We start from the raw sequence: 57671 nt of genomic DNA, 5'->3' as shown, positions 1-57671 counted from the left end.
CCCCAGCGTCGGCACCGTGGCATCGGCCAGATCGTCCTCGTGGCCCGACGCCAGCACGTCGCCATGCGCCATCAGCGTTTGCACCAGCCGGTCGAGTGCGTCTGCCTGATCGATGGTGACGCCGAAGACGTACGCCTCCGGGATATCGATTGCACGCGCCGGCGAATCCGCCGTGGCGTACGGCGTCGCATACGGCGTATCTTCCGGGTCGGCCGCAGGCTCGTCTGGTGGCGTGGCAGCGTCGTCGCTCGCCGTTGCGGCACGTGCCTTGGACGGCGCGTCCGGGCGCGGCCGCCACGCCATGGCCTCCAGCACCAGTTCGGCCTGCTCGGCCAACATGGCCAGGCACGTCGCCAGCTCGCCGTGGCTGACTTCGGGTGGGTCGTCCAGTTCCTCATCGCGCGTGCGCGGCTCCGCCAGACGCGACAGAAACTCCATGTGGTCGCGCAGCTTCGTCAGCCGCGTGCGGTCGTCCTCCGGCAGAAAGTAGCCAGCCCGCTCGGTGTCGTGCGTGTCGTGGTTCGACATGATGTTGCCTCCTTCAGTCCATCGAAGTGACCCGCCACCGAAGATGGCGACGGGAAGTCGGGAGGCTAGAAACCGCTACGAGCCGGCGGGCGTATTCCCCCGAAGGGTGTTGTATTAGCCGCCCTCCCGACGCAGGCAACACGTCGGTTGTGGCCGAAAGATTCGGACACAAAAAACCCACCGGTTTTTCGGAGGTGGGTACCGCTCGTAGAGGAGTTTCTAGGCTCCGTGGTCGATTGTGCGAGGGGGTTGTGCGCTTGTCAAGTGACCCGTCTGCTTTCGGTCAGGAGCGGACATTGGCGAGCGCTCATATCTCCATCCCAAGTCCAATGCCCGGTCAAGAACCAGCAACGCTCCGTGGCCTAGTCGTGCGCCCCTTTAAGATCGCGGTGACGCTGGAGCGCACCATCGCACACGTGACCAACGCGACGAAATGGAAGCGCCGGCGGACTGAGTCGAGGACGCAAGAACGGTCCCAATAGTGAGTTCTCGCAGCCCCATTTCTCGATCACCCGGCGTCGCGCGGCGACGGATGGCCGGGCGCGTCGCTGGCTCTTATGCTTGGTCTCGGTGAACTCGGGGCCGGGACATGGCGATATATGAGGAAGTGCTGGCATGGGCGGACAGGCTGCCGCCGTGGCGTCAGGATGCACTGCGGCGCCTTTGTGTCCAAGGAGGATGGGACGATGCCGATCTTGCTGAGATTCTAGATCTTGCCAAGCAACACCACGGAATCGGCAGCGCGCTAGACCCTGCACCGCAGCCGACCCCGTTCGCCAGAGATCATTTTCCCGCCGAAGCGAACCATGACGAAACCGTGGTTCTGACGTCCCTGCACACGCTGGTCAATGTCGGGAGAATTCCGAGAGACCAGACCCTGGAGTTCCAGTCGCAAGGTCTCACCATCGCGTACGGAGGCAACGGCACAGGAAAGTCAGGCTATGCGCGCGTGCTAAAGCAGGCGTGCCGTACCAGGAGCCCCGGCACCGTCTACGCCAATGCTTACGAACCGAACTTCCCGCAGCTCACACCTAGCGCCACCATTGCCTTCGAGCTGGACGGGACCCCGGATCAAGCACACTGGAGCGGTCAACGCGGCCACGTCTCGCGGCCCGAACTCCGCGGCATCTCCGTCTTGGACAGCGACTGCGCGCGCCACTACCTTCAGGCAAGGGAAGCGGCCACCTTTCAGCCGACCGCCCTCACCTATCTTCATCAACTGGCCAACGGCCTGAATCAGGCGCTGCGTCCGCGGCTTCAGGCTGAGATCACTGGGCTCGCGGTGGATGTCACACCGTTCAACGTCATTCCCGCCGACACCGCGGCGGGCCGGGCCGTACATCCGATCAGCGCCACAACCGATCTGGCGCGGGCGCGTGCACTTGCGGAACTCACCGCAGACGAGCAAGCGCAGCTTGCACGCCTGCCGCAGGAGATCAGCGAGGCGGACCCCACGGCCAAGGCAACGCTGCTGGAGACCGCCGCGACGAAGGTCGACGACCTGGGCAACGCTATCGGCACCGCTGCCGGCGTTGTATCTGATGATGCGATCGACGCCGCACAGTCGGCGCATCGAAGTTTACTCGACGCGGAGGCGGCCGAGCGAGCCGCATCGGACCTACTGCAGGCCGAAGAGACCACGCCGCTGCTTTCAGGCACAGGCCAAGGCCCTTGGGCGCTCCTGTTCAAAGCCGCACGCGAGTATTCGACCGGCGCGGCATATCCGGAACAAGCCTTCCCGGTCACCGGCGAAGGCGCGCAATGCGTGCTTTGCCAGCAGGAACTGACGCCGGCAGCAAGGGATCGTTTGCAGCGTTTCGATCGCTATGTCCGGGACACGGCGTCCGAAGCGGCCCAAGCCGCGCGCAACGCTTGGCAACAGCTCGTCCGCGACGTTGCGCAGGCGACGGTCACGTTTACCGTCTCTCCGGTCATGTCCGACAGCCTCAGCGGGCGCATTGAGACGCTGCCTGGCGATATCCGAATCTTCCAGGAAGACTTGCTCTCTCGCCTTCAGTGGCTCAGGGCCGCGGTGGCGAACGGGGAATGGCTGGGCAGGCCGACGTACCGCGGCGCGATTCCGACCGCTTCGATCCGCCAGATCGCGGACAACTTGCGCGCCGAGGCGAGTGCCTTGCGCGCCAACCTCGACGCCGCAGCCCTAGCGACGAAGCGGCTTCGCCTGAAGGAACTGGAAGCGCGGCGACTGCTCTCGGAGCACATCGACAGCATTGCCCAGGTGGTCGGCAATTTCGGCCACAAGGCGAAGCTTCAGAAGTGCCTTGAGGATATTAGTAACACTCGCCAGATCAGCCTGTTCGCAGGCCAGCTCGCCAGGACCTACATCAGCGAAGCGCTGGCCGACAGAATGAACGATGAGCTGAGGAAGCTGGATCTCTACCATATCCGCGTCGGCGTCAGTTCAACCGGCGACGCCGGTTCGGTACGTCTCGGCATTCTCCTTCCCGACAGCCAGCTCGACCTACACCTCGTGCTCAGCGAAGCCGAGCAGCGCATCTGCGCGCTCGCGTACTTCTTCGCGGAACTCCAACAATCGGGATCCACTTCCGGAATCGTATTCGACGATCCGGTGTCGAGCCTCGACCACAACCACCGAACCGCCGTGGCGAGAAGGATCGTCGAAGAGTCGGCGGTCCGGCAAGTCATCGTCTTCACCCACGACGCGGTGTTCTTCGGAGAACTGAACACGCTTTGCGGGGACGCCGGGCGGGCGCCCAGCGTGAAATCGATCAGCTATCGCGCCGAGGGCCCCGGATACATCGGCGCAGGATTGCCTTACGACATGCGGCGACACCGCGAACGTATCGCGCAGCATCGTGCCGATCATCAGAAGATCGCCGCCAACTTCAACAACCCACCGGGAGACACCGAGCGGCTTGCGATCCGCAACGCTTACGACGACCTTCGGGTGACGATCGAGGTCGGAATCGAGGACACGATTCTCAATGAGACCGTCGTGAGGTTCCGCGACAACATCTCGGTCGGCCGACTCGACGGCGTGATTATCGTTCAGGATGCAGAGTACCGCGAGGTTCAACGCCTGCATGACAAGTGCTGCCGAAACGTCCGGGCGCATTCCCACGCCGCAGGCCAGCAGCGTGCGGTGACGCAGCCAGCCGAGCTGCTGCAGGACATTGACGCGATAGATGCGTTGTTTCAAGGTATCCGCAGACGCAGAGGCTGAATTCGTCCCCAGCTTGGCAACGCGCACTTCGCAATGGGGCAGATGCCTCAGATGCTCAGGGCAGAGGTAACCCGAACCTACAAGCCGCCTCTGTTGGAGCGAGAACTCGGTCCGAACACTCGGGTCAGAGTGTGATTTCGGATGGCCGCTTCGGGTCGGGAGCGGACTCGCCCGGTAGGTAACGACTGAACTTAGCGTGCCGTACATTTGTGCGGTGAGCGCTTGGGAACCTAGACCGACCTGATCGATCGCGCCGTAGTCCCGCAGAGGCCTTCGCACGCTGCAGGGCAACTGATGGCCCGAAGGTCACGCGCCCCCGGCTGCCCTATCATCGACGCGCACATGGCGCCCTCCGCCGCGCGCCACATATCGAGGACTGCCATGAAGACACTCGGCCTGCTCGGCGGCATGAGCTGGGAATCCACAATCCCCTACTACCGCACGATCAACGAGACCATCAAGCAGCGATTGGGCGGTCTGCATTCGGCCCGGATCGTGTTGTTCAGTGTCGACTTCCACGAGGTCGAGCGGTTGCAGCATGCGGGGCAGTGGGAGGCCGCGGGCGCGTTGCTGGCGGATGCGGCACAGCGTCTGCAGGCGGCAGGTGCGGACGGCTTGGTCTTGTGCACCAACACCATGCACAAGGTGGCCGGGCACATCGAATCGGCGGTCGAGATTCCGTTGCTGCATATTGCCGATCCGACGGCCGAGGCGATCAAGGCGCAGGGCCTGCATCGTGTCGGCCTGCTCGGGACGCGCTTCACGATGGAGCAGGATTTTTATCGCGCGCGGCTGGAGGCGCGGCACGGCTTGCAGGTGCTGACGCCGGCGCCCGACGATCGCGAGGTGGTGCATCGCGTGATCTACGACGAGTTGTGCCTGGGCCGCGTCCGCGAGGTATCGCGCGCGGCGTATCTGGCGATCATCGATCGTCTGGTGGCCGAGGGTGCGCAGGCCATCATCCTGGGCTGCACCGAGATTTCGTTGCTGGTCGAGCCGCAGCACGTGCCGCAGGTGCCGTTGTTCGATACGACGCATCTGCATGCGGTGCATGCCGCGACGTGGGCGCTGTCGCCGTCTTCGTGATGTCTGCCCGATTCCATCACGGCAGGCACCTCGGCGCACATTCCGCTTCCGATCCGGAGCAAGCGCAGGGCTCAGGCGCTCAGCTGCCGCGCCATGTCCTTGATAACTAACTCGATGATCGTGCGCACCATGCGCATTTCGCCCTGCAACCGAATCCCGGCGACATGCGCCCATTGCGCATTCTCCGCTTCGATCTTCAGCATCACCGAGTCGGCCAACGGCACGATGTTGGCGACCATGTCGGCAAGCCGCCGCTGCACCATGCGTGGCGGCAAACCCAACTGCACGCCTGCATCGACGAGTCGGGCCGGTGTGACTTCCGCGAAGCGTTGTATGCCGGGGAGCGGCCAAGCAAGTGTCGACGCCTGTGGCCAGGTCGCGTCCGCCTGCTTGTAGGCAAAGCTGCGTCCTGCCACGGTGCTGAGCAGGTCGTAGTGCGGCGCCAGGTCGATGCCGTCGGCTCCGACCAGAAAGCTGAGATTCTTCAGGTGGGCGTCGTCGTTGCCGGTCAGCAGGTTGAAGACCAGCCAATCGAACAGTCGCCTGCGTGTGTTCAGTCGCTGGCGGCACTGCGTGATCACGGTTGCCAACGTTTGCACACTGCCTGCCGCGTACTTGTCGCCACGGTGGAGGTTGAGCAATTGGCATGCGTCGATGGCATGTACGCGGCGCGTCCCCGCATCGTTGGCGACACGGTCGAAGCGTTCGATCAGGAATACAGGCTCCGGCACGTAACGTCGCTGCACCCGCGGCACGAGCAGCCCCATTGTGTGGGCCAGACGCATCACGAAGTACTCGTTGATGACGGTGTGCGGATAGTCGGGATCGGTGGTGTCGGGTTTCAGGACATGGGTGGAGGCCTCGCTGCCCGTCGGCTGGTACAGCGCGCCTCGATCTTCGATGACCGCGAGCTTGTGCTGTGCGCCGGCCAGTGACATGCGCTTCTCGGCGCCGCCGGCCAGCGAGTGGCGCGGCAGATTGCGGATGCGTTGTGAGAGGTCGTTATCCGACAGCGGGACTCGACCACCGGGTGCGAGTACCACGTGCGGGGGCAGCAGGGTCAACGATCCTGCGGACTCGGCGCCGTAATGGGCCAGCAATGCGAAGTCGTCGCTGCCACGCAGGCCGGCGTCCTGCGCCATGCGGGTGCGCTGTTGGTCTTCCGGCAGCAGGTTGTCGAAGTACCACTGCACCGGGCGCGAAGTGCTGCCGTCAAGAATGGTGCCCTGGTCGCGGCGTAGCCAAGGCGATAGGTCGAAGCTTCGTGGTGCTTCGAGCCACGATGGTGCATAGGCGAATCGCCACAGGTTGCGGTGCTCGAACAGCGTGCCCACGGCCTGACCGTCCAGTGTGGCGACCAATGCGCGCTCCGGGTACGCCAAGCCGTCCAGCGTGATGACCCTCTGATCGGACGGCGCAGAGTCGATGGGCGCTGGGCTCATGATTGCGCCTCGCGCTTTTTCTCCTGGGTCTGCAGCTGCGCCCAGGCGGCGTCCGGGACGTCGATCTCGACGCGCAATCCCAGTTCGGTGAGCACCTGGAACAGTTTCTCCCACTGCACGGTGCCGCCGCCGCGCTCGACCTTGGCCAGGAAGTTCTCGCTGACGCCGATACTCTCGGCGGTGTCGTCCTGGCGCATGCCTTGGTGTTTGCGCGTGGCGCGGACCAGAGGCCCGAGTTCGTCGGAATGCCTGAGCGTGACTTTCATGCGGATCCTGACGATCGCGAGGATTCTGCGTAGAGTAGCGCGAGCGAACCGAAAAATCCTTATGAACGCAAGGATTCCGCGCGAATTTCGGGGCTTTGTTCAGAAATCCTCACGCTCATGAGGATTTGAGCTGTACCGGTCTGGTTTGCGACGCCCCCGGATGAGGGCAAACGAGACCGAGGGTCCCGCTGACAGGCGTCCATAAAGAAGCGCCGGGCAAGCCCGGCGCTCTTCATTCAGTACGTCGCGTCGCGGCGCGCTCAGCGCACCGCGAACTCCCGCGTCTCCACCACGGTGCCGTCCAGCAGCACTTCGAGCTTGTAGGTGCCGGTCGGCCAGCCGTCGGGGTGCTGGATGTCGAATGCGATGACGTCCGGGCCGGGGACGATGTCGGTGTCGGTATTGCGCACCAGTTGGCCTTCGCCGTAGGTCCAGCGCGCGGTGAGCTTGGCGGCGCTCTCGCCGTCGACGCCGACCGAGGCGTAGATGGTGTCGGTCGGCGCGAATTCGGAGGCCGGCGCGGCGACGCGGTTGTCGCCGTCGACGGCATTGCCCAGTTCGACGCTGGTCACGCGCGCGGGCGCCGGCGGCTCGGGCGCGGCCGGGGCCTCGGGGGCCGGGGCCTGGGGCGCGGGGACGACGGGGGCGGGCGCGTCGCGGTTGCAGGCGGCGAGCAGCACGGTGCTCAGCATCGCGACGGTCAAGGCGGCGGGAACGACGGGACGGGTCATGGGCACTCCGGAAGAGGAAAGGGCGCGGGCCGTGCTTCAGTCCGCGGGCAACTGCAGCACCTGACCGGGCTGGATGCGGTCGGGATCGTCGAGGACGTCGCGGTTGGCGGCGTAGATCGCCTGCCAGCGGCTGGCGCGGCCGTAGACCTGTTCGGCGATGGTCGACAGCGTATCGCCCTTGCGCACGACGTGGGTACGCACGGGCGCGGGCGCGCCGGCCTGGGCGTCGTCGTCGGCCGCGCTGCGCACGCCGCCGGTGACGCGCGAGAAATCGGGGGCATCGTGGCCCGGGGGCCTGGACGGGGACATCGCGACAGCCTCCAAGGGCGGGAGGCCGTCAGCCTCCCATCTGCCGCGTTAAGAATCCATCGCGCGCCGGGGCTACTGGCGGGCGTCGCGCAGCCTCGTCGGTACGGTGAGGCCGGGGGTCGCGCGCCAGGGGTTGATGTCCAGGCCGCCGCGGCGGGTGTAGCGCGCTTCGACCGACAGCTCGAGCGGGGCGCAGCGGGCGACGAGGTCCACGAAGATCCGCTCCACGCATTGCTCGTGGAATTCGGCGTGGTCGCGGAACGAGACCAGGTAGCGCAGCAGCGCGTCGCGGGCGATGCGTGGGCCGCGGTAGGCGATGTGCAGGCTGGCCCAGTCGGGCTGGCCGGTGACCGGGCAATTGGACTTGAGCAGCGCGGAGGTCAGCTGTTCCTGGACGATCTCGCCGGGTTCGGCGCGCAGCAGCGCGGCATCGGGCGGGCCGTAATGGGCGATCTCGATGTCCAGGGCGTCGATCGAGGTGCCCTGCGCGGCGTCGTCGGCCATCGGCGGCAGGCCGAAGGCGACCGTGACCTCGGCGCCGGCGGCCTGCGACAGGTCGGCGGCGATGCGTGTGCGCACCGCTTCGGGGGTGTCGAAGCGGGTGTGGTTGAGCGAGTTGAGGTAGAGCTTGAGCGACTTGGATTCCACCAGCTGCGGTGAGGCGGCCGGGACCAGCACGGTCGCGGTGGCGACGACGGGCTTGCCGCGGCCGTCGAGCCAGCTCAGTTCGTAGGCGTGCCAGCGGTCGTGGCCAACAAACGGCAGCGCGTCGCCCAGGCCGATCTCGCGGCGGCCGAGGGTGCGTGCGATCGGGAACAGCAGGCCCGGGTCGTAGTGGCGCGGATAGGCGACCTCGCGGCCGAGCGGGATGGGCGGCGCGGCCGCGGCGGGGACATCGGACATGCGCCGATTCTACCGCCGCCGGCCGCACCGCCCGGCGCCGCGTTCAGTGGCGCGTGGGTTCGCTGCGCAGCTGCATGACCTGACGGCCGTCACCGTAGGCGGATGGCGCGTACTCGACCAGGGTGCGTTCGTCCTCGGTCTCGCCCAGGGTGTCGCCGTCCTCGATGACCGGGCCATGCTCGAGCAGGTAGGCGCAGATGCCGGTCAGCTGGTCGAAGACGTCCTCGGCGCTGTCGTCGGTCTCGGGGATCTCGATATCCATCAGCCCGAGCATGTCCATCCCCAAGGTGTGGCCGGTCATGGTGCCGTCGGGGCGGGCGCCGATGTTGAACGCCACCCACGCCAGCGGCATCGGTTTGGGCAGCTGGGCCATCGCCAGTTCGCGGAAGAGCGCCGGCAGGACGATGTGGTTGGCGCTGCCGAAGTAGACCGCGCGCACGGTGTCCAGCAGCGCGGTCGCCGAGGCCAGCACGCGGCTGAGCAGGGCAGCGCGGCCGAGGGCGTCGAGCGTGGGGTCTGCGCCTTCGGGCGGGAACGCCATGACGGTGACGATGGTATGCGCGGTGTAGTCCACCGGCGCGGGTTCGGCGCTGGGCCACAGCCGGCTGTGTTCGGCGATCTGCGCGATGTCGTCACCGATCGGGGCGGCGATGGGCATCAGCAGGATCGACACGTCGCCGTAGTCGATGCTGAGCGGGCCATCGGGCATGTCGAAATCGCGCGGTTCGGCGCGCAGGCGGTCGGCGTCGAGGTCGGGCCAGTCGGCGCGCATCTGCGCGACCAGGGCCTCGGCGGTCAGGGCGGGGTCGGGCCGGTCCTGCAGCAGCATGGCCAGGCTGGCGGTCATGCGCCGGCCTCCGCGTCGCCATGCAGATAATCCAGGCTGACCTGCAGCAGGGCGCGCAGGCCCAGGTCGAGCGCGGATTCGTCGAGGTCGAACTCGGGCGAGTGGTTGCTCGGCGCGCGCATCGGGTCCTGGCCCTTGGGCGTGGCGCCGACGAAGAAGAACAGGCCGGGCACCTCGCGGGCGTAATAGGAGAAGTCCTCGGCGCCCATCGTCAGCGACGGGTCGACGACGTTGTCGGCGCCGGCCACGGCCTGCAGGCTGGGCAGCAGGCGGGCGGTCAGCGCGGGGTCGTTGGCGGTGACCGGGTTGCCGTCCTCGGCCGGGATGCGGGTCTGGACGGTGGCGCCGTGCGCGGCGGCCACATGGGTGGCGACGTTCTGCAGGTCGGCGAAGATCGCCTTGCGCACGTCCTCGTCGAAGGTGCGGATGGTGCCGACCAGTTCGACCTTGTCGGGAATGATGTTGTAGCGGATGCCGCCGTCGATCGCGCCGAACGACACCACTGCCGGCAGCGTGGAGATGTTGGTGCGGCGGCTGACGATGGTCTGCGCGGTGCCGATGAGGTCGGCCGCCGCGACGATCGGGTCGATGCCGCCCCAGGGCCGCGAGCCGTGGGTCTGGCGGCCGATGACGTCGATCGAGAAGCGGTCGGAGGCGGCCATCAGCGGGCCGCCGCGCACGCCGATCTGGCCGGCCTGCAGGGTCGAGAACACGTGCAGCCCGAACACCGCGTCGGGGCGGAAGTCGCGGAAGAGGCCCTCGGCCAGCATCATTGAGGCGCCGCCGTCCTCGCCCTCCGGCGGGCCTTCCTCGGCGGGCTGGAACACGAACAGCACTTCGCCCGGCAACTCGTCGCGCATCGCCACCAGCGCCTGGGCCACGCCCATCAGGATCGCGGTGTGGGCGTCGTGGCCGCAGGCGTGCATGACGCCGGTGGTCTGGCCACGGTACTCGGCAGTGGCGGTCGAGGCGAACGGCAGGCCGGTGCGTTCGGTCACCGGCAGTGCGTCCATGTCGGCGCGCAGCGCGATGCGCGGGCCGGGCCGGCCGCCCTTGAGCACGGCGGTCACGCCGGTGTGGGCGATGCCGGTCTTGGGGTCGAGGCCGAGGCTGCGCAGGTGCTCGGCGACCTTGGCCGCGGTGCGGGTCTCGCGGTTGCCGAGTTCGGGATGCTGGTGGATGTCGCGCCGCCAGTCGACGACGCTGGCCTGCAGCGATGTCGCGGCGCGCGCGACCTCGGGGCGTTGCGCGCTCTGCGCGTGAGCGGCGATGGGGAGGGCGGTACAGGCGCACAACAGTGCGGCGGCGAGTCGCGTCATCGACAGGCTCTTGGATGCGATGGGAACCCCGATCCTAGGCGATTCTGGCTGCGGACGGACGGGGCGGCCCCCACCCAACCCTCCCCCGCGCGCGGGGGAGGGCTCGACCAGGGCGCGGCCAGTGGCCCCGGCGACGCCCGCTCCCCGCGAGTGCGAGGGAGGGGTGCGCGCGGCGCGGTGGGTCAGGGCGCGGGCGAGTAGGTCGCGATCATGTTCACGCCCTGGAAGCCGCCGGTGCCGCCGACCACGCGCACGAAGTAGCTGTCGCTGAGCGGGAGCGTCACCTGCACGCTTTGCGTGGTGCCGGGGCGCGACGAGCGCAGGGACGCATTGCTGCCGTCCGGCGCCGGGGATCGGCCGACACGGACCAGAAGCTTGGCCTGGCCGCGGCCGCCGTAGGTGCGGATCTGCAGGTTGCGCGCACCGGTGGGCACGTCGATCCGGTACAGCACACCGGCATCGGCTGCGGCCGACATGCCGGTGACCGGCACCGCGCGCGCCATCCGGATCGCGGTCGGTTCGTCGCCGCCGGCCGCGCTGCCGGCGCCGCGGGCGGCTGCCTTTGCGGCGTCGAGGATGCCCACGCCGATCTGGCGCAACGGCCGCACCGGAAAGTCGCGCGAGGTCTGGGTCAGGATCTCGCGCATCTCCTGCGGCGTGGGCACCGGGCGGCCGGCCTGTATCGCCGCGCTGATGACCAACGCCGCGACGCCGGCGACGTGCGGGGCGGCCATCGAGGTGCCGGACTGGCCGACGTACGCAGGCTCGCCCGGCGTCGTCGCGCCGCGGTTGCCCGCCGACCAGACGAAGCCGCTGCGCACCGATTGGCCGCTGGTGCCGTCGTCCGGGAAGACGCCGCCGCCCGGTGCCGACAGGGTGATGCTGTTGCCGAAGTTGGAGTAGTAGGCGCGCTTGCCGGTGATGCCGGTCGCAGCGATGTTGATGACCCCCGGGCAGCTCGCGGGTGTGAACAGTGCGGCATCGCTGTTGTTGTTGCCGGCCGCAACGACGATCGTCGTGCCGCGCTGGCGCGCCGAAGCGATCGCCTGGGCGTAGGTGCTGTCTGCAGGGCAGGCGCCGTAGCCGCCCAGACTCATGTTGATCACCTCGGCCGGATTCGGGTTGTCCGGCACGCCGGGGACATGGCCGCCCGATGCCCAGACGATGGCGTCGGCGATGTCGGCGGTCGTGCCGCCGCAGTGGCCGAGCACGCGGACCGGCAGGATTTTCGCCTCCGGTGCGACGCCCGCCATGCCGAGCGCGTTGTCGGTGATCTGCGCGATGGTGCCGGCGACATGGCTGCCGTGCCAGCTGCTTTCGCGCTGCTGGCCGGGCAGGACGCAGCCGCCGTTCGCGACCAGGAAGCGATCCTCGTGGCTCCAGTCGCCGGTGTCCCAGCCGCCCGCTGCGCGGCCGTCGGTCGCCCGGCCGGAGTTGATCGCGTCGCTGATGAAGTCGTAGCCGGCATTGGCCAGCGAGGTGTCGAGGTCGGGATGGTCGGTGATTCCGGTGTCGAGCACCGCGACGACCACGCCCGCGCCGCGGCCGTACTGCCAGGCGTTGAGGACGTCGATGCCGCCGCGGTTGGCGACGCCCGGGTCCGGGGCCAGGGTTTCGATCGTGCCGTCGGGCGCACGAAAATGCCACTGCACCTCGAAGCCGGGATCGTTCGGCGCCGGTGCGGCGGCGGCGGACACGGTGCGCAGACGCTGCCAGTAGCGGTTGGGCTCGACGTACGCGACCGCAGGGTCGGCGGCGAGGGTGCGCATCAGCGTGTCGAGTTCGCCTCCGGACAAGCGCCGGTTCGGGCGCACCAAGTCGGCGCCGATCGCCAGACGCCGGGTCGAGGCGACCGCCGGGGCAGCAGCGCGGTGGACGGCGGCGAACTGCGACGTGGTGGCGGGCGCGCGCAGGACCCGTTGCACGGTCGATGCGCCGGCGGCCGCGCTGCGGCGTTCGGGGGTGCCCGTCTTGTAGGTGACCAGCAGGCCGTCATAGGCGACCTGCGGCGCGTCGGGATCGGCGGTGGACATGACCGACAGCGATGTGGCCGGCGGCGCCGCCAGTGCGGGCGCGATCACCGCACCCAGGGCGGCGGCAAGCAGGCTGCGGCGGACGAAGCGGGAGGACAGTGACATGGTTGGAATTCCTTGGAATAGAGAGGGACGCGAGGCGACGCCGGTGGTCACCAGCTGAAGCCGCCGCCGACGCCGACCGAGCTTTCCGAACCGGACATCGAACCGCCGATCGACACGCTGGCGCGGTTGTCGCGGAACGCGCGTTGATAGCCGATTGCGAGGGCTTCTTCGCCGCCCTGCTGACCGATACCGACGCCGACACGGTTGGCGCCCGACAGCCCGGCGGTGTTCACCGCCATCTGCGACATCGCGGTGCCCATCGCGCCGATCTTGTCCAGACGACGATCGACGCGGTGGAAGCGGTCGTCGACATTGCTGCGGAACGCGTCGAAGTCGCTGCGGCTGAGCGCGCGTGCGAACGCGTCATCGGTGTAGCTGCGCGCGCTGGCAAGCGTGGCGGCGTCGCCGGCATTGGCATGCGCCTTCGCGTCGGCCAAGGTGCGTGCATCGCCGGCATCGGCGTAGCTGCGGCTGGCGGATGCACTGGCCTGGACCTGGCCGACCGTGGCCGCGTCGCTGGCGGCCACGCCATCCGCGACGTGGGTGATGCGTCGCTGGTTGTCCGCGCTGCCGACCGACACGGTGTTGGCGGCGTCGGCGACCGAGCCCTGGCCGATCGCGACCGACCCATCGGCACTCGCGACCGCACCTGCTCCGATCGCGGTCCCGCCCGAGCCGGCCTGGGCCTGGTTGCCGACCGCAGTGCTGCCCGGGCCGGCGGCAACGCTGTCCTCGCCGATCGCCAGACCGTCGCCGCTGCCCACCGGAATGCTGCCGCTGCCGATCGCGTCGAAGCGCGCACGGATGGCATCGAACTCGCGGTCGACGGCGCCGAAGGCGTCGCCCACCGAACCGAAGCGCTCGCCCTGGATGGCGTAGGACGGGCCGGCGATGCCGGTCGCCGTCATCGCCGCGCCGCCGCCGAGCGCCTGCGCCAGCGAGGCACCGACACCAAACACCTGGCCGCCGTTGACCGCGTCCAGACCGCCGGCGATGAGCGCACCGTCGGCGACATTGCGCAACCTCGTCCCGTCTGCGCCGGCGAACGTCACCGCATCCTTCGCGGCGAGGTCGTCGTACTTCACGCTGGCCGCATCGAGCGCGCCGACGTCGCTGCCGACCGTGGCGATGGCGGTGTCGAGCTGGCCCTTGTTGACGGCGTCGGTCGCGAGCACGCCTGCGGCCACGTTCACCAGTTGGCGTTCGTTGCCGACGCTGCCGATCGACACGACATGGTCGCGGTCGGCGACCGAAGCGGCACCGAGCGCGACGCTGCCGATCGCGGTGGCGGTGGCGTTGTAGCCCAGCGCCAGGCTGTCGGCCTCCAGCGCGAAGGCGCCGCTGCCGAGTGCAGTCGCGCCGAGGCCCCAGGCCGCCGACGAGGCACCGACCGCAGTCGCGTAGTCGGCGCCGGCGTAGCTGCCCGCGCCCAGTGCGCTGGCATCCTCGGCGATGGCCAGGGCGTTGGCGCCGGCCGCCAGGCTGCGGGTCGCGTCGGCATGGCTGTCGAAGCCGATCGCCGTCGCGTAGTCGGACAGTGCCCAGGAGGCGGCGCCGACGGTGACGCTGCCCAGGCCGCCGGCCTGGGTCGGCACACCGGCATTGCTGGCACCGATCGCCACGCTCTGTTGGCCGGCGGCCAGCGCACCGTCGCCGACTGCGATGCCGCCATTGCCGGGTGCACGCGCGTCGCTGCCGAGTGCGAGCGCAGCGTAGCCGCCCGCGTTCGCGTAGGCCCCCAGGCTAGCCGCACCGAAGCCGTTGGCCTGCGCGCCGTAGCCGATGGCGATGGCTTCGATCTGGGTCGCCGTCGCCGCGCGGCCCATGGCCACGGCGCCGGCGGCCCCGGCGTTGGCGGTGGCGCCGACGGCGACGGCATCGTTGGCAGTCGCCTGCGAGGACCAGCCGATCGCGGTGGCGGTGCCGCCGCTGGCCTTGCTTGCCGCGCCCAGCGCAATCGCGCCGAAGCCGGTGCTCTGCGCGCCGTCGGAATCGCTGAACTGGCTGCCGAAGAAGCTGCCGCCGATGGCGATCGCGCCCGTGGCGTCGGCGAATGCCCCGTCGCCCATCGCAATGGACGCAGCTGTGGTGGAGCGTGCGCGGTGACCGATGGCGACCGAGTCGCCGCCGCCCGCGGCGGCGCGCGGCCCCATCGCGACTGCGCGTGCGCCTTCGGCGCTGGCATCGTCGCTGCCGTCCAGTGCGCCGTTGACAGCGACGTAGTAGGCCGCGGCGTCGAGCGAGTACGCCGGTGCCACGCGCGCTTCGTCGGCGGTCTCCTCAGCGCTGGATGCTGTCGTCTCGGTGCTGTCGCTTCGGGCCTCCGAGGCGCTGGCCGCGCCGGTATCGGCCGCGTCCTTTTCGAGGGCCGGGATGGCCTGCGGCGCGGCCATCGCATGCCCCGACAAGGCCAGCAGCAGGGCGGCCGTCAGCAGGCAGGGACGTGTCGCGCCAGGGCGGGCGGCAGGGTGGGGAAGCGGGAGGCGGGTGCGCTGGGACATCGTCTGGCTTTCCGGTAGCGGCGGGATGACAACGCCATGACAGGCGCTGGAACTGCGATCTAAGCCGCTGCGATGGCCGGACTCAATGCACCGCTTCTCACCGTCGACTTACACTCCACTCTCATTCTGGTCAGGGGACCGCCGCTCCCCCGGAGCCGCCGTCCCGATGTCGCATGCCTCGCCACTCGCCGCTTTCGGCCGTCGCGCGGTCGCCTGGCTGCGTCGCGTCCCGATCGACGATCCGGTCGACCGCCGCAATGCGCCGGCGCTGCAGGTGCTGCTGCTGTTCCTCGGCGTCGAAATTCCGCTCAACAAGGCCTATCACCTGCTCAGCGGGCATGTGACGATGACCGGTACGCGCTTGGTGGTCGATCTGGGCACCGATGCCGCGATCGCCGTCGCGGCCTGCGTCGCGGTGTGGATGATCCGGCGCGGCCTGCTCCGCGAGGGAGTCGGTGCCTTCCTGGCGATCCTGATGGCCTGCGCGGTCGCGGCCAATCTCGCCTTCGGCTACCAGCTGCAGGCCTTCGATCCCTATCCGATGATCATGCTGACGATCGCGGCGCTGGTGATCGGCCGGCGCGCGCTGTGGATCGTCTACGCCTGCATCCCGCTGGTGTTCGCACTGGGCATGGCCAGCCCGTGGGGGCTGGACGCCGGGCGCAGCGGCCATGCGTTCCAGAACCTGCCGTCATTGGCTTTCAGCTATCTGATGATCGCGCTGGTGCTCGACCGGACCGTGGCCGCACTGCGCGAAACGCTGCGGCGTGCGCAGCGCAGTGCGCAGCAACTGCGCGAGCAGATGGTCGAGCGCGAGCACATGCGCGAGCGCATGCTGCATCTGCAGAAAATCGAGTCGGTGGGCCACCTGGCCAGCGGCGTCTCGCATGATTTCAACAATGTGCTCGGCGCGATCGTCGGCTACACCGCCGAGCGGCACCGGCTGGACGAGTTCGATTTCGACCCCGAGCCCGATGCGCGTCGCCTGGGCGCGGCGCTGGAGGGCATCGAACTGGCCGCCCAGCGTGGCATCGCGCTGAGCCGCAAGCTGCTCAGCTTCAGCCGCCGCGAGCTGGCCGTGCCGGCGCGTTTCGACGCGGCACGCGCGCTGGCCGAGCTGGCACCGATGCTGCGGCAGCTGTTCGATGGCCGAGTCGAGGTGGTGCTCGAGCTGCCGCCGGCGCCGGTGCCGGTGTTTCTCGATCGCAGCCAGCTGGACCTGGTGATGCTCAACTTCGCGGCCAATGCGCGCGACGCGATGCCCGGCGGTGGCCGCTTCGAGATCGCGTTGCGCGCCATCGGCGATGGCCGCGCACGCATCGTCGTCGCCGATACCGGCCAGGGCATGACGCCGGAGGTGATGCGCCAGGCATTCGAGCCGTTCTTCACCACCAAGCCGGCGGGCGAAGGCACGGGGCTGGGGCTGGCGGTGGCGTGGGAAATGGCCTGCGAGGCGGGCGGCACGCTGCACGTGGACAGTGCGCCGGGCAGCGGCACGCGGTTCACGCTGGATCTGCCGCAGGTGGACTGAGCGCTCAGCCGGCCGGGCGCAGCACGTAGCCTTCGCCGCGCACCGCGTCCAGCGGCAGCGGCAGGCCAGTGCGCGTGAGCACCTTGCGCCGCAGCCGGTGCAGGAGCACGTCGAGCCGATGCGGGTCGCTGCCGCTCTCGTCGCGCGCGCGGCCGGGCACAGCGCCCAGGATGGCCTCGCGGGTCACCAGCCGCCCGGGTTGTGCCCATAGCGCGCGCAGCACATGGCGCTCGGAACCGGTCAATGCCGTCGACTGGCCATTGGGTGCGAACAGGCACCAGCCGTCGGGTTGCAGCTGCCAGCCGTCCTCGGCCCTCTGCGGGGCGCGCGCCAGGCGCCGCGCAAGGCTGAAGACCGTGGCGGCGAGGATGTCGATCTCGACCGGCTTGACCAGGTAGGCATCGGCGCCGCCGCTCAGACCGCGTAGCCGGTCGGGCGGTTCGCCGCGTCCGCTCAGGATCACCACGCCCAGATGCGGGTGCCCGGCCTGCAGCGCCTGGGTGACGGTGAAGCCGTCGCTGTCGGGCAGGCCGATGTCGAGGATGACCAGGTCGACCGGCGCCTGGGCAAGCAGTGCGGTGAGTGCGGCCGCCGTGCGCAGCGGCCGCACATCGAGTCCGTGCCGGCGCAGGCCGGGGACCAGGATGCGCTCGCGCAGGACGTCGTCGTCCTCGAGCAGGGCGACGCACAGCGGGCGAGCACTGTCGGCTGGGGTTGGGGACATGGCGGTCGGCGGGACGGAAGGTGCGATCGCGGCGGTCCGGGACAACGAGCAACGGGGCCGCGGCGCGTGGCCGCGGCGTCGCCATCTTGGGTCGACGCCGCTGGACTGGCAAGCGCGGCAGCAGCGCGTGGCGGGCGAGAGGCCACAGCGCGGTCGTGTGCGCACACGTCACGAAAACTATCGTCTGAAGATCGTGTGAGCGACTTTTCCGCATGTCTGCATCGCGCACACTTCGGGCGGCAATCTGCGGGAGGGCCGATGCGCAGCAAACTGTTCGTGCCGGGCGTGCGTCCGGACCTGTTCCAGAAGGCCTGGTCCGGCCCCGCCGATGCGGTGTCGTTCGACCTGGAGGACGCCGTGGCGCCGACGCGCAAGGCCGAGGCCCGCGCCGCGGTCGCCGCATTTCTGCGCCAACATGCCTCGCGCGATCGCGTGCGTCCGAGCTCGACGCCGCTGGCGATCGTGCGCGTCAACGCGCCCGACACCGCCGATTTCGAGGCCGATCTCGCCGCAGTGCTGCCGGTCGCGCCGGACCTGATCAACCTGCCCAAGGTCGACTCGGCCCAGGCGCTGTGCGCTGCGGTCGCGCGCATCGAGGCGCAGGAAGCGGCGTTGCCGGCCGATCCGGCGCGGCGCGCGCCGGCGCTGCTGGTGAACATCGAGACGCCGCGCGCGCTGCGCAATGCCGCCGAGATCGCCGGCGCGCATCCGCGTGTGGCTGGGCTGCAACTGGGGTTGGGCGATCTGTTCGAGCCGGCGGGCATCCGGCGCGATGTGGCCGCGCACGTGCAGGCGGTGATGCTGCAGGTGGCGCTGGCCGCGGGTGAGGCGGGGGTATTCGCCTGCGATGGCGCTTATGCCGATTTCCGCGACGATGTCGGGTTCGAGCACGAGGCAACGATGGCGCAGCAGTTGGGATTCATCGGCAAGAGCTGCATCCACCCGCGACAGGTGCCGTTGGCGCACGCGGTGTTCTCGGTCGACGCGCGGGCGCAGGCCGACGCGCACCGGATCGTCGAGGCGGCGCAGGCCGCGCGCGCGCAGGGCTTGGGCGTGTGCGTGGTCGAGGGCCGCATGATCGATGCGCCGTATCTCAAGCGCGCCGAGCGCGTGCTGGCGCAGGTGGAACGCGATGCGGCGCGCTGACCGCATGGGGCGGCGTCCGGGGCTGCTGGCCGTGCTGCTGGCGCTGCTGGCCGCGTTCGCCGTGCTGCCGGTGCAGGCCGAGAGCCTGGCCTCGGTCGATGCGACGTCGCTGACGGCGCTGCCCGAAGGCGCGCGCGCGCAGGCGTTGTTGACGCTCGGCGAGCGACCGCTGGCGATCGCGGGCCACCGCGCGTGGCGTTATGACGGCGAGGGCGCGGACGGTCGCTGGCAGGCGATGGCATTGCCGGCCGGGGTGTCGGTGGCGCGGCTGCAGGCGTCGACGCCCGACGGCGCCGCGGCGCACCTGTTGCTGGGCGATGGCGGCATGGCCCGGGAGGCCGCGACGCTGGCGCAGGTGTCAGGCGCATTGGTCGTGCAGCCGTTGCCGCCGTTGCCCGAGCCGCTCGCCCATGCCCGCCTGGCGGTGCTGGCCGGGGTGCTGTACGCCGCCGGCCTGGACGCCGACGGCCAGGCGCGGTTCTTCGCGCTGTCGCGCACCACGCCCGGTGCCGGCTGGATCGCACAGGCGCCGTGGCCGCATGGCAGCGCGCCGTCGTCGCTGGTGGCGCAGAAGTTCGCGCTGTACCTGACCGCGGTCGACGGCCATATCCGGCAATGGACGCCAGCCGAGGGCTGGCAGGACCGCGGCGCGCTGCCCGGCGCGGTGGTGGACGGCTCGGCCCAGCCGATCGGCCAGGCGCATGTGCTGTACCTGCTGCGGCCGGCGCCGGGCGCGCAGCCGGCGCTGCAGACCTTCCACACCATCACCGGATCCTGGGCGGTGTTGCCGACCACGCTCGACGGCGAGGCGCGCCTGGCCGCGGGCTGGCGCAGCGGCCTGGTCTGGGCGTCGGCGGACGGGGGCCTGCACGCGGCGCAGTTGCGCTCGGGCAAGCACCTGCTGCACTGGCTGGACTGGGTGGTGATCGTGGTCTATCTGGTCGCGATGCTCGGCATCGGCGGCTACTTCTACCTCAAGGACCAGACCGCGTCGGAGTCGGACTTCTTCATGGGCGGGCGCAGCATCCCGTTCTGGGTGGCCGGCGTGAGCCTGTACGCGACCAATACCAGTTCGATCAGCTTCATCGCGATCCCGGCCAAGGCCTACGAGACCAACTGGCAGTACCTGACCAACAACCTCATCGCGGTCCTGGGCCTGATGTTCGTCGCGGTATGGATCGTGCCGTTGCTGCGTCGGCTGGACCTGATGTCGGTGTTCTCGTACCTGGAGACGCGCTTCCACCCCGCGATCCGGATGCTGGCCAGCGCGCTGGCGATCGCGATGCAGGTCGGCAGCCGCTTGAGCGTGATCCTGTTCCTGCCGGCGCTGGCGATCGCGACGATCACCGGCATCCCGGTGGTGTGGAGCATCATGATCATGGGGGTGTTCACGATCATCTACACCGCGATGGGCGGCATGCGCGCGGTGGTGTGGACGGATTTCGTGCAGGTGTTCGTGAAGATGGGGGGCGCGGTCTTCGCGATCATCTTCATCCTGGTCTCGCTGGGCAGCGACCTGGACGCGGTGCGCGAGGCGGTCGCGATCGAACACAAGACCAAGCTGCTGGACTTCAGCTTCGACCTGACCAAGGCGACGGTCTGGGGCTTCATCTTCCTGGTCGTGTTCGACGTCGTGCTGACCTTCCCCAAGGACCAGGTGCTGATGCAGCGCACGCTGGCGACCAGTTCGGACAAGGAGGCGGGCCGCTCGATCTGGGTGTTCGCCGCGATCATGATTCCCGGCGGTTTCGTGTTCTACAGCATCGGCACCGCGCTGTGGATGTACTACCGCCAGAACCCCGAGCGGCTCGACCCGCTGCTGCCGATCGATGCGACCTTCCCGCTGTTCATCGCCGCCGAACTGCCGGTGGGGGTGACCGGCCTGATCATCGCCGGCATCTTCGCCGCGGCGATGTCGACGCTGTCGAGCATCATCAACAGCGTCGCCACGTTGCTGTCGGTGGATTTCTATTCGCGGCTGGCCAAGGCGCCGACCGAGAAGGGCAGCGTGCGTTTCGCCGAATGGATGACGGTGGTGGTCGGGTTGACCGGCATGGGCCTGGCGCTGGTGCTCTCGCGCTACGACATCCATTCGCTGTTCGACGTGTCGATCGAGCTGGCCGGCCTGCTCGGTGGCGGCTTCGCCGGCGCCTACACGCTGGGCATGTTCACGCGGCGCGCGAACTCGCCGGGGGTCGCGATCGGCATTGGCGGCAGCATCGCGCTGACCTTGCTGGCCTGGTCGTTCGACCTGGTGCACCCGTATTTCTATCTCGGCATCTCGATCATGCTGTGCATCGTGATCGGCTACGTGGCCAGCCTGTTCTTCGCCCCGCCGACGCGCTCGCTCGAGGGGCTGACCATCCATACCCGCAAGGCCGACGCCTGAACCGGCGGGCGTCCGCGCGCGTCCAGGCCCTTCGGCAGGGGCGCGCGCGGCGGCGGTACAGGTAGGCTGGCGCGTCGCCGTCGACGCCCCCCAGGACCGCGCCCTTGGACACCCAGTTCCTCAGTACCTTCGTGCACGTGGTCGACCGCGGTTCGATGGCCGCCGCCGCGCGCTACCTCAACATCACCCCGGCCGCCGTCGCCCAGCAGATCCGCACGCTCGAGCGCGAGCTGGGCGCGCCGTTGATCGCCCGCGCCGGGCGCACGGTCTGCGTGACCGAGCCGGGGGCGCGGATCCTGCAGCGTGCCCGCGACCTGCTGCGCGACGTTGCCGACCTGCGCAGCGTCGCCAACGACCGCGCGCTGTCGGGCGAACTGCGGCTGGGCGCCTGCCCGACCGCGCTGGCCGGCATGCTGCCCGATGTGCTGGCGCGCATGGTCAACGTGCTGCCGCAGATCAACGTCTTCATCAAGCCAGGCTATTCGGCCGAGCTCTACGCCGAGGTCGAGCGCGGCGACCTGGACGCGGCAATCGTGCTGCAGGCGCCGTTCGCGCTGCCCAAGACCTGCGACTGGGAGGTGCTGCGTGAAGAACCGCTGATCGTGCTCGCGCCGCAGCACCAGGCCCATCGCGATCCGCATGCGCTGCTGGCCGAGGAGCCGTTGATCCGCTACGACCGCCATCAATGGGGCGGGCGCCAGGCCGACGACTACCTGCGCCGGGTCGGCATCGTGCCGCGCGAGCGCTTCGAGCTCAATGCGCTCAACGCGATCGCGGTCATGGTCGACCGCGGCCTGGGCGTGTCGCTGGTGCCCGACTGGCAGCAGCCGTGGCCGGCCGGGCTGCGGCTGGCGCGGCTGCCGTTGCCCGAACCGGCCGAGCCCCGGCGCATCGGCATCGTGTGGTCGACCGCCAGCGTGCGCAGCCGGCTGGTCGGCGCGCTGCGCGAACAGTGCCGCACCGTGTCCCAGGCGCCGACGCGCGATGAGGGCACGGTCTCGGAGTGAAGGAAATGTTGCGGCGCAACACATATTTGCTTGCCTCGTAAGCAATAAAAACTTCGCTTTGAACATACGTGCAGGCGATTCATCGGCGTTGCGCCGGCGCCTAGTCTCTGTGGCCACCGGAGGACGCATCGCGCCGCCGGTTCCACAGCCTCCAGGCCGCCGCCGGCATGCCCGGCCGCCACGCACTCCTTCAGAGACTTCGACATGATCAAGCCGCTTTCCGCCGCGATCGCCTGCATCCTGCTGCTGCCTGCCGCCGCCTGGGCGCAGCAGGCCGACGACGCCGACGAGCGCACCCGCGACCGCGATGCCGTGAACCTGGACCGCATGGTCGTGACCGGCACGCGCGTGGCCACCTCGATCGACAAGATCCCCGGCGCGATCAGCCTGGTGTCGCAGGAGCAGGTCGCCCACACGCTGGCGCTGACCGAGGACGCGACCGCGGTGCTGGCGCGCACGGTGCCCGGCTACGCCGAGTCCTCGCAGGCGATGAGCAACTCGGGCGAGACGCTGCGCGGCCGCATTGCGCTGCGCCTGTTCGACGGCATCCCGCAGGGCTCGCCGCTGCGCGAGGGCAACCGCAACGGCACGTTCACCGACATGGGCCTGGTCGGGCGCATCGAGGTCATCAACGGCCCGTCGGCGTCCGAGGGCATCGGCGCGGCGGGCGGCATCATCAACTACATCTCCAAGGCGCCGACGGTCGAGGGCCACGAGACCACGGTGATCTCGCGCTACTCGACCCAGTCGGGCAGCGACAGCGCGGGCTGGAAGCTGGGCGTCAACCACGCCTACAAGAGCGACGACTTTGATGCGTTGCTCAGCGCCTCTTACATCGACCGTGGCATCTCCTACGACGGCAATGGCCGCCGCATCGGCATGAACACCAGTGGTTCGCTGGCCGATTCGGAGTCGCGCAACCTCTACGCCAAGCTGGGCGCCAACTTCGGCGAGGGCGGCGTGCAGCGCCTGCAACTGAGCCTGAGCGACTTCCGCATCGAGGGCAAAGGCAACTACAAGCAGGTCGAAGGCTGCCGCTACGACCCGGTCGACTGCCCGATCCCGAGCACCAATACCTCCGAGCGCGGCCAGATCGCAGGCTCGCTGACCGAGTTCAACGACTTCCAGCAGGCGGCGCTCAACTACAGCCACGGCGATCTGTTCGGCGGCACGTTCACCGCCGACGTCTACTGGGCCGACCAGGCCATGCGCTACCTGCCCGAGGACGGGGACGACCGCCAGTTGGTGAAGGTCGATGCCAGCTTCGACGAGAGCAAGCGTATCTACGACCAGTCGGAGATCGTGTCCAAGAAGCGCGGCCTGCGTACCGGCTGGACCCGCGGCGACCTGTTCGGCGTGCCGGGCCTGCAACTGCGCACCGGCATCGACGTGGTCAAGGACGAGGCCGCGCAGCGCCTGGCGCTGACCAACCGCGTGTGGGTGCCGCCGATGGAGTACAGCAGCGTCGCGCCGTACGCGCAGCTGACCTGGGACGTGGGCCCGGTGACGCTCAGCGGCGGCCTGCGCCGCGAGGACGGTGAGCTGCATGTCGACAGCTACACCACCACCGCCTATCGCAACAGCGTGTTCGTGAAGGGCGGCGGGCTGGAATACACCGAGACGATGAAGAACCTCGGTGCGATCTGGCGCATCACCGATGCCTGGTCCATGTTCGCGTCCTACGGCGAGGGCTTCGGCCTGGCCAACATCGGCATCCCGCTGCGCAACATCAATGTGCCGGGCCAGTCGGTCGATCGCATCGCCGATCTGGACCCGATCATCGTCACCAACAAGGAAGTCGGCTTCAACTGGCGCGGCGACTCGGCGGCGTTCGGCGCGTCCTACTACGACTCCAAGTCGCCGTTCGGCTCGACGCTGTCGGTCGATCCGGTCAGCAACGACTTCGTGATGGCGCGTGCACCGGTGCGCATCCGCGGCTTCGAGGCCAACGGCGAGTACCGCTTCAACCCGCAGTGGAAGATCTCGGGCATCTATTCGCGGATTCGCGGCAAGACCGCGTTCTGGGCCGAGGCGCCCAACGGCAGCTACGGCGCCGGCGGCCTCAACAAGCCGATGGGCGTGCTCGATGCCAACCCCGACAAGCTCGCGGTCTCGGTGACCTGGAACTTCGCCCCCGATGCCGACCTGACGCTGGGCGCGACCAAGCTCTTCGATCGCCATCTGTCGGGCAGCGACGTGCGCGAGTACGACGGCAAGGCCTTCAGCTACGAAGAGAACACCAAGGGCTATACGCTGGTCGATCTGGGCGTGAACTACGACACCGGCCGCTACGGCAAGCTCACGCTCGGCATCGAGAACCTGTTTGACAAGCAGTACATCCTCAGCTGGTCGCAGGTCCCGGGTTGGCAGAACTACTGGGCCGGTCGCGGGCGCATGGTGTCGCTCACCCATACGATTGCGTTCTGATCGAACGCGAGCGGGTGCAAGTCATGCGGGACGTGCGGGTGCAGCAGGACACCAGGCGGCGGCCAGTCGCCGGCGCGCGACGCGGCGTCGCCTGGGTGGCCGCACTGGCGCTGCTGGCGGCGATCGCGCCGGCCTGGGCCATTGAGGACGCCGCGCCCCAGGGGGCGCGCTGGCAGCCGCTGGATCGCTTTCTCGACGCCGCCGTGGCCGATGCCGGCTACGTCGGCGTGGTGGCGACGGTGTGGCAGGACGGCCGGCCGCCGCATACCCACGTTGCCGGCCATCTGGATCTGGCGCAGCGCAGGCCGATGCGCGCCGATGCGATCTTCCGCATCTACTCGATGACCAAGCCGGTGGTGTCGGTCGCGGTGCTGATGCTCTGCGACGAGGGCCGGATCGGCCTGGATGACGACATCGCCCGGCACCTGCCCGAGTTCGCCGGCCTGCGCGTGCTGGCGGCCGACGGCACGCGACGTGCGCCAGCGCGCGCGCTGACCATCCGCCATCTGCTGACCCACACCAGCGGGATCGCGATCGGCGATGGTCCGGCGCTGCAACTGCGTGAGGCGGCCGACCTGCACGGCGCGCCCGATCTTGCCGGTTACGTGCAGCGGCTGGCGGCGTTGCCGCTGCAGCACGATCCGGGCACGACGTTCGCCTACGACGGCGCGGCGACCGAGGTGCTGGCGCGGCTGGTCGAGGTGGTGTCGGGGCAATCGCTGGATACGTTCTTGCGGACGCGCATCTTCGAGCCGCTGGGCATGCCCGACACCGGGTTCGCGGTGCCGGCCGATGCGCGCGCGCGCGTGGTCGACATCACCACGATGGGCGACGACGGCCGCCTGCGCCTGGCCGACGGCCCCAGCGCGACGAATCCCGGCGCGCCGCTCAATCCCTACACCAGTGGCGCCGGCGGGCTGTACTCGACCGCGGCCGATTACCTGCGGCTGTGCCGCATGCTGCTGGGCGGTGGCGCGCTCGACGGCCGTCGCTATCTGCGCGAAGCGACGGTCGCGGCGATGCTGCGCAACCAGCTCGGCCACCTGGCGCAGCCGCATACGCAGTTCAGCCCGGCCGAAGGCTTCGGCCTGGGCCTGGCGGTGCAACTCGACCCGGCCGCGCGTGGGCGTCTCGGTGCGCCGGGCCAGGTCGGCTGGTCGGGCGCGGCCTCGACGCACTTCGTCATCGACCCGGCGCAGCATGCGATCGCGATCCTGCTCGCCCAGCACCTGCCGCGCGAGGTCCCAGGCGACCTGCCGCGACTGGCGATCCCGTTCTACAACCTCGTCCAGCAAGGGCTTTGATATGAGTGAGTCGCCGGCCGCCGCTGCGGTCCTCGTCGCCGGTTCGGCCAACCTCGATTTCGTCGTGCGCGCTGCGCACATTCCGGCGCCCGGCGAGACCGTGCTCGGCCGCGATTTTGGCACCTTCCCGGGCGGCAAGGGCGCCAACCAGGCGGTCGCGGCCGCGCGCGCGGGCGGCGCGCCGACCCGGATGCTACTGGCGCTCGGCGACGATGCGCATGCCCGCCCGCTGGAGGATTCGCTGCGCGCGGCCGGCGTGTCGCTGGACATCCGCCGCCAGGTCGCGCTGCCGACCGGCGTGGCGTTCATCTGCCTGGCCGATGGCGCCGAGAACGCGATCACCGTCGCGCCGGGCGCGAACGCCGCGCTCGCCCCCGGCGACCTGCCCGCGCTCGACGGTGTGGGCCATCTGCTGCTGCAGCTCGAGACGCCGCTCGACAGCGTGGCCGCGTACGCGGCGCGCGCCCAGGCGGCCGGTGTGCGCGTGGTGCTCAACGCCGCGCCGGCGCAAGCGCTGCCCGAGGCCTTGCTTCGCCTGGTCGACGTGCTGGTGGTCAACGAGGGCGAACTGGCGATGCTGGTCGGAGACGACGGCGACCTCGCCGCCGCGCTCGCGCGCCTGCCGGTGCCGTGCGCAGTGGTGACCCTGGGCGCGGCCGGTTGCCTGGCGCGCGAAGGCGACGCGTTGCATCTGCAGCCGGCGTTTCCGGTCGAGGCGGTGGACACCACCGGCGCCGGCGACACCTTCTGCGGCGCGCTGGTCGCCGCGCTCGCCCGTGGCGACACCTTGCCGGCCGCGCTGCGCGACGCGGCCGCCGCCTCGGCGCTGGCCTGCAGCGCGCTCGGCGCGCAGGCGAGCGTGCCGGCCCGTGCGCAGGTCCAGGCACTGCTGGCCGGCAACGGCGATGCACACGGCCGCGCCGCCCTGGCCGCACGCTGCGGCCTGGCGCCCTGATCCCCCTTTCATGACGAGATGCCCCCGATGACCGCCTCCCCCTACGAGACGCTCGACGACGCCGAGCAGGCCGACCACGGCCCCGCGCCGCTGCGCAGCGAGTACAAGTTCTCCCACGTCACCACCGGCCGCTACCTGCCCACACCGGGCAAGGCGCCCGGCTGGCCGTTCGCCGACATCGGCGGCTGGATGATCGACGCCAACGAAAGCGCCGCCGACTGGCTGGCCGAACTGCGCGACTGGCGCCGCGAGCATCTGGTGCGGATCGGCTACGACGACGCCAACTACCGCCGGCCCGAACTGCTGTGGGCGCAGCGCAATTTCGTGCACGCGCAGATGATGGTCGAGGACCGTTACTTCTACGATGCCGAGCGCGCCGAGTACACGGTCGACCGCTATCTCGACGATCTGATCGCGCGCTTTGGCGGCATCGATTCGGTGCTGATCTGGTACGTGTATCCCAACATCGGCATCGACGACCGCAACCAGTTCGACCTGGCGCACGACCTGCCCGGCGGGCTCGACGGCCTGCGGCGCGCGGTGCAGGCGTTCCAGGCGCGCGGGGTGCGGGTGTTCCTGCCCGCCAAGCCCTGGGACCACGGCACCCGCGACCCGGGCACCAGCCACTGGGAGGGCCTTGCTGAGATCGTCGCGGCGGTCGGCGCCGATGGCATCAACGGCGACACTTTCAATGGCGTGCCGCGCGCGTTCCTCGACGCCTGCGAGCGCCACGGCCGACCGGTCGTGTTGCAGCCCGAATCGACGATCAGCTCCGAAGAACAGCTGATCTGGAACGTGCAGAGTTGGGGCAAGAAGGCCCCCGACGGTCCGGTGCCGCCGGTGTCGAAATGGAAGTGGCTCGAGCCGCGGCACATGGTCAACTACGAGAACCGCTGGGGCCGCGACCGCACGCACGACCTGCAGTACTGCTTCTTCAACGGCATCGGCTACAACGCCTGGGAGAACATCTGGGGCATCTGGAACCAGTTCACCCCGCGCAATGCCGAAGTGCTGCGGCGCATTGCGACGATCTACCGTGCGTTCCCCGAACTGGTGGTGAGCCTGGACTGGGCGCCGTACCAGCCCTGCCTGCAACGCGGCGTGTTCGCCAGCCGCTTCCCCGGCACAGACCGCACGCTGTGGACGCTGATCAACCGCCATGAGTACCCGATCGACGGCGAGCAGCTCGCGCTGCCGCACATCGACGGCACCCGCTACTACGACCTGTGGCGCGGACAGCCGATCGCCCCGCGCCTCATCGACGGTGAGGCGGTGATCGAGCTGCCGCTCGAAGGGCGTGGTTTCGGCGCGCTGCTGGCGCTGGCACCGGGCGCCGACAGCGACGGCCTCGACGCGATTCTGGCCATGCTCGCCGCGCAGGCGCGCACGCCGATCGGCGCGCACTCGGCCACCTGGCAGGCGTTGCCGCAGGCGATCGTCGACGTGGCGCCGACCGCGCCGCAGGCCGCCGCGCCCGAGGGCATGGTGACGATCCCCGGTGGCGAGTTCCTGTTCCGTGTCGGCGGCGTCGAGATCGAGGGCTTCGACTGGTCAGGCCTGGACGTGCAGTACCCGTGGGAAGCGTGCCCGCGCCGGCACCATCGCCGCCGCATGACGCTGGCCACGTTCCACATCGACCGCCATCCGGTGACCAACGCGCAGTTCGCGCGGTTCCTGGCCGACAGCGGTTACGCGCCGCGCGATGCGCATAATTTCCTGCGGCACTGGGTCGACGGCGCACCGCGCCCGGGGTGGGCGCACAAGCCGGTGACTTGGGTGTCGCTGGAGGACGCACGCGCGTACGCGCAGTGGGCCGGCAAGCGCCTGCCGCGCGAATGGGAATGGCAGTACGCCGCCCAGGGCCACGACGGCCGTCGCTATCCCTGGGGCGACACCTGGCACGACACCTGCGTGCCGCGGGTCAACCGCGGTCGCCGCCTGTTGCCGCCGGCCGACGTCGGTGCGCATCCGCAGGGCGCCTCGCCGTTCGGGGTCGAGGACCTGATCGGCCACGTCTGGCAATGGACCGATGAGTACATCGACACCCACACGCGTGCGGCGATCCTGCGCGGCGGCAGCAGCTACCAGCCGCAGACCTCGCACTGGTACTTCCCGCAGGCCTACCGGCTCGACCAGCACGGCAAGTACCTGCTGATGGCGCCGGGCAAGGACCGCTCGGGCACGGTGGGCTTCCGTTGCGTGGTCGATGCGGAGCGCCCCCATGGCTGAGGCGCTGGACATCGCCGCTGGCGACGCGCAGCGTCCGCCCGCGCCCGCCCAGGTGCGTTTGCGCGGGCTGCTGGGCGCGGCGCTGGACGCCAATCGCCGCGGTCGGCTGTCGCATTTCGTCACCGGGCCCGACAGCCCGGCGATCGCGATCTTCGATCCGGCGCATCGCGCCGGCAACGAAGAGGGCGACTGGTACGGCGAGCACGCCGGCAAGTGGCTGGCGGCCGCGGCCAAGGCCGCCGCGCGCAGCGGCGACGCCGCGCTCGAGGCGAGCGTGCGCGCCGTCGCCGCGTACCTGGCCCAGGTGCAGGAAGACGATGGGTATCTCGGCACCTACGCGCCGCACCGGCGCTTCATGGTGCCGCAGCCGCCCAAGCCCGAGAGCTGGAACGGCGAGCCGGCACTGCGCACCTGGGACGTGTGGACCCACGCCTACTTGCTGCTGGGCTTGCTCGAGGTACACCGACGGTTCCCGCAGTCGGGTGCGCTGGAGACCGCGCGCCGGATCGGCCTGCTGTGCTGGCGCACGTTCTGCATCGAAGGGCTGGACATCACCACGGTCGGCAACCACCACGGCATGTCGGCGACGGTGCTGCTCGATCCGGCCATGGACCTGCACGCCGCGACCGGCGACGCGCGGTTCCTCGAACTGGCCCGGCGCATCCTCGCCCAGGCCGATGCCAACCCGCGGCTGGCGTTGCTCGAGCGTGCGCTGGCCGGCGCCGATCCATCGGAGATCGCCACCGGCAAGGCCTACCAGCTGTGCTGGAACCTGGTCGGGCTGGCGAAGCTGGCGCGTGCGAGCGGCGATCCGCGCCATCGCCAGGCGCTCGATGCGCAGTGGCAGGCGATCCGCGACCACCACCTGAGCCTGGGCGGCGGCCCGTTCGGTGGCATCGGCCACCGCTCGCGCGAGGTGTTCAATCCTGCGTTCGTGTTCGACCCGCAGGCGTACGTCGAGACCTGCTCGATCCTGGCCTGGCTGCAGCTCAACCGCGAACTGCTGGCGATCACCGGGCAGGCGCGCTATGCCGAGGAGATCGAGCGCACCGCCTACAACGACCTGCTCGGCGCGCAGGCGCCCGACGGCGAGGGCTGGTGCTACTACTCCTACGCCAACGGCCGCCGCATCCATACCAACTACTGGCGCTGCTGCAAGTCCAGCGGCGCGATGGCGATCGAGGAATTGCCGGCAGTGGCGTACGCGACCGATGCCGAGGGCCTCGTCGTCAATCTGCTCGGGCCGGGCGAGGCGACGTGTACGCTGCCTGGGGCGGGCGAGGTGACCGTCGTGCAGGACACGCGCTATCCGTTCGAAGGCGACATCGGCCTGCAACTGCGCCTGGCGCAGCCGGCGCATTTCGCGCTGCGCGTGCGCATTCCCGCCTGGGCGCAGGGTGCGACCCTCACCGTTGCCGGTGAGTCGTGGCCCGAACCGCTGGTTGCCGGCGACTACGTGCGCATCGAACGCACCTGGGCCAGCGGCGACAGTGTCGCGCTGACCCTGCCGCTGCGCCCGCGGGTGCATCGCCGCGTCTACCGCAACGTGCAGGAATCGCGCGCGCCCGACGGCTCGCCGGTGCGCCAGCAGGTGCTGCGCCAGGACTACATCGCCTTCGGCCGTGGGCCGTTGGTCTATGCGACCGGGCTGATCGACGGCTATCGCACCGCCGAGACCGTGCGCCTGCCCGATGACGATGCACAGATCCGGATCGAGGAACTGTCGCCTGCGGGCGATGGCGAGGCGGTGGGCCTGCGACTGCATCTGGCCGAGCGTGCGCCGATCGATTTCGCACCCTACTACAGCATCGGCGAGCGCCGTGACCGCATCTGGCGCACCACTTGGCTCGGGCTGGCGCCGTCGCACGACGGTGCCGACGCTGGCGATTGCGGTGCGCTCTGAACGATGCGTGCGATGCGCAAACAAGTTTCTGTGGCGGGAGAACATAGGCCGGGCGCATGGCTCGCGGCGCATGCGTCGCGCAGACTGCCCCGGACCTGCGCTGTCGCGTTGAATGGATATCGGACGAGATGACGGATTCCCCTTTCGCCCATGGTCGCGCTGGCGCGCCCGGCCCGTTGAGCGGCGTTCGCGTGCTCGATCTGAGTGCCTACATCGCCGGCCCCTACGGCTGCGCGCTGCTGGCCGACCAGGGCGCGGACGTGATCAAGGTCGAGCCGCCGGATGGCGACAACCTGCGCAACTACCCCTCCACGCTGGCCGCCGAGAGCCGGGCGTTCCTGGGCATCAACCGCAGCAAGCGCGGCGTCACCCTCAACCTCAAGGCCGACGACGACCGCGCGGTGCTCTACCGGCTGGTGCGCGAGGCCGACGTGCTGGTGCACAACTTCCGGCCCGGCGTGCCGGAGCGGTTGGCGATCGATTTCCCGACACTGTCGGCGATGAACCCGCGGCTGATCTACTGCGCGGTCACCGGCTACGGGGAGACCGGCCCGTTGAAGGACAAGGCCGGTTACGACCAGGTGCTGCAGACGATGACCGGTATCTGCACCCTGCAGGGCAAGCGCCGCGGGCCGCCGGAGCTGGTCTACGGCTCGGTGGTGGACTACTACGCGGCCGCGCTGTTGGCGGCCGGGGTGTCGTCGGCGCTGTACGAGCGCGAGCGCAGCGGTGAAGGCCAGTTCGTCGGCGTCTCGCTGCTGCGCAGCGCGCTGGCGATGCAGTCCGCACGCATGGTCTGGGCCGAGGGCGAAGCGCTCGACATCGGCCGCGACATGCGCTCGGGCGGGGTGACCGGGCTGCATCCCACGCGTGCGGGCTGGCTCTACATCTCGGCCAATACACCGCGGTTCTGGCAGGCGCTGTGCGCGCTGACCGGGCTCGAGGCACTGGCCGCTGATCCGCGCTACGACACTGTGCGCAAGCGTGCCGAGCATGCGGACGACATCCTGCCGCAGTTGCACGCGGCGCTGGCCGCGCGCGATGCGCTGGACTGGGAGGCGCATTTCGGCGATGCCGTGCCGTGCGCGGCCGCGCGTGCGGTCGAGGACATGTTCGAACATCCGCAGGTGCTGGCCGAGGGCATCGTCAGCACGATCGCGCATCCGACCCTGGGCAGCTACCGCGGCGTCGCCCAGACGATCCGCTTCGGCCGCACGCCGGGGCCTGCCCCGTTCGCCGCGCCCACGCTGGGCCAGCATTCCGAGGCGGTCAGGGTGGCCCTGGGCGCCGTGGGACGCGACAATGGCGATTCCGCCTGAGCGGCGGTCCACGTCCCAACCCGAGGTGTTCATGTCCGCTGCCGCATCCAAGCTCGACCAACTGCGCACGATGTCCGTCGTCGTCGCCGATACCGGCGATGCCGACGCGATCGCGCGGCTCAAGCCGGTCGACTGCACGACCAACCCGACGCTGGTGCGCAAGGCGCTGGACCTGCCGATCTACGCCGAGCTGATCGAGCATGAGCTCGAGCGCGCGCGCGGGCTCGACGGCGATGCCGATGCCGTGGTCCGCCAGGTCGTCGACCGCCTGACGATCGGCGTCGGCCGCAAGCTTGCCGGCCTGGTGCCGGGCCGGGTGTCGACTGAGGTCGATGCCGACCTGTCGCACGACACCGAGGCCACGCTCGCCAAGGCGCGCCAGTTCATCGACATGTACGAGGATGCCGGTGTCGGCCGCGATCGCGTGCTGATCAAGATCGCCGCGACCTGGGAAGGCATCCGCGCCGCGCAGCAGCTGCAGCGCGAGGATATCGACTGCAACCTCACGCTGATCTTCAACCGCAGCCAGGCGATCGCCTGCGCCGAGGCCGGCGTGTTCCTGATCTCGCCGTTCGTCGGCCGGATCCTCGACTGGCACGTCGCGCGCGGCGAGGTGCCGGCGACGATCGACGACGATCCGGGCGTGCGTTTCGTGCGCGATGTCTATGCTGAGTTCAAGCGTCGCGGCTCGCCGACGGTGGTCATGGGCGCCTCGTTCCGCTCGACCGCGCAGATCGAAGCGCTGGCCGGCTGCGACCGGCTGACGATCTCGCCCGACCTGCTCGAAGCGCTGGATGCCCAGCACGGCCCGCTGGCGCGCGCGCTGACGCCGGGCAAAGGCGATGGCCGGATCGACCCGCCGGTCGACGCCGAACGCTTCGCGCGTGATCTCAAGGCCGATCCGATGGCCGACGAGAAGCTGCGCGACGGTATCGCCGCGTTCGCCAAGGATCTCGCTGCGCTGCGCCAGACGATCGCCCAGCGGCTGCAGGCCGGCTGAGATGCGCGTCCGGCGCGCCGTGGGCGTGCTGGCGGCGCTGTTGGTCGCCGGCTGTGCCGGCGGCCCGCAGTCCACGGCGGCCGCGCCGGTGGTCGTGCCCGAGCATCGCCCCGGGGTGAGCATCGGCTACCTCGATGCGCCCGGCTTCGACAGCCGCGCATTGCTGCCCGCGCCGCCGGCGCCCGATTCGGTCGCGCGGGCCCTCGATGAGGCCATCGCGGCGCGTGCGCTGGCCCTGCGCGAGACCCCGCGCTGGCGGCAGGCGGCGATCGACGCCGACCTCGATTTCCCCCAGGCGGCCGACCTCTACGCCTGCGCGCTCGGCGTGCCGATCGACACGACCCATACCCCGCATCTGGTGCGGTTGCTGCGACGCAGCCTCGCCGACGCCGCGATCGACGGCCGCGCCGCCAAGCTGCACTGGCAGCGCCGCCGGCCGTTCCTGGCCAACGGCGCGCCGGTGTGTACGCCAGGCGAGGCCGCGCAGCTGCGCGACAGCGGCTCGTACCCGTCGGGCCACACCGCGATCGGCTGGACCTGGGCGCTGGCGCTGACCGCCGTCGCCCCCGATCGCGCCGATCCGCTGCTGCAACGCGGACGCAGCTTCGGCGAGAGCCGACTGGTCTGCAACGTGCACTGGTACAGCGACATCGTGCAGGGGCAGGTGGTCGGCGCCGCGACCTTCGCGCGGCTGCAGGCCGAACCGGCGTTCCTGGCCGACCTGGCGGCGGCGCGCGACGAGGTCGCCGCCCAACGTGCGCGCGGCGCCCGGCCCGAGGGCTGCGACGCGCAGACCGCCGCGTTGCGCCTGTCGCCGCTGCCGGCCGCCGACGATCGCTGAGGCCGGCGAGCTGCGCGACAATGGCCGCGCGATGAGTACGACACCTGTCCCAGACCCCGATCCGCGGCCCGAACCGCCCGAGGCCCCGCTGCCGAGCGACTGCTGCGACAGCGGCTGCCCGATCTGCGTCTACGACCTGCACGCCGATGCGATGGCCGACTACCGCGCCCGGCTGGCCGCGTGGCGCGTGCGCCATCCTGGGGTCGACTGACGCGCGCGGCCGGGTTTACGCGACCGCTGCGAAGCGCGCGGCGTGCCGGTCCAGGAACGCGTCGGCTTCGGCGCGCAGCCAGGCGGCGACGGCGGCGACGGCCGGTGTGCGCGTGGTACCGGGCGCGGCCAGCAGGCGGAAGTCGTGGCCGTCGAGCGCGGGGCCGAACGGGACCCGCAGCACGCCGTCTTCCAGTGCGTCGGCCACCAGGGCGACGCTCGCCAGTGCGATGCCTTGGCCGGCGATCGCGGCCTGGATGGCATGCGCTTCGTCGGAGAAGCCGAGTTCGCCGCCGTGCGTGTCCGGCAGGCCGGCCGTTCGGCACCAGCGCGGCCAGTCGGGGGTGTGGGCGTCCTGCAGTCGCCAGGCGTAGCGCAGCCGCGGCACGGTCGCCAGCGCCGTCGGGCCGGCCAGCGCCAGGCCGGGGGCGCAGACCGGAATGAAACGTCCAGGCAGCAGCGGCCAGGTTTCGACCTGCGGAGCCGGTGCGGGGCCGTAGCGGATCGCCAGCTCCGTGCCGCCGGCGGCCAGCCGGACCGGGTCGTCGGCCGCGTGCAGGTGCAGATCGACTTCGGGCGCGGCCGCAGCGAGCGCCGGCAGGCGTGGCAACAGCCAGCGGGCGGCGAAGCCCCGGGTCGTGCTCAGCGTGACCGCGGGGCGGCGCGTCTGCCGTTGCAGGTCGGCGACGGCGGTGGCGATGCCATCGAAGCCGCCGCGCACGCTCGGGTACAGGCGTTGCCCAGCCTCGGTCAGCCGCACCTGGCGTACTTGGCGTGCGAACAGCCGCAGGCCCAGCCAGTCCTCGAGCTGGCGGATGCGGTGGCTGACCGCGGTGGGCGTGAGCGACAGTTCTTCGGCTGCGGCCTTGAAGCTCTGGCGTCGGGCGGCGGCCTCGAACGCGCGCAGTGCGCTCAGCGGTGGCAGGCGGGCGGGGCGATCGTGCATGAGCGCAATTCATCCATCGGACAAGAAAACATCGTTTGTCGGGCTCTGGGCCGGCGCCAATCATGCCGGAGCGCCGCAGTGCGCATTCTCTCCCAGCTTCGCCAGGTGAATCATGCTCAGCTTGCTCCATCTCGACGGCAGTGCCCGTCCCGGTTGTTCGGGCGAGGTCCCGCACGGCTCCCATACCCGCCGGCTCGGCGCCCGTTTCGTCGCGCGCTGGCAACAGCGGCGCCCCGGCGATCGCATCGTCTATCGCGATCTCGCCCTGACGCCGCCGACCCATGTCGACGGCCGCTGGATCCATGCTGCGTTCACGCCGCCGGCGCAGCGCACGCCGTGGATGATCGAGCGGCTGTCCGAGAGCGATGCGCTGATCGATGAGCTGCTCGGCAGCCCGCTCGTGGTGATGGGGGTGCCGATGTACAACTTCGGCATGCCCGCGCCGGTCAAGGCCTGGATCGACAACATCGTGCGCGTGGGGCGCACCTTCGGTTTCGATCGCGCGCGCACCGGTGCGCCGTACTGGCCGATGCTGGCCGATCAGGGCCGCCGCGCCGTGCTGCTGGGTGCGCGCGGCGATCACGACTACGACCCCGGCGGTCGCAACGCCGGCGACAACCTGGTCGAGCAGGGCGTGATGACGCCGCTGCGCTACATGGGCATCACCGACGTCGATCGGGTCGCAGTGGAGTACGACGAGTTCGCCGATGCCCGGCTCGCGGCCTCGATCGCGCGTGCCGAGGCCGCGGTCGATGCGCTGGTCGATCGCCTTGCCGACCAGGCCGATGCGCGGGAGACGGCCGCCGCGGCGATGCCCGCTTGACCGCCCGTTCGCCCGGGGCTACCGTGTCGCCGCCAAGGTTCATCTCTTCATGCGAATGAAGCGATGATTAAAAGGGAAGCCGGTGCGCCGCATGGCGGCAATTCCGGCGCTGCCCCGCAGCGGTAACTGGAAACGACCCCCGTCAATGCACTGGCGCCCGTTCGGGCCGGGAAGCGACGGGCAGTAGGCCCGCCATCTCGCAGGTGGCCCGTCCATGAGCCCGAAGACCTGCCTCGGCCGTGCGCACCGACAGGCGCGCACGTACGACCTGGGGCCTCCGCGGGGAGGTGCACGGGCATCGCGCCGCGCACGTCGCGGCCGGTCCCGCACGTCCGCACGCAGGCTCCGGTTCGCCCGAGGGGGCGAAGGTCGGCCGTGTGGCAGGCGGGCGCGCGCAGGCGCGGTGCACGCCATGCGGACCCTTCGTTCCTCAATCCCACGCATTGAGGACGCATCCACCATGACCGGCATCACCAATCTCGGCTTTCCCCGCATCGGCCGCAAACGCGAGCTCAAGCGCGCCGTCGAACGTCACTGGCGCGGCGAGGCCGACGCCGCGCAGTTACAGGCAGTGGCGCGGGACCTGCGCCTGCGCCATTGGCGCCTGCAGCGCGAGGCCGGCGTCGCCACGCCGCCGAGCAACGACTTCTCGCTCTACGACCAGGTGCTCGACGCCGCCTTCGGCTTCGACGCGATCCCCGAGCGCTACCGCGCGCTGGCCGATGCCGATCCGCTGGCCGGTTACTTCGCGCTGGCGCGTGGTCATCAGCAGGACGGCATCGACCTGCATGCGCTGGAGATGACCAAGTGGTTCGACACCAATTACCACTACCTGGTGCCCGAACTGCAGGCCGGCCAGCGCTTCGCGCTGCGCGACGACAAGCCGGTGCGCGAGTACCTGGAAGCCAAGGCCGAGGGGATCGAGACCCGGCCGGTGCTGCTCGGGCCGGTCACGCTGCTGTGGCTGTCGAAGACCGTCGACGGCAGCGATCGCTTCGCGCTGCTCGATGCGCTGCTGCCGGTGTACGCCGAGTTGCTGGCACGCCTGCACGCCGCCGGCGCGGCCTGGGTGCAGATCGACGAGCCGGCGCTGGTGCTCGACCTCGACCCCGCGGTGCGCGCGGCCTTTGATCGGGCCTACGCCACGCTGGCGCAGGGCGCGCGGCCGAAGCTGCTGCTGGCGACCTACTTCGGCGCGCTGGACGACAACCTGCCGTTGGCCGCGTCCTTGCCGGTCGACGGCCTGCATGTCGATCTGGTGCGCGGGCGCGAACAACTCGATGCGGTGCTCGGCGCGCTGCCGGCCGGGCGCACGTTGTCGTTGGGGCTCGTCGACGGCCGCAACATCTGGCGCACGCGGCTGGACGATGCGCTGGTGCTGGCGCGCTACGCGATCGATGCGCGCGGCGGCGATGCGGTCTGGCTGGCGCCGTCGTGCTCGCTGCTGCATGTGCCGGTGGACCTGGCGGGCGAGACCGCGCTGGATGACGAACTGCGTGGCTGGCTGGCCTTCGCCCGGCAGAAACTCGATGAACTGCGCCTGCTGGCCGAGGCGCTGGCCGATCCCGATGCCGCCGAGCCGGCGCTGGCCAAGGCGCGCGATGCGATCGCCGCGCGGCGCGCCTCGCCCCGCGTGCAGCGGCCGGCGGTCGCCGCGCGGGTGGCTGCACTCGACGCGTCCGCGTCGCGTCGCGCGACGCCCTATGCCGCGCGTCGGGCCGCGCAGGATGCGCTGCGCCCGCTGCCGCTGTGGCCCACGACCACGATCGGCTCGTTCCCGCAGACGCTCGAGGTCCGGGAGGCGCGTGCAGCGCACAAGTCCGGCAAGCTGAGCCAGGCCGACTACGATGCGTTCATCGCCGACCAGATCGCGCAGTGCGTGCGCGTGCAGGAAGACCTCGGGCTGGATGTGCTGGTGCACGGCGAGTTCGAGCGCAACGACATGGTCGAGTACTTCGGCGAGCAGCTCGATGGCTTCGCGTTCACCAAGAACGGTTGGGTGCAGAGCTACGGCTCGCGCTGCGTGAAGCCGCCGGTGATCTACGGCGATGTCGCCCGCCCCGCGCCGATGACCGTGCGCTGGTCGCGCTACGCGCAGTCGCTGACCCCGCGGCCGATGAAGGGCATGCTGACCGGCCCGGTGACAGTGCTGCAATGGTCGTTCGTGCGCGACGACCAGTCGCGTGCCGATACCTGCCGGCAGATCGCACTGGCCTTGCGCGACGAGGTGACCGACCTGGAGGCGGCCGGCATCGGCGTGATCCAGATCGACGAACCGGCGCTGCGCGAGGGCCTGCCGCTGCGGCGCGCCGATTGGGCGGCGTATCTGGACTGGGCGGTCGAGAGCTTCCGCATCAGCGCCTCGGGCGTGGCCGACACCACCCAGATCCACACCCACATGTGCTACTCGGAGTTCAACGACATCATCGAGGCGGTCGCGGCGATGGACGCCGACGTGATCTCTATCGAGACCTCACGCTCGCGCATGGAATTGCTCGAGGCCTTCGTGCGGTTCCGCTATCCCAACGGCATCGGCCCGGGCGTCTACGACATCCATTCTCCGCGCGTGCCCGATGTCGAGGAGATGACCGCGTTGCTGCGCCGGGCGGCCGAGTCGATTCCGGTCGCCCAGCTGTGGGTCAATCCCGATTGCGGGCTCAAGACGCGCGGTTGGCCGGAAACACGCGCGGCGCTGTCAGCGCTGGTCGCGGCGGCGCGCACGCTGCGTGCGCATGCCGATCGCGGCCGGACCGAGGCGGCCCCCGCCGTGCCGGCCTGACCGCACTGGCCGATGCCGGATGTCGCGACGCGGCCGTCAGCGCCGGCCGACGTCGCGGCGCCCGGCATCGCCGGTCGCCCGCTGGGCCGGGTCGCGGCGCAGTTGCAGGCGGCCGGGCGTGCTGGCGTCGGCCACGATCGGATAGGCCTCGCACAGCGCCCCGACGAAGGCCAACGGCGCATCGCTGCGGAACACACCGGTCACGCGCAGCTCTGTCAGCGACGCGTCCTCGATGACGATCCGCTCGTGGCTGTAGCGGTTGAACTCGGCCACGACCTCGGCCAGCGTCGCGTCCTCGAACACCAGCCGGCCCGACAGCCAGGCCGGCGCGGCGAGCTTGCGCAAGGTGCCGATCTGCGGCGTGTCGAGATCGCGGCTGAGCCGCGCGGTCTGGCCGGCGACCAGGCCCAGCAACGGGGCAGGCCGGCCGTTGCTGCCGCCATCGAGCGGCAGCAGCACGACCTCGCCTTGGATCAGGGCGACGTCCAGCGTATCGGCGCGGCGATTCAACTCGAACTCGGTGCCGACCACGCGCAGGCCGCCGTGCGTGGTGTGCACCGTCAGTGGCCGGCGCTCGCGGGCGACGCGGAAGAACGCGCGGCCGCGGTCGAGGACCACCGTGCGTGCGCGCGGCCCGAAGGCGACGTGCAACCGGCTGTCGGTGTCCAGGCTGATGCGGGTGCCGTCCTCGAGCGTCAGCTCGCGGCGCTCGCCCACACCGGTGGCGTAGACACGCTCGGTCGGCGCGGCCGGCACCAGCAGCTGCCAGGCGCCGAGCAGCGCGAGGGCGAGGGTGGCGGCCAGACCTGCGGCGACCGGCCAGCGACGGCGGGCGCGCGGGCGGGGCGCCCGCTGGGGCGCCGCGACGGCGTCCAGGCGGCGTGCGATCTCGGGATGCGGCGCGTGCGTGCCCAGCCCGGTCCACAACTGCTCCAGCCGCTCGTAGGCGGCGCGATGGCGCGGGTCGGCGTCGATCCACGCCTGCCAGGCGCGCAGGTCGGTGCCGTGCACGTCGTCGGCGCGCAGGCGCGCAAACCACGCGGCTGCGCGGCGCCGGATCGGATCGCCGCCTTCGATCAGCTCGAGCTCAGGCTTCATGCCTCGTCCAGGGTCGCATCCAGGTGCATCAGGGCCCGCATCATGTGTTTCTCCACCGCGCTCACGCTGATGCCGAGCCGCTTGGCGACGGCGCTGTAGGTCAGCCCATCATATCGCTGCAGCAAGAAGACCTCGCGGCAGCGCGGCGGCAACGCATCGAGCGCCTGCAGAAACCGTTGCAGACGCGCCTTGTCTGCGTAGACGCATTCGCACGACGGCTCCTCACTCTGCCAGGCCGCGGCGACCGCCTCGATCGGCACATGATCGGACTTGCGATGGCTGCGGTCGCGGCGAAAGCGGTCGCGCAGCAGATTGGAGGCGATGCGCATCACGAACGCCTCGACGTTCGCCAATCCGGCCAGACGGGGGGCGGGCTGTTGGCTCAGGCGCGCCAGCGTGTCCTGGGTCAGGTCCTCGGCGTCCTCCGTGCTCGTCAGGTGCCGCGAAAAATAGCGCAGCAACGCCGGCCGGTACTGCTGGGCCAGACGGGTGACGTTCCGCTCGTCCGGGTGCCGCAGGGCAGCCTCGGACGCCTTGCCGGGGGCGGGCGCAGTCATCGGTGTCGGGGGAGGAGAAGACGGGGTGTCGCCCTTCGAACCCTATGTGAGCGGCGCGTGATGAGCAAGCTGAGGAATTGTGACCGGCGTGCGTCTGCATCGTGGACAGGGGCGTCATGACCAATCGTCAAGGAGCGGCGGGGACCGATCACGACTTCGAGGGGATTTCATGACACAGGGTTTGAGGGCTGGGGGCGCGCGTCGCCATTCGTTGCATCCGCTGGTGCCGGCGCTGGCGATCGCGCTGGGCTGCATGGTCGGCGCCGTCGCACCGGTATCGGCGCAAGCGCCGCAGCGCGAGTTCGCGGTGCAGAGCCAGCCACTGGGCGCCGCGCTCAACCAACTGGCGCTCAGCGCCGAGCGCGAGATCATCGTGTCCCCGGATCTGGTGCGAGGCATCACCGCACCGGCGGTGTCCGGGCGCCACAGCCTCGGCGAGGCGCTGGACCTGCTGCTGGCCGGCACCGGACTCACCTACCGCGAGAGCGATGGCCGCGTGATCATCGTCGCCGAGGAGAACGCGCCGCAGGCCGCGGCGTCGCCGGCGGCGTCCGGTGCGCGTGCGGCGGTCGCGGGGGCGTCGGGCGATGCGGTCAGCCTGGACACCGTCCGGGTCTCGGCCTCGCGCATCGACCGGCCTGATTTCGTCTCGCCGACGCCGATCCTGCCGATCAGCGCCGAGGAGCTGAACCTGGACATGCGCACCAACATCGGTGCCGCGCTCAATGACCTGCCGCAGTTCCGTGCGACCAGTTCGCCGCAGACCACCGGCTCCAACACCGGCGCCGGCAACGCCCCGGTCGACCTGCGCGGCCTGGGCATCAGCCGGACCCTGGTGCTGCTCGACGGACGTCGCGTCTCGGGCGATAACGACCTCAACACCGTGCCGTCGGTGCTGGTGAAATACGTGGACGTGGTGACCGGCGGTGCGTCGGCGGCCTGGGGCTCGGGCGCGGTCGGGGGCGTGGTCAACATCACCCTGGATCACGACTTCGAGGGGGTGAAGTTCGGCGCGCAGGCCGGGCGTTCGACCTATTCGGACGGCGACGAAAAGCGTTTCGAGGGCGCCTGGGGCACGCGCTTCGCGGACGATCGCGGCCACCTGCTGGTCGGCGGCGAGTTCCTCGACAACGATGGCATCGTGCCGCGCAGTGCCCGCCCCCGGGCCGGCCGCTGGTCGACGTTGCGGATCGATGGCCAGCCGACGCTGATGCCCGATGTCGGCTTCGCCGATGCCGCGATCGGTGGGCTGATCGTCGGCGCGCGCGACGCGAACGGCAAGGCGGTCAGCGGGTTTTCGCTGACCGGTCAGGCGTTCAACCCCGACGGTTCCTTGCGGCCCTTCGATTACGGCAAGGTGGTCGGTGCGCTGATGAGCGGCGGCGAAGGCCCGTCGAACGACGACTACAGCCCGCTGAGCGCGCCGCAGAAGCGCTACTCGACGCTGGCCAGCGTGCGCTACGACTTCACCGACACGGTCCGGATGAGCGCCGACGTGCACCACTCGCGCATGTACAACCACTACATCTGGTTCGGCGACCACAACCGCGGCAACCTGTCGATCGGGCTGGACAACGCATTCCTGCCGGGCACGGTGCGCGAGGAAATGATCGCCGCCGGCGCCAGCACGCTGACGCTGGGCCGGTTCAACAACGACATCAACTATCCGCGGATCGACTTCGAGCGCCGCACCACCCAGGCCACGCTGGCCTTCGACGGCTACGCCGGCGACTGGCGCTGGAGCACCTATTACTCGCACGGCGAGGCGGAGCAGAACTTCGACACGCCCGGCTTCGTGTTGCGGCAGGCGTGGGCGAACGCGATCGACTCGGTCATCGACCCGGCGACCGGCGCGCCGGTGTGCCGGGTCACGCTCGCCGATCCCAGCGTCGCCTGCGTGCCGATCAACGTGTTCGGCGAAGGCGCGCCGTCGCAGGCCGCGGCCGACTACGTGACCGGTACGCCCAGCCAGCGCTCGACGACCAAGCTCGACACCTTCGGCGCGAGCCTGCGCGGCGAGCCGTTCCAGATGCCGGCCGGCGCCGCCTCGGTGGCGGTGGGCGTGGAAGCGCGGCGCGAGTCGATCGATCAGCGCGTGGGTGCACTCGATGCGGCCAAGGCGTTCCGCTCCTTCAGCTTCAATCCGATGCAGGGCAGCTTCACGGTCAAGGAACTGTTCGGCGAGGTGCTGCTGCCGATCGCCAAGGATCGCGGCCTGCTGCACGATTTTGGCGTCAACGCCGCCGCGCGCGTGTCCGATTACTCCACCACCGGAGCGATCTGGTCCTGGAAGCTGGGCGCGACCAACGAGTTCTTTCCAGGCTTTCGCGGCCGCATCGCCCGCTCGCGCGACATCCGCTCGGCGAACCTGAGCGAACTGTTCACCACCAGCACCACCGGCTGGAGCTACGTGCTCGACCCGGTCACCGGCCAGACGGTGTATGCGCTGAGCAACGGCGGCGGCAATCCGGCGCTGGTCCCCGAGACCGCGGACACGCTCACCGTCGGCCTGACCTGGTCGCCGCAGTCGATCGAGGGGCTCGATCTGTCGGTGGACTATTTCGACATCCAGATTCAGGACGTCATCACCACGGTGGGGCTGCAGGACATCCTCAACCGCTGCGCGGCCGGCAACCCGGCGATGTGCGCACGCGTGGAGCGCGATGCCGGCGGCAACATCACGCGCATCGTCTCCACCTACACCAACCTGTCGCAGTACAAGACCGACGGCGTGGACATCGAGCTGGCCTACAAGCGGCCGACGACGCTGTTCGGTGTGGGCGGGACGCTGACCACGCGCACCCTGGCCAGCTGGATCAACAGCCTGACCACCGACGACGGCATCAACAACATCGAGTACGTCGGCTCGCAGGGCTATGCGTTCGGGCTGGGTGTGCCGCGCTGGCGTGCGGTCAGCAGCCTGACGTTCAACAGCGACCGGTTCTCTGCCAACGTCCGTGCCCGCTACATCTCGTCCGGGCAGTACGACCGCAACCAGGCGATCGTCAACGGCGCGATCGGCAGCTACGTCTACTACGACCTGGGTGCGAGCACGCGGCTGGGCGAGGGCGGACAGCTGGAGCTGTACGGCGCGATCAACAACGTCACCAACAAGCAGGCGCCGATCGGATCGACGTTCTCGCCGTACTACGACGTGATGGGTCGCTACTACACCGCCGGCGTTCGCCTGAAGTTCTGAGCGTCCCGCTCCCCGACACGAAGGTATGACATCCATGAAGACCGCACACCAGGCGCTCTTGGGTCTCGCATTGCTGGTGGCAGCGACGGTCGCATCCGCGACCGTCGCCGTGCCCCCGGCGGTCCTGGCCGACGGCGTCCCCGAGATTCCCGACGACACCGCGACGCGTACACGCCCCTACCTGGAGTTCCGCAGCGCGCAGTTCCTGGGCTGGAACCGGGCCGATCGCTCGATGCTGATCAAGACCCGCTTCGGCAGCACCGACCAGTTGTTCGAGGTCGCCCAGCCCGACGGCGCACGCCGGCAGATCAGCTTCGAGGCCGAGCCGACCCCGTTCGCCACCCATGCACCGGCCGGCGCGCCGGCACTGGTGGTGCAGAAGGACGTCGGCGGCGACGAGTTCTTCCAGCTCTACCGGCTCGACGAAGGCCGGCTGACGCTGCTCACCGACGGCAAGAGCCGCAACGCGTTCGGCGCCTGGAGCCGGGACGGGCGCTGGGTGGGCTATTCGTCGACCCGCCGCAACGGCACCGACGCCGATCTGTATGTGATCGATCCGCGCGACCCGTCGACCGATCGCCGGGTGGCGACGGTCACCGGCGGCGGCTGGAACATCAGCGACTTCTCCGCCGATGGCCGCAACGCCCTGGCGATCAACCGACTGTCGATCAACCAGGCGGTGGTCGCCGAGATCGACCTGCGCAGCGGCCGGATGACCCCGCTCACCGATCCGGCGCAGCCCGCGTCCTACGCCGACGCGCGCTACGCGGCCGATGGCAACATCTGGACGCTGTCCAATCGCGATGCGGACGTGGTGCGTCTGGGCAAGCTCGATCGCCGCAGCGGCGCGTTCACGGCATTGAGCCCGGAAACGCCATGGGATGTGACCGATTACGCGGTCGCCGACGATGAGCGCTTCGTCGTCTATGCAATCAACGATGCGGGCGTGTCGCGGCTGCGCGTGCTCGATCCGGCGAACGGACAAGTCCGCAACGTCGACGGTCTGCCCGACGGCGTGCTGCACTGGAGCTTCGGGCACCTGCTGCAGATCGCGCCCTGGGGTGAGATCGGCCTGAGTCTGTCGGCCTTCGATGTGCCGGGCGATGCGTTCTCGGTCGATCCCGACACGCTCGCGGTCAGGCGCTGGACCCGCAGCGAGGCGGGCGGGCTGGATCTGGCGCGCAACCGGGCGCCGGAGCGGGTCGAGATCCGCAGCTTCGACGGCGAGGCGATGTCGGGCTTCCTGTATCGCCCCGACCCGGCGAAGTTCCCCGGCAAGCGGCCGTTGATCATCGACATCCACGGCGGGCCCGAGGGCCAGAGCCGACCGGGGTTCCTCGGCACCGACAACTACCTGGTCAATGAGCTGGGCATCGCGATCTTCCTGCCCAACGTGCGCGGCTCGTCCGGCTATGGGCGGCGGTTTCTCGACCTCGACAACGGGCCGTGGAAGCGCGAGGACTCGGTGCGCGACATCGGCGCGTTCCTCGATGCGCTCGAGCAGGACGCGGCGCTGGATTCGACGCGCTTCGCGGTCTACGGCTTCTCCTACGGCGGTTACATGTGCTACGCCTCGGCAGTGCATTACAGCGACCGCCTGCGCGCGGCCAGCTGTGCGGTGGCGATCTCCGATTTCGTGACGTTCCTGGAGAACACCCAGTCCTATCGCCAGGACCTGCGGCGGGTCGAGTACGGCGATGAACGCATTGCCGAACAGCGCGCCAAGCTCGCCGAGATCTCGCCGCTGCGCAACGTCGATCGCATCCGCGTGCCGCTGATGGTCGCCACCGGCGGCAACGACCCGCGCGTGCCGCCATCGGAGGCCGAACAGATCGTCGCCGCCGTGCGCGCCAACGGCGGCCGCGCCTGGCACGTGCTCGCGCGCAACGAAGGCCACGGCTTCCACAAGCGCGAAAACCGCGACTACATCTTCTGGGCCGGTGTCACCTTCTGGCAGGACACCCTCCTCGACGACTAAAAACCGGGGTCAGAGTGCAGTTCCCCCGCACCAGAACCGGTGTCAGCGTGCAATTTCCCCACATGACGGCGAGCGACGCCCCGATGGCGTCGCTCCCGTCGCACGGGCATCGTCGCTCGCACGCCACCGCAAGGATGCGAGCATGCGATGCCCCCGGATCGACCTGCCCGATGTGGCCCAGCACATCATCCAGCGCGGCAACGACCGCCAGTCCTGCTTCTTCGACGACACCGATCGCCTGGGCTACCTGCAGGATCTGCGTGAAACCGCGCGACAGCACGGCTGCGCCATCCACGCCTACGTGCTGATGAGCAACCACGTGCATCTGCTGGCGACGCCGGCCGCCGCGGGACAGATCGCACGCATGATGCAGTCGCTCGGCCGGCGCTACGTGCGCTGGATCAACGCGCGTCACGGTCGCATCGGCACGCTGTGGGAAGGTCGCTACAAGGCCTGCCCGGTGATCGGCGAGGCGTACCTGCTGCGTTGCCTGCGCTACATCGAACGCAATCCGCTGCGCGCGCGCATGGTCGACGAGGCAGCCGAATATCCGTGGTCCAGTCATCGCGGCAACATCGGCGCCGTGGACGATCCGCTGCTCAGTCCGCATCCGGCCTGGCAAGGCTTGGCGTCGAGCCCGGCGCTGCGTCACCAGGCGTGGCGCGCGCTGGTCGCGGAGGCCGTCGATTCGAACGAGACCGAAGCCATTGCCGCGCATCTGCAGCGGCAGCACCTGTACGGCTCCGAGCACGCGCGGCAGGCACTGGAGGCCCGACTCGGGCGGCCGGCGGGGCCGGTCAGGCGGGGGCGGCCGCCGTGCGGGCGTGCAGGCCGGGCGGCGGAAAATGCACGCTGACCCCGGTTTTCAGAGGGCGGGCAGGCGCAGGGGCGGGAAGGCGCGTTGGACGCAGTCGGTGCGTTCGCAGACCTTGCAGCCCGGTCCGATCGGGGTGGCGGTGGCGAGGTCGTCGAGGTCGAGGCCGCGCGAGTAGGTCAGGCGGTCGGCGTGGCGCAGGTCGCAGCCCAGGCTCACGGCAAACGTCTTGCGCTGCCGGCCGTGGCCGGTCGGCCCGCTCTCGACCTGGCGGGCCAGCCAGAAGTGGCGGCGGCCGTCGGGCATGCGGGCGACCTGGGTCAGGATGCGGCCGGGCTGGTTGAAGGCCTCGTAGACGATCCACAGCGGGCAGGCGCCGCCGACGTGCGAGAAGTGGAAGTCGGTGGCCGAGTGGCGCTTGGAGACGTTGCCGGCGCGGTCGACGCGCACGAAGAAGAAGGGCAGGCCTGGACGCCCGGGTCGTGCGAGGGTGCTCAACCGGTGGCAGACGGCTTCGAAGCCGACGCCGAAGCGGTGGGCGAGGCGGTCGATGTCGTAGCGCTCGGCCTGGGCGGCATCGAGAAACGCGCCGTAGGGCATCACCAGCGCCCCGGCGTAGTAGTTCGACAGGCCGATACGGGCCTGCGCCGCGCGCTCGGGATCGGCGAAGCCGGCCTGGGCGACCAGGGTGTCGATCAGTGCGCCGTGCTCGCGCAGCGCCAGTTCAGCGGCCATCTGGAAGGCCTGCTGTCCGGGCTGCAGCCAATCGGGCAACCACAGGGTGCGGGTGTCCGGATCGAAGCGGCGCTTGTCGTCCATCCGGTCGTCCAGCGCCACGACAATGCCGTGGGCCTCGCGCAGCCGCTGGCGTAGCCGTGGCGCGACCTGTCCGGCGACCAGCCCGTGCGCGCCGAACGCCGCTTCGGCGATGTCGTCGAGCTCGGCGACGTGGTTGCGGCGCCGGTTGAAGTAGTCGCGCACCGGGTCGCCGTCGGGCCCGGCGAGTTCGACCTCGCCCAGGTGCGCGGCCAGGACGTCGGCGCGCTCGCGGATTGCGCGCTGGCGCCGGTGCAGGTCCAGCAGCAGGCGGGCGATGCCGGGCAGGTCGCCGGCCAGTGTCTCGAGCTCGTCGGGCGTCGCGGTGGTCTCGCCCAGGTCGGCCAGCGCCTCGCGCAGTTCGCCGACCAGTGCGGCCGGACCGGCGCCGTCGAACAAGGCCGGCTGCGGGCCGAGCAGGGCCTCCAGCCGCGCCTGCACTGCCGGGGTCAGCGGGCGTTGGTCGCGTTCGATCTGGTTGAGGTAGCTCGGCGACAGGGCCAGTGCCTGCGCCAGCGCAGCCTGGGCCAGGCCGTGTTGCTGGCGCAGGCGTCGCAGCCGGGCACCGACGAAGCGCTTGGGGCGGGACATGACGATTCGCAACCTTCGCAGGAATGTGCGCGATGTTCGCACGATACGCGGGCGTGAACGGGCGCCGGGCGATGCGATCCTGCGAATAATGCGAATCCCGTCCCGCCCGCAGGCCTGCCCCATGTCGAATGCCCCGCACTCCGTCCCGCTGCTGATCGACGGCGAGTTCGTCCAGTCCCAGACCCGCGAATGGCGCGATGTGGTCAACCCGGCCACGCAGGCGGTGCTGGCGCGGGTGCCGTTCGCGACCACGGCCGAGGTCGACGCGGCCGTCGCCGCCGCGCAGAAGGCGTTCAAGACCTGGCGCAAGACCCCGATCGGCACGCGTGCGCGGATCTTCCTCAAGTACCAGCAGCTGATCCGCGAGCACATGAGCGAGCTGGCCGCGATCCTGACCAGCGAGCAGGGCAAGACCCTGCCCGACGCCGAGGGCGATGTGTTCCGCGGCCTGGAGGTGGTCGAGCACGCCGCGGCGATCGGCAACCTGCAGCTGGGCGAACTGGCCAACAACGTCGCCAATGGCGTGGACACCTATACGTTGCTGCAGCCGTTGGGCGTGTGCGCCGGCATCACCCCGTTCAACTTCCCGGCGATGATCCCGCTGTGGATGTTCCCGATGGCGATCGCCACCGGCAACACCTTCGTGCTCAAGCCCTCCGAGCAGGACCCGCTGGTGACGATGCGCCTGGTCGAGCTCGCGCTCGAGGCCGGCATTCCCAAGGGCGTGCTCAACGTCGTGCATGGCGGCCCGGACGTGGTCAACGCGATCTGCGACCACGTCGACATCAAGGCGGTCTCGTTCGTCGGCTCGACCAAGGTCGGCACCCACGTCTACAACCGCGCCTCGCTCGCCGGCAAGCGCGTGCAATGCATGATGGGCGCGAAGAACCACGCGATCCTGCTGCCCGACGCGAACAAGGAGCAGACCCTCAACGCGATGGCCGGCGCCGCCTTCGGCGCGGCCGGCCAGCGCTGCATGGCCGCCAGTACCGCGGTGCTGGTCGGCGAGGCGCAGGCCTGGATTCCCGATCTGGTCGCCAAGGCCAAGACGCTGAAGGTCGGCGGCGGCACCGAGGCCGGCACCGATGTCGGTCCGGTCATTTCCTGCGCGGCGCGCGAGCGGATCGAAGCGCTGATCGCTTCGGGGATCGAGGAGGGCGCGACGCTGGAGCTCGATGGCCGCAATCCCCAGTTGGGCGGCGACTACGCCAAGGGCAATTTCGTCGGCCCGACGATCTTCTCCGGGGTCAAGCCCGGCATGCGCATCTACGACGAAGAGATCTTCGGGCCGGTGCTGGTGATCCTGGCGGCCGAGTCGCTGGACGAGGCGATCGCGCTCGTCAACGCCAATCCCAACGGCAACGGCGTCGCGGTGTTCACCCAGTCCGGTGCGGCCGCGCGCAAGTTCCAGGAGGAGATCGATGTCGGCCAGGTCGGCATCAACGTGCCGATTCCGGTGCCGGTGCCGCTGTTCTCGTTCACCGGCTCGCGCGCGTCCAAGCTCGGCGACCTCGGTCCGTACGGCAAGCAGGTGGTGACGTTCTACACCCAGACCAAAACGGTGACCGCGCGCTGGTTCGACGACGAGACGCTGAGCCACGGCGTCAACACCACGATCAGCCTGAAGTGATGATGACGGCCACCACCACCGCCGGCGCCGATTTCGGCCTGACCGAAGAGCAGGCTGCGTTCCGCGAGGCCGCGCGCGATTTCGCCGCCGCGCAGCTCGCGCCGCAGGCCGCGCACTGGGATGCGGAGGGCATCTTTCCGCGCGAGGTGATCGCCGGTGCCGGTGCGCTCGGCTTCTGCGGCATCTACACGCCCGAGGACGCGGGCGGCATCGGCCTGTCGCGGCTGGATGCGGCGCTGATCTTCGAGGAGCTCTCGGCGGCCGACCCCTCGACCGCGGCCTACATCAGCATCCACAACATGGCGGCCTGGATGCTCGCATCCTGGGCCGGGGCGCGGGTGCGCGGCGAATGGGCCGCGGCGATGGCCAGCGGCGACAAGCTCGGCTCCTACTGCCTGACCGAGCCCGGCGCGGGCTCCGATGCCGCCTCGCTCAAGACCCGCGCGGTGCGCGATGGCGACGACTACGTCATCGATGGCAGCAAGGCCTTCATCTCCGGCGCCGGTGCCACCGATATGTTGATCGTGATGGCCCGCACCGGTGGCGAGGGCGCGCGCGGGATCAGCGCGTTCGCGGTGCCGGCCGACCTGCCGGGCATCGCGTACGGCAAGAAGGAAGAGAAGATGGGCTGGAACAGCCAGCCCACCCGCACGATCAGCTTCACCGGTGTGCGCGTGCCGGCCGACCATCTGCTCGGCGCGGAAGGCGAGGGCTTCAAGATCGCGATGAAGGGCCTGGACGGCGGCCGCATCAACATCGCGGCCTGCTCGCTGGGCGCCGCCCAGGGTGCGCTCGACGCCGCGCGCGGGTATCTGCGCGAGCGCAAGCAGTTCGGCAAGGCGATCGGCGAGTTCCAGGCGCTGCAGTTCAAGCTCGCCGACATGGCCACGCAGTTGGTCGCCGCCCGGCAGATGGTGCACACCGCCGCGCGCAAGCTCGATGCCGGCAGCGCCGATGCCACGGTGTGGTGTGCGATGGCCAAGCGTTTCGCGACCGATGCCGGCTTTGCCGTGTGCAACGATGCGCTGCAGTTGCACGGCGGCTACGGCTACATCCGCGAATACCCGGTCGAACGGCTGTTGCGCGACAGCCGCGTGCACCAGATCCTGGAAGGCACCAACGAGATCATGCGCGTGATCGTCGCGCGCCATCTGCTCAACACCGAGGAGGACCTGCGATGAGCCACACTGCCCACGACTACCGCACGCGCGACTGGACCGGGCTGGGGCTTGCGATCGACGGCCACACCGCGATCGTCACGCTGCGCAATCCGCCGGCCAACACCTGGACCGTGCACAGCCTGGCCGCGCTGCGCGACCTGGTCGTCGCGCTCGACGGCGATCGCGACATCTATGCGCTGGTGATCACCGGCGAGGGCGAGAAGTTCTTCTCGGCCGGCGCCGATCTCAAGCAGTTCGCCTCCGGCGACAAGGCCGCCGCGCGCGAGGCCGCGCGCCGCTTCGGCGAGGCTTTCGAGGCGCTGAGCGCATTCCGCGGTGTGTCGATCGCCGCGATCAACGGCTATGCGATGGGCGGCGGGCTCGAATGCGCGCTGGCCTGCGACCTGCGCATCGCCGAGGCGCAGGCGCAGCTGGCGCTGCCCGAGGCGACCGTGGGTCTGCTGCCGTGCGCGGGCGGCACCCAGAACCTCACCCGCCTGGCCGGCGAGGGCTGGGCCAAGCGCATGATCCTGCTCGGCGAGCGCATCGACGCGGCGACCGCGCTGCGCATCGGCGTGGTCGAGGAGGTCGTGGAGCGCGGTGAGGCGAAGGCGCGCGCGCTGGACTGGGCGGCCAAGGCCGCCAAGCAGTCGCCGACCAGTGTCGCGGCCTGCAAGCGGCTGGTGCAGACCACGCGCAGCCAGCCGGCGGTCGCCGGGCTGATCGCCGAGCGCGAGCGGTTCGTCGACCTGTTCGACACCGCCGACCAGAAGGAAGGCGTCGCCGCGTTCCTGGAAAAGCGCAGCCCCGTGTGGACCAACGCATGAGTGCGGCCGATCCTGCCGCGGTGCTGTTCGAGGAGCGCGCCGCCGTCGGCGGCCGTCGCGTGGGCATCGCCACGCTCAACCGGTCCAAGACCCTCAACGGCCTGTCGCTGGAGATGGCGCGGCTGCTCGATGCGCAACTGGTGGCCTGGGCGCAGGACGAGGCGATCGCCCTGGTCGTGCTGCAGGGCGCGGGCGAGAAAGCGTTCTGCGCCGGTGGCGACCTGCATGCGCTGTACGAGAGCATGACCGCGTATCGCGCGGCGGGCGCCACCGACGTGCGCGACAACGCCTACGCCGCCGAGTTCTTCGAGGTCGAGTACCGCCTCGACCACCGCATCCACACCTACCCCAAGCCGGTGCTCTGCTGGGGCCATGGCATCGTCATGGGCGGCGGCATCGGGCTGATGGCCGGCGCCAGCCACCGCGTGGTGACCGAGCGCTCGAAGCTGGCGTTCCCGGAAATCACCGTCGGTCTGTTCCCGGACGTGGGCGGCAGTTGGCTGCTCGCCCGCGTGCCCGATCGCGCCGGCCTGTTCCTTGCGCTGACCGGTGCGGTGCTGGGACCGGGCGATGCGATCCACGCGCAGTTGGCCGACGTGCAACTGGCGGAGGCCGATCGCGAGACGGTGTTCGACGCGCTCGCCGCCGAGACCTGGGCGCGCGAGGACCGCGACAACCACGCGCGCCTGGACACGCTGCTGCAGCGCTTCGCCGTGTCGGCCGAGCCCGGCTCGCTGCAGCGGCATGCGCAGACGGTGGCCGCGATCTGTGCGCACGCGCGGCTGGAGGACATCGTCGAGGCGATCGCCGCACTCGATGCCGGCGAAGACGCCTGGCTCGGCGCGGCGCAGAAGACGCTCGCCGCCGGTTCGCCGGGATCGGCGCGGCTGGGGTTCGAGCTGCAGCGCCGCGCGGCCGACCTGTCGCTGGCCGACGTCTTCCGCATGGAGTACGTCGCCGCGCTGCACTGCGCTGCGCATGGCGATTTCGCCGAAGGCATTCGCGCGCTGCTGATCGACAAAGACCGCACCCCGCACTGGGAGCCGGCCACGCTGGCTGCCACGACACCGGCCTGGGCGCAGACGTTCCTCGTCGAACCCGACTGGCCGGGTGGTGTGCATCCACTCGCCGACCTGGCCTCGCCGCGCGCCGCATGACCTGTCGGCCGTCGAGGACCGCACGCCCCATCCGCATCGTCACCTGGAGAACCACATGACTCGCATCGCCTTCATCGGACTGGGCAACATGGGCGGGCCGATGGCCGCCAACCTCGCCAAGGCCGGCCACGCCGTGCGCGCCTTCGACCTCAATGCAGACGCGCTCGCCCCGGTCGTGCAGGCGGGCGCGAGCGCCGCTGCCAGCGCGGCCGATGCGGTCAACGATGCGGCGGTGGTGATCTCGATGTTGCCGGCCAGCCGCCACGTCGAAGGCCTGTACCTGGGCGACGACGGCCTGATGGCGACGCTGCCCGACGGCGCGCTGGTGATCGACTGCAGCACGATCGCGCCCGCTTCGGCACAGAAGGTCGCCGCTGCGGCGAAGGCGCGTGGCCTGCAGATGATCGACGCCCCGGTCTCCGGCGGCACCGCGGGCGCCCAGGCCGGCACGCTGACCTTCATCGTCGGCGGCAGCGCGGATGCGCTCGACCGCGCCCGGCCGGTGCTCGAGGCGATGGGCAAGAACATCTTCCACATGGGCGAGGCCGGCGCCGGCCAGGTCGCCAAGCTGTGCAACAACATGGCGCTGGGCGTGATCATGGCCGCGACCGGCGAGGCGATCGCCCTCGGCGCCGCGCATGGCCTGGACCCCAAGGTGCTGTCGCAGATGATGGCGGTGAGCACCAGCCGCAGTTGGGCGACCGAGGTCTGCAATCCGTGGCCGGGCGTGCTCGAAAACGCACCGGCATCGCGCGGCTACACCGGCGGCTTCGGCAACGACCTGATGCTCAAGGACCTGGGGCTGGCCGCGGAGGCCGCGATGGGCACGGGCGCGGCGGTGCCGCTGGGCGAGCTGGCACGCAACCTGTACGCGATGAACAGCCAGGCCGGCAACGGCGGGCTGGATTTCTCCAGCGTGGTGACGCTGCTGCAGCGACGCTGATCTGGACATCCGCCCGGCATCGCCGGGCGGACGACGGCGCAGGGGCGCCGCACGTGGCGCCGCGTGGCGTGGGCACGCACACGCGATCGGCCGGCGTCGGGCGCGCCATGTCTGGCGAGCTGGCGGAGGCGCGGCGATCCCGCATGCCTGCCTGAGAATGCGACAGCGGGCACATGGGCGCAGGCTCGCGCATGACTTCCGGCGCCTGTGCGACGTTCGCCCGCTGCTTATGCTCGGGGGCTGAGTCGCCCGGGTGGCGACGCGTCTGTCTGGGGACGATCGCATGTCATCACCGTTGCTTCGCGCGCGGGCCCTGCGCCTGCGGTTTTCGTGCTTGTTGCCGTTGCTCGGCCTGCTGCTGTGCGGACCTGCATCCGCGGTGACCGGCTATTACCGCGATCCCGCGCTTCATGGCGCGCAGCTGGTGTTCGCCTCCGAAGGCGACCTGTGGCTGGCGGGCGTCGACGGTGGCCAGGCCCGGCGCCTGACCAGCCATCCGGCCAACGAGACCCAGCCCTCGATCTCCGCCGACGGCACCCGGTTGGCCTATGCGGCCGACTACGACGGCGCCACCGAGGCCTATGTGATGCCGCTGGCAGGTGGCGTGCCCAAACGTCTGAGCTTCGAAGGCGGGCGCGTGCTGGTGCAGGGCTGGACCCCGCAGGGCGAGGTGCTCTATGCGACCGACCAGCGGGTGGGGCCGACCTGGTCGTGGACGCTGCATGCGGTGCATCCCGATACGCTGGCTCGGCGCGAATTGCCGCTGGCCGATGCGCGCGAGGCGACCTACGACGATCAGGGGCGGCTGTACTTCATCCGTTTCGGCCTGGCCGTGACCCAGGACAACGCGCGCGAGTACCGCGGTGGCGCTCGCGGCCAGCTGTGGCGCTTCGACCCCGGCGCCCGCGAGGCCGTGCGCCTGGCCGCCGACCACGTCGGCACGCTGTCGCGGCCGATGTGGTGGCAGGGCCGTGTGTACGTGACCAGCGATGCCGACGGCGTGCCCAATCTGTGGTCCTTCGATGCCGACGGCGGCGATCCGCAGCAGCTCACCGCGCATCGCGACTTCGAGGTGCGCGGGGCGCAGTTGCGCGACGGCCGCATCGTCTACCAGCGCGGCGCCGACATCGCCCGCTACGACATCGCCAGCGGCGACGATCGTGTGCTCGCCCTGACACTGGCGACCGACACCGCATCGCGGCGCACGCGCTGGCTGGACCGGCCGCTGGCCTTCCTCGACAGTGCGCGCGTGTCCGCCGACGGCAGCCGGGTCGCGCTGACCGCACGCGGGCGCGTGGCGCTCGCCGGCACCGGCGCGCTTCGCCGGATCGAGCCGGCGCTGCCGGAAGGCAGCCGGGCGCGCAATGCGGTTCTCAGTCCCGATGGGCGCTGGCTCTACGCGATCGGCGATGCCACCGGCGAGCATGAGATCTGGCGCTTTCCCGCCGACGGCAGCGGCCCTGGCGAGGCCCTGACCCGCGACGGCCGCACCCAGCGCTTCGATCTGGCGCCCTCGCCCGATGGCCGTTGGCTGGCGCACAGCGACTTCAGCGGCGCGCTGTGGCTGCTGGACCTGCGCAGTGGGCAGAACCGCCGGATCGACCAGAGCCCGGTGCGCGCCTACGAAGGCGTCGTCTGGGCGCCCGACAGTCGCGCGCTGGCCGTGGTGCGACCGGACACGAGCTATCAGCGTGAGCAGATCGTGCTCTACACCGTGGCCGACGGACAGCGCCACGTGCTGACCAGCGACCGCTACAACAGCCATTCGCCCGCGTTCACCGCCGACGGCCGCTGGCTGTACTTCCTGTCCGAGCGCGAGTTCCGCGCGACCCCGGGGGCGCCCTGGGGCGACCGCAACATGGGGCCGATGTTCGACCGGCGCACCCGCCTCTATGCGCTGGCGCTGCAGCCGGGCAACCGCTTTGCGTTCCAGCCGCCGACCGAATTGCGCGCCGTCGATCCGGCGATCGATGCCGACACCCCCGAGCGCGAGGCCGAGAAGGCCGAGGACGCGAAGGAGGCCGCGGCGGGTGCGCTGCCGCGGATCGTCACCGCCGGGCTGGCGTCGCGGCTGTACGAGGTGCCGGTGGAGGCCGGCAACTATCGCGCGCTGGCTGCCGGCCAGAAACACCTGTTCGTGCTCGACCAGCCTTCGCAGGCCGAGGCCATGCCGGCGCTGTGCAGCATCGCCTATCGCGCCGAGCGGGCGCGCATCGAGACCTTCGCCGAGCATGTCGCCGAGTTCGGCCTGTCGGCCGACGGCAAGACCCTGTTCTACCGCACGGCCGAGCGTGACGGCCCGGGCGAGATGTACCTGGTTCCGGTCGCCGACAAGCTGCCCGACGACCTCGAGCCGCACCAGGTCCGGACCGGCGACTGGCGCTTGGCGGTCGAACCGACGCGCGAGTGGACGCAGATGTTCGACGATGCCTGGCGCATGCAACGCGACTACCTGTTCGACCCCGGCCTGCGCGGGCAGGACTGGGTGGCGATCGGCGCCAAGTACCGACCGCTGTTGCCGCGCGTGGGCGAGCGCACCGAACTCGACGACCTGTTGCGGCAGATGGTGGCCGAACTGGGCGTGCTGCACTCGCAGGTGCGCGGTGGCGAGTACCGCCAGGACCCCGAGCGTCCGGTGCCGGCCTCGCTCGGCGGTGTGTACGAGGCCCATGCCGACGGCGTGCGCCTGCGCCATATCTATCGCAGCGATCCCGAGCTGCCCGATGCGCGCGCGCCGCTGGCCCGGCCCGGCACCGCGCTGCGCGCCGGTGACGTGATCACCGCGATCAATGGCCAACCGGTGCGCACGCCGCCCGACGTCGCGCTGCGCCTGGAACACCAGGCCGGACAGCAGGTGCGGCTCGACTACCGCCGCGACGGGGCCGCACGCAGCACCGTTGCCGTGCCGGTGACGATGGAGCGCGATGCCCAGTTGCGCTACGACGACTGGGTGCAGTCGCGCCGGGAGCACGTCGAGCAGGCGACCGACGGCCGCATCGGCTATCTGCACCTGTACGCGATGGGCGCCAACGACATCGCCGCCTTTGCGCGCGAGTTCTACGCCAACGTCGACCGCGAAGGCCTGGTCATCGACGTACGTCGCAATCGTGGCGGCAACATCGACAGCTGGGTCCTGGGCACGTTGCTGCGTCGCGCCTGGGCGTTCTGGGCGCCGCCGGGGTCGGCGCCGTACTGGAACATGCAGCAGAGCTTCCGCGGCCACCTGGTGGTACTGGCCGATGCGCTGACCTATTCCGACGGCGAGACTTTCTCCGCCGGCGTGCAGGCGCTGGGCCTGGGCCCGGTGATCGGCCAGCGCACGGCCGGTGCCGGCGTGTGGCTGAGCGACAGCAATCGCCTGGTCGATCGCGGGGTGATGCGCGCGGCGCAGAATGCGCAGTTCGACCGCGACGGACGCTGGTTGATCGAAGGCCGCGGGGTCGATCCGGACATCGCGGTCGACAACCTGCCGCACGCGGCGTGGCGCGGTGAGGATGCGCAGCTCGATCGCGGCATCAGCGAACTGCTGCGCCGGCTCGAGGCGGCCCCGGTGCCGCGGCCGCAGCCGCAGCCGTTCCCGATCCGTGGCCGCTTCGACGACGGCGAACCCGCCGCCATCGACGCCGCGCCGTCGGGACCGTAGCGGCAACACGTCATCCCGGCGTTGCCGGGATGACGCGGCGGGAGGGCGCTACCATGGCCCTCCAGCGCCCTCCGCCCGCACCGTCATGCCTGCACCCCAACGCCAGCCGCTTCCGCTTCCCGACGGGTTCGCCCCCGCGCACGACCGCCTGCTGCTGCATTCGTGCTGCGCGCCGTGCTCGGGTGAGCTGATGGAGGCCTTCGTCGAGGCGGGCATCGACTACACCGTGTTCTTCTACAACCCCAATATCCATCCGGTGAAGGAATACCTGCTGCGCAAGGAGGAGAACATCCGCTTCGCGCAGAAGCACGGCGTGCCGTTCGTCGACGCCGACTACGACACCGACAACTGGTTCGCCCGCGCCAAGGGCATGGAGAATGAACCCGAGCGCGGCATCCGCTGCACGATGTGCTTCGACATGCGCTTCGAGCGCACCGCGCTGTATGCCCA

At 70.2% G+C, this 57671-nt stretch carries 42 protein-coding genes and 1 riboswitch (2 of these 43 only partly in view); of the genes, 27 read left to right on the top strand and 15 right to left on the bottom strand.

Annotation, left to right across the window (positions count from 1 at the left end):
- A protein-coding gene (locus tag ABE488_RS10385) for a hypothetical protein (RefSeq protein ID WP_346444490.1) crosses the window boundary here: on the bottom strand, positions 1-528 show its 5' portion. 165 nt of this gene lie to the left of the window's left edge; the window shows 528 of its 693 coding nt (coding positions 1-528); its start codon is at positions 526-528; its stop codon lies beyond the left edge, outside the window.
- Between the two features lie 589 nt (positions 529-1117).
- On the opposite strand from ABE488_RS10385, the gene ABE488_RS10380 reads away from it, so the two are divergent.
- Positions 1118-3733, top strand: a complete 2616-nt coding sequence (locus tag ABE488_RS10380; RefSeq protein WP_346448244.1) for an AAA family ATPase — start codon at positions 1118-1120, stop codon at positions 3731-3733.
- Between the two features lie 381 nt (positions 3734-4114).
- On the top strand, positions 4115-4819 hold the full coding sequence (locus ABE488_RS10375) for an aspartate/glutamate racemase family protein (protein WP_346444486.1): 705 nt from the start codon (positions 4115-4117) through the stop codon (positions 4817-4819).
- A 71-nt stretch (positions 4820-4890) separates the two neighbouring features.
- Here ABE488_RS10375 and ABE488_RS10370 read toward each other — a convergent pair whose 3' ends face one another.
- The 9 genes from ABE488_RS10370 to ABE488_RS10330 form a co-directional block, all read right to left on the bottom strand.
- The gene (locus tag ABE488_RS10370) at positions 4891-6261 is read right to left on the bottom strand and encodes a HipA domain-containing protein (protein WP_346448243.1); all 1371 of its coding nucleotides are present in this window, start codon (positions 6259-6261) and stop codon (positions 4891-4893) included.
- Complete coding sequence (locus ABE488_RS10365) at positions 6258-6527, bottom strand: helix-turn-helix domain-containing protein (RefSeq protein ID WP_346448242.1); 270 nt, start codon at positions 6525-6527, stop codon at positions 6258-6260. The genes ABE488_RS10370 and ABE488_RS10365 overlap by 4 nt, the downstream gene beginning before the upstream one ends.
- A 260-nt stretch (positions 6528-6787) precedes the next feature.
- Entirely contained in the window at positions 6788-7258 is a 471-nt protein-coding gene (locus ABE488_RS10360; protein ID WP_346448241.1) for a hypothetical protein, read from the bottom strand.
- Between the two features lie 36 nt (positions 7259-7294).
- A complete protein-coding gene (locus tag ABE488_RS10355) occupies positions 7295-7567 on the bottom strand; it encodes a LysM peptidoglycan-binding domain-containing protein (protein WP_346448239.1) in 273 nt (90 codons plus the stop codon).
- Between the two features lie 72 nt (positions 7568-7639).
- Positions 7640-8470, bottom strand: coding sequence for an NADPH-dependent 7-cyano-7-deazaguanine reductase QueF (gene queF / locus ABE488_RS10350; protein WP_346448238.1), 831 nt, complete (start codon positions 8468-8470; stop codon positions 7640-7642).
- 43 nt (positions 8471-8513) lie between these two features.
- The gene (locus ABE488_RS10345; RefSeq protein WP_346448237.1) at positions 8514-9317 is read right to left on the bottom strand and encodes a DUF4261 domain-containing protein; all 804 of its coding nucleotides are present in this window, start codon (positions 9315-9317) and stop codon (positions 8514-8516) included.
- Positions 9314-10636 carry a M20 family metallopeptidase gene (locus ABE488_RS10340; RefSeq protein WP_346448236.1) on the bottom strand — a complete coding sequence of 441 codons (1323 nt, stop codon included), beginning with the start codon at positions 10634-10636 and terminating at the stop codon, positions 9314-9316. Before ABE488_RS10340 ends, ABE488_RS10345 begins: the two co-directional genes overlap by 4 nt.
- A 182-nt stretch (positions 10637-10818) precedes the next feature.
- A complete protein-coding gene (locus tag ABE488_RS10335) occupies positions 10819-12774 on the bottom strand; it encodes a S8 family peptidase (RefSeq protein ID WP_346448234.1) in 1956 nt (651 codons plus the stop codon).
- A gap of 47 nt (positions 12775-12821) precedes the next feature.
- Positions 12822-15275, bottom strand: a complete 2454-nt coding sequence (locus tag ABE488_RS10330; protein ID WP_346448233.1) for a YadA-like family protein — start codon at positions 15273-15275, stop codon at positions 12822-12824.
- A gap of 166 nt (positions 15276-15441) precedes the next feature.
- On the opposite strand from ABE488_RS10330, the gene ABE488_RS10325 reads away from it, so the two are divergent.
- Positions 15442-16806, top strand: coding sequence for an ATP-binding protein (locus tag ABE488_RS10325; RefSeq protein ID WP_346448232.1), 1365 nt, complete (start codon positions 15442-15444; stop codon positions 16804-16806).
- A gap of 4 nt (positions 16807-16810) precedes the next feature.
- Here ABE488_RS10325 and ABE488_RS10320 read toward each other — a convergent pair whose 3' ends face one another.
- The gene (locus tag ABE488_RS10320) at positions 16811-17530 is read right to left on the bottom strand and encodes a response regulator transcription factor (RefSeq protein WP_346444470.1); all 720 of its coding nucleotides are present in this window, start codon (positions 17528-17530) and stop codon (positions 16811-16813) included.
- A 258-nt stretch (positions 17531-17788) separates the two neighbouring features.
- On the opposite strand from ABE488_RS10320, the gene ABE488_RS10315 reads away from it, so the two are divergent.
- The 12 genes from ABE488_RS10315 (at position 17789) to ABE488_RS10260 (ending at position 34261) form a co-directional block, all read left to right on the top strand.
- On the top strand, positions 17789-18676 hold the full coding sequence (locus ABE488_RS10315; RefSeq protein WP_346448231.1) for a CoA ester lyase: 888 nt from the start codon (positions 17789-17791) through the stop codon (positions 18674-18676).
- Positions 18663-21065, top strand: coding sequence for a sodium:solute symporter (locus tag ABE488_RS10310; RefSeq protein WP_346448230.1), 2403 nt, complete (start codon positions 18663-18665; stop codon positions 21063-21065). Before ABE488_RS10315 ends, ABE488_RS10310 begins: the two co-directional genes overlap by 14 nt.
- Before the next feature lie 104 nt (positions 21066-21169).
- Positions 21170-22072 (top strand): LysR family transcriptional regulator, encoded by a 903-nt coding sequence (locus ABE488_RS10305; protein ID WP_346448229.1) that lies wholly within the window; start codon positions 21170-21172, stop codon positions 22070-22072.
- A 204-nt stretch (positions 22073-22276) separates the two neighbouring features.
- Entirely contained in the window at positions 22277-24499 is a 2223-nt protein-coding gene (locus ABE488_RS10300; RefSeq protein ID WP_346448228.1) for a TonB-dependent receptor, read from the top strand.
- 23 nt (positions 24500-24522) lie between these two features.
- Positions 24523-25803, top strand: a complete 1281-nt coding sequence (locus ABE488_RS10295; RefSeq protein ID WP_346448227.1) for a serine hydrolase domain-containing protein — start codon at positions 24523-24525, stop codon at positions 25801-25803.
- Position 25804: 1 nt separating this feature from the next.
- Positions 25805-26758, top strand: coding sequence for a PfkB family carbohydrate kinase (locus tag ABE488_RS10290; RefSeq protein WP_346448225.1), 954 nt, complete (start codon positions 25805-25807; stop codon positions 26756-26758).
- Between the two features lie 27 nt (positions 26759-26785).
- Positions 26786-28987: an SUMF1/EgtB/PvdO family nonheme iron enzyme gene (locus ABE488_RS10285; RefSeq protein ID WP_346448224.1), complete on the top strand. Its 2202-nt coding sequence runs from the start codon at positions 26786-26788 to the stop codon at positions 28985-28987.
- Positions 28980-30890 (top strand): beta-L-arabinofuranosidase domain-containing protein, encoded by a 1911-nt coding sequence (locus ABE488_RS10280; protein ID WP_346448223.1) that lies wholly within the window; start codon positions 28980-28982, stop codon positions 30888-30890. Before ABE488_RS10285 ends, ABE488_RS10280 begins: the two co-directional genes overlap by 8 nt.
- A 128-nt stretch (positions 30891-31018) precedes the next feature.
- Complete coding sequence (locus tag ABE488_RS10275; protein ID WP_346448221.1) at positions 31019-32209, top strand: CoA transferase; 1191 nt, start codon at positions 31019-31021, stop codon at positions 32207-32209.
- A gap of 31 nt (positions 32210-32240) precedes the next feature.
- Complete coding sequence (locus ABE488_RS10270; RefSeq protein ID WP_346448219.1) at positions 32241-33209, top strand: transaldolase; 969 nt, start codon at positions 32241-32243, stop codon at positions 33207-33209.
- A 1-nt stretch (position 33210) separates the two neighbouring features.
- Entirely contained in the window at positions 33211-34050 is an 840-nt protein-coding gene (locus ABE488_RS10265) for a phosphatase PAP2 family protein (protein WP_346448218.1), read from the top strand.
- Positions 34051-34081: 31 nt separating this feature from the next.
- A complete protein-coding gene (locus ABE488_RS10260) occupies positions 34082-34261 on the top strand; it encodes an oxidoreductase-like domain-containing protein (protein ID WP_346444449.1) in 180 nt (59 codons plus the stop codon).
- Between the two features lie 15 nt (positions 34262-34276).
- Here ABE488_RS10260 and ABE488_RS10255 read toward each other — a convergent pair whose 3' ends face one another.
- The gene (locus ABE488_RS10255) at positions 34277-35206 is read right to left on the bottom strand and encodes a LysR substrate-binding domain-containing protein (protein WP_346448217.1); all 930 of its coding nucleotides are present in this window, start codon (positions 35204-35206) and stop codon (positions 34277-34279) included.
- Positions 35207-35318: 112 nt separating this feature from the next.
- Between ABE488_RS10255 and ABE488_RS10250 the strand changes: the two genes are divergently transcribed.
- Both ABE488_RS10250 and metE read left to right on the top strand, forming a co-directional pair.
- The gene (locus ABE488_RS10250) at positions 35319-36029 is read left to right on the top strand and encodes an NAD(P)H-dependent oxidoreductase (RefSeq protein ID WP_346448215.1); all 711 of its coding nucleotides are present in this window, start codon (positions 35319-35321) and stop codon (positions 36027-36029) included.
- Between the two features lie 18 nt (positions 36030-36047).
- A riboswitch (cobalamin riboswitch) is annotated at positions 36048-36280 on the top strand.
- 209 nt (positions 36281-36489) lie between these two features.
- Positions 36490-38808 carry a 5-methyltetrahydropteroyltriglutamate--homocysteine S-methyltransferase gene (gene metE, locus ABE488_RS10245; protein WP_346448213.1) on the top strand — a complete coding sequence of 773 codons (2319 nt, stop codon included), beginning with the start codon at positions 36490-36492 and terminating at the stop codon, positions 38806-38808.
- Between the two features lie 36 nt (positions 38809-38844).
- Here the strand turns inward: metE and ABE488_RS10240 are convergent, their stop codons facing one another.
- A complete protein-coding gene (locus ABE488_RS10240) occupies positions 38845-39906 on the bottom strand; it encodes a FecR domain-containing protein (RefSeq protein WP_346444441.1) in 1062 nt (353 codons plus the stop codon).
- A complete protein-coding gene (locus ABE488_RS10235; protein ID WP_346444440.1) occupies positions 39903-40463 on the bottom strand; it encodes an RNA polymerase sigma factor in 561 nt (186 codons plus the stop codon). The genes ABE488_RS10240 and ABE488_RS10235 overlap by 4 nt, the downstream gene beginning before the upstream one ends.
- Positions 40464-40632: 169 nt before the next feature.
- Between ABE488_RS10235 and ABE488_RS10230 the strand changes: the two genes are divergently transcribed.
- The 3 genes from ABE488_RS10230 (at position 40633) to ABE488_RS10220 (ending at position 46496) form a co-directional block, all read left to right on the top strand.
- Positions 40633-43662, top strand: coding sequence for a TonB-dependent receptor (locus ABE488_RS10230; protein WP_346448211.1), 3030 nt, complete (start codon positions 40633-40635; stop codon positions 43660-43662).
- Positions 43663-43696: 34 nt separating this feature from the next.
- The gene (locus ABE488_RS10225; protein ID WP_346444436.1) at positions 43697-45640 is read left to right on the top strand and encodes a prolyl oligopeptidase family serine peptidase; all 1944 of its coding nucleotides are present in this window, start codon (positions 43697-43699) and stop codon (positions 45638-45640) included.
- A 142-nt stretch (positions 45641-45782) separates the two neighbouring features.
- Positions 45783-46496, top strand: coding sequence for a transposase (locus ABE488_RS10220; RefSeq protein WP_346448210.1), 714 nt, complete (start codon positions 45783-45785; stop codon positions 46494-46496).
- Between the two features lie 9 nt (positions 46497-46505).
- Here ABE488_RS10220 and ABE488_RS10215 read toward each other — a convergent pair whose 3' ends face one another.
- Positions 46506-47861: a short-chain fatty acyl-CoA regulator family protein gene (locus ABE488_RS10215; RefSeq protein ID WP_346448208.1), complete on the bottom strand. Its 1356-nt coding sequence runs from the start codon at positions 47859-47861 to the stop codon at positions 46506-46508.
- Between the two features lie 121 nt (positions 47862-47982).
- On the opposite strand from ABE488_RS10215, the gene ABE488_RS10210 reads away from it, so the two are divergent.
- The 7 genes from ABE488_RS10210 to ABE488_RS10180 form a co-directional block, all read left to right on the top strand.
- A complete protein-coding gene (locus tag ABE488_RS10210) occupies positions 47983-49491 on the top strand; it encodes a CoA-acylating methylmalonate-semialdehyde dehydrogenase (RefSeq protein WP_346448207.1) in 1509 nt (502 codons plus the stop codon).
- Between the two features lie 2 nt (positions 49492-49493).
- A complete protein-coding gene (locus tag ABE488_RS10205; protein WP_346448205.1) occupies positions 49494-50672 on the top strand; it encodes an acyl-CoA dehydrogenase family protein in 1179 nt (392 codons plus the stop codon).
- Positions 50669-51478: an enoyl-CoA hydratase gene (locus ABE488_RS10200; RefSeq protein WP_346444428.1), complete on the top strand. Its 810-nt coding sequence runs from the start codon at positions 50669-50671 to the stop codon at positions 51476-51478. Before ABE488_RS10205 ends, ABE488_RS10200 begins: the two co-directional genes overlap by 4 nt.
- On the top strand, positions 51475-52635 hold the full coding sequence (locus tag ABE488_RS10195) for an enoyl-CoA hydratase/isomerase family protein (protein WP_346448204.1): 1161 nt from the start codon (positions 51475-51477) through the stop codon (positions 52633-52635). The genes ABE488_RS10200 and ABE488_RS10195 overlap by 4 nt, the downstream gene beginning before the upstream one ends.
- 43 nt (positions 52636-52678) lie before the next feature.
- Complete coding sequence (gene mmsB / locus ABE488_RS10190) at positions 52679-53578, top strand: 3-hydroxyisobutyrate dehydrogenase (protein WP_346448249.1); 900 nt, start codon at positions 52679-52681, stop codon at positions 53576-53578.
- Between the two features lie 283 nt (positions 53579-53861).
- Positions 53862-57221 (top strand): S41 family peptidase, encoded by a 3360-nt coding sequence (locus tag ABE488_RS10185; protein ID WP_346448202.1) that lies wholly within the window; start codon positions 53862-53864, stop codon positions 57219-57221.
- A gap of 85 nt (positions 57222-57306) precedes the next feature.
- Positions 57307-57671 carry the 5' portion of an epoxyqueuosine reductase QueH gene (locus ABE488_RS10180; protein WP_346444423.1) on the top strand. Its footprint extends 304 nt past the window's final position, so the window shows 365 of its 669 coding nt (coding positions 1-365); it begins with the start codon at positions 57307-57309; the stop codon falls past the right edge of the window.

The organism is Luteimonas sp. TWI662 (assembly GCF_039673825.1).
In the GTDB taxonomy this organism is placed as follows: Bacteria; Pseudomonadota; Gammaproteobacteria; order Xanthomonadales; family Xanthomonadaceae; genus Luteimonas.
Note: the sequence above shows the minus strand (reverse complement) of the source record. Positions and strands in the feature narration are given on the sequence as shown.

Excerpts from the sequence above, each read along its gene's own strand:
- ABE488_RS10380 (WP_346448244.1), top strand. The coding sequence starts at position 1,118 with ATGGCGATATATGAGGAAGTGCTGGCATGGGCGGACAGGCTGCCGCCG.
- ABE488_RS10375 (WP_346444486.1), top strand. The coding sequence starts at position 4,115 with ATGAAGACACTCGGCCTGCTCGGCGGCATGAGCTGGGAATCCACAATC.
- ABE488_RS10370 (WP_346448243.1), bottom strand. The coding sequence starts at position 6,261 with ATGAGCCCAGCGCCCATCGACTCTGCGCCGTCCGATCAGAGGGTCATC.
- ABE488_RS10365 (WP_346448242.1), bottom strand. The coding sequence starts at position 6,527 with ATGAAAGTCACGCTCAGGCATTCCGACGAACTCGGGCCTCTGGTCCGC.
- ABE488_RS10360 (WP_346448241.1), bottom strand. The coding sequence starts at position 7,258 with ATGACCCGTCCCGTCGTTCCCGCCGCCTTGACCGTCGCGATGCTGAGC.
- ABE488_RS10355 (WP_346448239.1), bottom strand. The coding sequence starts at position 7,567 with ATGTCCCCGTCCAGGCCCCCGGGCCACGATGCCCCCGATTTCTCGCGC.
- queF (WP_346448238.1), bottom strand. The coding sequence starts at position 8,470 with ATGTCCGATGTCCCCGCCGCGGCCGCGCCGCCCATCCCGCTCGGCCGC.
- ABE488_RS10345 (WP_346448237.1), bottom strand. The coding sequence starts at position 9,317 with ATGACCGCCAGCCTGGCCATGCTGCTGCAGGACCGGCCCGACCCCGCC.
- ABE488_RS10340 (WP_346448236.1), bottom strand. The coding sequence starts at position 10,636 with ATGACGCGACTCGCCGCCGCACTGTTGTGCGCCTGTACCGCCCTCCCC.
- ABE488_RS10335 (WP_346448234.1), bottom strand. The coding sequence starts at position 12,774 with ATGTCACTGTCCTCCCGCTTCGTCCGCCGCAGCCTGCTTGCCGCCGCC.
- ABE488_RS10330 (WP_346448233.1), bottom strand. The coding sequence starts at position 15,275 with ATGTCCCAGCGCACCCGCCTCCCGCTTCCCCACCCTGCCGCCCGCCCT.
- ABE488_RS10325 (WP_346448232.1), top strand. The coding sequence starts at position 15,442 with ATGTCGCATGCCTCGCCACTCGCCGCTTTCGGCCGTCGCGCGGTCGCC.
- ABE488_RS10320 (WP_346444470.1), bottom strand. The coding sequence starts at position 17,530 with ATGTCCCCAACCCCAGCCGACAGTGCTCGCCCGCTGTGCGTCGCCCTG.
- ABE488_RS10315 (WP_346448231.1), top strand. The coding sequence starts at position 17,789 with ATGCGCAGCAAACTGTTCGTGCCGGGCGTGCGTCCGGACCTGTTCCAG.
- ABE488_RS10310 (WP_346448230.1), top strand. The coding sequence starts at position 18,663 with ATGCGGCGCGCTGACCGCATGGGGCGGCGTCCGGGGCTGCTGGCCGTG.
- ABE488_RS10300 (WP_346448228.1), top strand. The coding sequence starts at position 22,277 with ATGATCAAGCCGCTTTCCGCCGCGATCGCCTGCATCCTGCTGCTGCCT.
- ABE488_RS10295 (WP_346448227.1), top strand. The coding sequence starts at position 24,523 with ATGCGGGACGTGCGGGTGCAGCAGGACACCAGGCGGCGGCCAGTCGCC.
- ABE488_RS10290 (WP_346448225.1), top strand. The coding sequence starts at position 25,805 with ATGAGTGAGTCGCCGGCCGCCGCTGCGGTCCTCGTCGCCGGTTCGGCC.
- ABE488_RS10285 (WP_346448224.1), top strand. The coding sequence starts at position 26,786 with ATGACCGCCTCCCCCTACGAGACGCTCGACGACGCCGAGCAGGCCGAC.
- ABE488_RS10280 (WP_346448223.1), top strand. The coding sequence starts at position 28,980 with ATGGCTGAGGCGCTGGACATCGCCGCTGGCGACGCGCAGCGTCCGCCC.
- ABE488_RS10275 (WP_346448221.1), top strand. The coding sequence starts at position 31,019 with ATGACGGATTCCCCTTTCGCCCATGGTCGCGCTGGCGCGCCCGGCCCG.
- ABE488_RS10270 (WP_346448219.1), top strand. The coding sequence starts at position 32,241 with ATGTCCGCTGCCGCATCCAAGCTCGACCAACTGCGCACGATGTCCGTC.
- ABE488_RS10265 (WP_346448218.1), top strand. The coding sequence starts at position 33,211 with ATGCGCGTCCGGCGCGCCGTGGGCGTGCTGGCGGCGCTGTTGGTCGCC.
- ABE488_RS10260 (WP_346444449.1), top strand. The coding sequence starts at position 34,082 with ATGAGTACGACACCTGTCCCAGACCCCGATCCGCGGCCCGAACCGCCC.
- ABE488_RS10255 (WP_346448217.1), bottom strand. The coding sequence starts at position 35,206 with ATGCACGATCGCCCCGCCCGCCTGCCACCGCTGAGCGCACTGCGCGCG.
- ABE488_RS10250 (WP_346448215.1), top strand. The coding sequence starts at position 35,319 with ATGCTCAGCTTGCTCCATCTCGACGGCAGTGCCCGTCCCGGTTGTTCG.
- metE (WP_346448213.1), top strand. The coding sequence starts at position 36,490 with ATGACCGGCATCACCAATCTCGGCTTTCCCCGCATCGGCCGCAAACGC.
- ABE488_RS10240 (WP_346444441.1), bottom strand. The coding sequence starts at position 39,906 with ATGAAGCCTGAGCTCGAGCTGATCGAAGGCGGCGATCCGATCCGGCGC.
- ABE488_RS10235 (WP_346444440.1), bottom strand. The coding sequence starts at position 40,463 with ATGACTGCGCCCGCCCCCGGCAAGGCGTCCGAGGCTGCCCTGCGGCAC.
- ABE488_RS10230 (WP_346448211.1), top strand. The coding sequence starts at position 40,633 with ATGACACAGGGTTTGAGGGCTGGGGGCGCGCGTCGCCATTCGTTGCAT.
- ABE488_RS10225 (WP_346444436.1), top strand. The coding sequence starts at position 43,697 with ATGAAGACCGCACACCAGGCGCTCTTGGGTCTCGCATTGCTGGTGGCA.
- ABE488_RS10220 (WP_346448210.1), top strand. The coding sequence starts at position 45,783 with ATGCGATGCCCCCGGATCGACCTGCCCGATGTGGCCCAGCACATCATC.
- ABE488_RS10215 (WP_346448208.1), bottom strand. The coding sequence starts at position 47,861 with ATGTCCCGCCCCAAGCGCTTCGTCGGTGCCCGGCTGCGACGCCTGCGC.
- ABE488_RS10210 (WP_346448207.1), top strand. The coding sequence starts at position 47,983 with ATGTCGAATGCCCCGCACTCCGTCCCGCTGCTGATCGACGGCGAGTTC.
- ABE488_RS10205 (WP_346448205.1), top strand. The coding sequence starts at position 49,494 with ATGACGGCCACCACCACCGCCGGCGCCGATTTCGGCCTGACCGAAGAG.
- ABE488_RS10200 (WP_346444428.1), top strand. The coding sequence starts at position 50,669 with ATGAGCCACACTGCCCACGACTACCGCACGCGCGACTGGACCGGGCTG.
- ABE488_RS10195 (WP_346448204.1), top strand. The coding sequence starts at position 51,475 with ATGAGTGCGGCCGATCCTGCCGCGGTGCTGTTCGAGGAGCGCGCCGCC.
- ABE488_RS10185 (WP_346448202.1), top strand. The coding sequence starts at position 53,862 with ATGTCATCACCGTTGCTTCGCGCGCGGGCCCTGCGCCTGCGGTTTTCG.